This is a genomic window from Nonomuraea rhodomycinica (assembly GCF_013363995.1).
GTDB classification, from domain to species: domain Bacteria; phylum Actinomycetota; class Actinomycetes; order Streptosporangiales; family Streptosporangiaceae; genus Nonomuraea; species Nonomuraea rhodomycinica.
This window is the reverse complement of record NZ_JABWGO010000013.1, coordinates 112,789-166,324: the sequence shown is the minus strand read 5'-3', so window position 1 is coordinate 166,324 and position 53,536 is coordinate 112,789. Positions and strand designations below refer to the sequence as shown.

At 72.7% G+C, this 53,536-nt stretch carries 60 protein-coding genes (1 of these 60 cut by a window edge); 36 read left to right on the top strand and 24 right to left on the bottom strand.

The genetic code is table 11. The features are described 5' to 3' along the window. From HT134_RS37910 to HT134_RS37865, 11 genes are all read left to right on the top strand, one after another. A protein-coding gene (locus HT134_RS37910) for an LmeA family phospholipid-binding protein (RefSeq protein ID WP_175605307.1) crosses the window boundary here: on the top strand, nt 1-572 show its 3' portion. It extends 112 nt beyond the left edge of the window; only the last 572 of its 684 coding nucleotides appear in the window; its start codon lies beyond the left edge, outside the window; the stop codon is at nt 570-572. A gap of 49 nt (nt 573-621) precedes the next feature. Then, nucleotides 622-1,134: a sigma-70 family RNA polymerase sigma factor gene (locus tag HT134_RS37905; RefSeq protein WP_175605306.1), complete on the top strand. Its 513-nt coding sequence runs from the start codon at nt 622-624 to the stop codon at nt 1,132-1,134. Then, the gene (locus HT134_RS37900; RefSeq protein ID WP_175605305.1) at nt 1,131-1,991 is read left to right on the top strand and encodes an anti-sigma factor family protein; all 861 of its coding nucleotides are present in this window, start codon (nt 1,131-1,133) and stop codon (nt 1,989-1,991) included. Before HT134_RS37905 ends, HT134_RS37900 begins: the two co-directional genes overlap by 4 nt. Before the next feature lie 108 nt (nt 1,992-2,099). Next, the gene (locus tag HT134_RS37895) at nt 2,100-2,582 is read left to right on the top strand and encodes a TlpA family protein disulfide reductase (RefSeq protein WP_175605304.1); all 483 of its coding nucleotides are present in this window, start codon (nt 2,100-2,102) and stop codon (nt 2,580-2,582) included. 32 nt (nt 2,583-2,614) lie between these two features. Then, nucleotides 2,615-2,698 (top strand): putative leader peptide, encoded by an 84-nt coding sequence (locus HT134_RS48205; protein WP_358371395.1) that lies wholly within the window; start codon nt 2,615-2,617, stop codon nt 2,696-2,698. A 61-nt stretch (nt 2,699-2,759) separates the two neighbouring features. Next, nucleotides 2,760-3,173 (top strand): DUF4395 domain-containing protein, encoded by a 414-nt coding sequence (locus HT134_RS37890; protein WP_175605303.1) that lies wholly within the window; start codon nt 2,760-2,762, stop codon nt 3,171-3,173. Further along, nucleotides 3,170-4,009, top strand: a complete 840-nt coding sequence (locus HT134_RS37885) for a sulfurtransferase (protein ID WP_175605302.1) — start codon at nt 3,170-3,172, stop codon at nt 4,007-4,009. The genes HT134_RS37890 and HT134_RS37885 overlap by 4 nt, the downstream gene beginning before the upstream one ends. Continuing rightward, on the top strand, nt 4,006-4,308 hold the full coding sequence (locus HT134_RS37880; RefSeq protein WP_175605301.1) for a DUF1416 domain-containing protein: 303 nt from the start codon (nt 4,006-4,008) through the stop codon (nt 4,306-4,308). The genes HT134_RS37885 and HT134_RS37880 overlap by 4 nt, the downstream gene beginning before the upstream one ends. A 113-nt stretch (nt 4,309-4,421) precedes the next feature. Beyond that, nucleotides 4,422-4,973: an RNA polymerase sigma factor gene (locus HT134_RS37875; protein WP_175605451.1), complete on the top strand. Its 552-nt coding sequence runs from the start codon at nt 4,422-4,424 to the stop codon at nt 4,971-4,973. Then, the gene (locus HT134_RS37870; protein WP_175605300.1) at nt 4,970-5,713 is read left to right on the top strand and encodes a methylated-DNA--[protein]-cysteine S-methyltransferase; all 744 of its coding nucleotides are present in this window, start codon (nt 4,970-4,972) and stop codon (nt 5,711-5,713) included. Before HT134_RS37875 ends, HT134_RS37870 begins: the two co-directional genes overlap by 4 nt. A gap of 181 nt (nt 5,714-5,894) precedes the next feature. Then, entirely contained in the window at nt 5,895-7,112 is a 1,218-nt protein-coding gene (locus HT134_RS37865; protein WP_217708825.1) for a hypothetical protein, read from the top strand. A gap of 72 nt (nt 7,113-7,184) precedes the next feature. On the opposite strand, the gene HT134_RS37860 is transcribed toward HT134_RS37865, so the two are convergent. The 3 genes from HT134_RS37860 to HT134_RS37850 form a co-directional block, all read right to left on the bottom strand. Then, a complete protein-coding gene (locus HT134_RS37860; protein WP_175605298.1) occupies nt 7,185-7,925 on the bottom strand; it encodes a hypothetical protein in 741 nt (246 codons plus the stop codon). A 247-nt stretch (nt 7,926-8,172) separates the two neighbouring features. Continuing rightward, complete coding sequence (locus HT134_RS37855; protein ID WP_175605297.1) at nt 8,173-8,820, bottom strand: hypothetical protein; 648 nt, start codon at nt 8,818-8,820, stop codon at nt 8,173-8,175. Then, nucleotides 8,817-9,473: a hypothetical protein gene (locus HT134_RS37850; protein WP_175605296.1), complete on the bottom strand. Its 657-nt coding sequence runs from the start codon at nt 9,471-9,473 to the stop codon at nt 8,817-8,819. Before HT134_RS37850 ends, HT134_RS37855 begins: the two co-directional genes overlap by 4 nt. A gap of 176 nt (nt 9,474-9,649) precedes the next feature. On the opposite strand from HT134_RS37850, the gene HT134_RS37845 reads away from it, so the two are divergent. Both HT134_RS37845 and HT134_RS37840 read left to right on the top strand, forming a co-directional pair. Beyond that, complete coding sequence (locus HT134_RS37845) at nt 9,650-11,623, top strand: hypothetical protein (protein ID WP_312888731.1); 1,974 nt, start codon at nt 9,650-9,652, stop codon at nt 11,621-11,623. 70 nt (nt 11,624-11,693) lie between these two features. Then, complete coding sequence (locus tag HT134_RS37840) at nt 11,694-14,798, top strand: ATP-binding protein (protein ID WP_175605294.1); 3,105 nt, start codon at nt 11,694-11,696, stop codon at nt 14,796-14,798. Nucleotides 14,799-14,846: 48 nt separating this feature from the next. On the opposite strand, the gene HT134_RS37835 is transcribed toward HT134_RS37840, so the two are convergent. Then, nucleotides 14,847-15,269: a YjdF family protein gene (locus HT134_RS37835; RefSeq protein WP_175605293.1), complete on the bottom strand. Its 423-nt coding sequence runs from the start codon at nt 15,267-15,269 to the stop codon at nt 14,847-14,849. Nucleotides 15,270-15,434: 165 nt separating this feature from the next. On the opposite strand from HT134_RS37835, the gene HT134_RS37830 reads away from it, so the two are divergent. Together HT134_RS37830 and HT134_RS37825 are read left to right on the top strand one after the other, a co-directional pair. Then, nucleotides 15,435-16,664 carry a MurT ligase domain-containing protein gene (locus HT134_RS37830; protein WP_175605292.1) on the top strand — a complete coding sequence of 410 codons (1,230 nt, stop codon included), beginning with the start codon at nt 15,435-15,437 and terminating at the stop codon, nt 16,662-16,664. After that, complete coding sequence (locus tag HT134_RS37825; RefSeq protein ID WP_175605291.1) at nt 16,654-17,373, top strand: type 1 glutamine amidotransferase; 720 nt, start codon at nt 16,654-16,656, stop codon at nt 17,371-17,373. The genes HT134_RS37830 and HT134_RS37825 overlap by 11 nt, the downstream gene beginning before the upstream one ends. Nucleotides 17,374-17,388: 15 nt before the next feature. Here HT134_RS37825 and HT134_RS37820 read toward each other — a convergent pair whose 3' ends face one another. Genes HT134_RS37820 through HT134_RS37810 form a run of 3 tightly spaced genes read right to left on the bottom strand, consistent with a single transcriptional unit; the run spans nt 17,389 to nt 23,697 of the window. Next, nucleotides 17,389-17,919: a hypothetical protein gene (locus HT134_RS37820; RefSeq protein ID WP_175605290.1), complete on the bottom strand. Its 531-nt coding sequence runs from the start codon at nt 17,917-17,919 to the stop codon at nt 17,389-17,391. Continuing rightward, complete coding sequence (locus HT134_RS37815; protein WP_175605289.1) at nt 17,916-23,291, bottom strand: hypothetical protein; 5,376 nt, start codon at nt 23,289-23,291, stop codon at nt 17,916-17,918. The genes HT134_RS37820 and HT134_RS37815 overlap by 4 nt, the downstream gene beginning before the upstream one ends. A gap of 19 nt (nt 23,292-23,310) precedes the next feature. Then, a complete protein-coding gene (locus tag HT134_RS37810; RefSeq protein WP_175605288.1) occupies nt 23,311-23,697 on the bottom strand; it encodes a YbaB/EbfC family nucleoid-associated protein in 387 nt (128 codons plus the stop codon). 79 nt (nt 23,698-23,776) lie between these two features. On the opposite strand from HT134_RS37810, the gene HT134_RS37805 reads away from it, so the two are divergent. Continuing rightward, entirely contained in the window at nt 23,777-24,070 is a 294-nt protein-coding gene (locus HT134_RS37805; RefSeq protein ID WP_175605287.1) for a hypothetical protein, read from the top strand. Between the two features lie 43 nt (nt 24,071-24,113). Here HT134_RS37805 and HT134_RS37800 read toward each other — a convergent pair whose 3' ends face one another. Continuing rightward, a complete protein-coding gene (locus HT134_RS37800) occupies nt 24,114-24,476 on the bottom strand; it encodes a DsrE family protein (RefSeq protein WP_175605286.1) in 363 nt (120 codons plus the stop codon). A gap of 53 nt (nt 24,477-24,529) precedes the next feature. On the opposite strand from HT134_RS37800, the gene HT134_RS37795 reads away from it, so the two are divergent. From HT134_RS37795 to ygfZ, 4 genes are all read left to right on the top strand, one after another. Next, nucleotides 24,530-25,018: a heme-binding beta-barrel domain-containing protein gene (locus HT134_RS37795; RefSeq protein ID WP_175605285.1), complete on the top strand. Its 489-nt coding sequence runs from the start codon at nt 24,530-24,532 to the stop codon at nt 25,016-25,018. Next, nucleotides 25,015-25,314: a DUF2470 domain-containing protein gene (locus HT134_RS37790; protein WP_175605284.1), complete on the top strand. Its 300-nt coding sequence runs from the start codon at nt 25,015-25,017 to the stop codon at nt 25,312-25,314. Before HT134_RS37795 ends, HT134_RS37790 begins: the two co-directional genes overlap by 4 nt. 386 nt (nt 25,315-25,700) lie before the next feature. After that, nucleotides 25,701-26,114, top strand: a complete 414-nt coding sequence (locus HT134_RS37785) for a Fur family transcriptional regulator (protein ID WP_175605283.1) — start codon at nt 25,701-25,703, stop codon at nt 26,112-26,114. A 35-nt stretch (nt 26,115-26,149) separates the two neighbouring features. Then, nucleotides 26,150-27,088 carry a CAF17-like 4Fe-4S cluster assembly/insertion protein YgfZ gene (gene ygfZ / locus HT134_RS37780; RefSeq protein ID WP_175605282.1) on the top strand — a complete coding sequence of 313 codons (939 nt, stop codon included), beginning with the start codon at nt 26,150-26,152 and terminating at the stop codon, nt 27,086-27,088. A gap of 197 nt (nt 27,089-27,285) precedes the next feature. Here the strand turns inward: ygfZ and dtd are convergent, their stop codons facing one another. Further along, complete coding sequence (dtd, locus tag HT134_RS37775; RefSeq protein ID WP_175605281.1) at nt 27,286-27,711, bottom strand: D-aminoacyl-tRNA deacylase; 426 nt, start codon at nt 27,709-27,711, stop codon at nt 27,286-27,288. On the opposite strand from dtd, the gene HT134_RS37770 reads away from it, so the two are divergent. After that, a complete protein-coding gene (locus tag HT134_RS37770) occupies nt 27,710-28,687 on the top strand; it encodes an asparaginase (RefSeq protein WP_312888730.1) in 978 nt (325 codons plus the stop codon). The two genes, dtd and HT134_RS37770, sit on opposite strands and share 2 nt — an antisense overlap. Before the next feature lie 30 nt (nt 28,688-28,717). Here HT134_RS37770 and HT134_RS37765 read toward each other — a convergent pair whose 3' ends face one another. Continuing rightward, the gene (locus tag HT134_RS37765; protein ID WP_175605279.1) at nt 28,718-29,131 is read right to left on the bottom strand and encodes an ester cyclase; all 414 of its coding nucleotides are present in this window, start codon (nt 29,129-29,131) and stop codon (nt 28,718-28,720) included. A gap of 59 nt (nt 29,132-29,190) precedes the next feature. Here HT134_RS37765 and HT134_RS37760 point away from each other — a divergent pair, with 59 nt between their 5' ends. Beyond that, the gene (locus HT134_RS37760) at nt 29,191-29,787 is read left to right on the top strand and encodes a TetR/AcrR family transcriptional regulator C-terminal domain-containing protein (protein ID WP_217708823.1); all 597 of its coding nucleotides are present in this window, start codon (nt 29,191-29,193) and stop codon (nt 29,785-29,787) included. Between the two features lie 16 nt (nt 29,788-29,803). Here the strand turns inward: HT134_RS37760 and HT134_RS46405 are convergent, their stop codons facing one another. Both HT134_RS46405 and HT134_RS37750 read right to left on the bottom strand, forming a co-directional pair. Beyond that, nucleotides 29,804-30,385 carry an ankyrin repeat domain-containing protein gene (locus HT134_RS46405; protein WP_175605277.1) on the bottom strand — a complete coding sequence of 194 codons (582 nt, stop codon included), beginning with the start codon at nt 30,383-30,385 and terminating at the stop codon, nt 29,804-29,806. Between the two features lie 179 nt (nt 30,386-30,564). Continuing rightward, nucleotides 30,565-32,211, bottom strand: coding sequence for a DUF2207 domain-containing protein (locus HT134_RS37750; RefSeq protein WP_175605276.1), 1,647 nt, complete (start codon nt 32,209-32,211; stop codon nt 30,565-30,567). Between the two features lie 115 nt (nt 32,212-32,326). On the opposite strand from HT134_RS37750, the gene HT134_RS37745 reads away from it, so the two are divergent. Beyond that, the gene (locus HT134_RS37745) at nt 32,327-32,794 is read left to right on the top strand and encodes a DNA-binding protein (protein ID WP_175605275.1); all 468 of its coding nucleotides are present in this window, start codon (nt 32,327-32,329) and stop codon (nt 32,792-32,794) included. A 14-nt stretch (nt 32,795-32,808) separates the two neighbouring features. Here HT134_RS37745 and HT134_RS37740 read toward each other — a convergent pair whose 3' ends face one another. Then, entirely contained in the window at nt 32,809-33,906 is a 1,098-nt protein-coding gene (locus HT134_RS37740) for an FAD-dependent monooxygenase (protein WP_175605274.1), read from the bottom strand. Between the two features lie 116 nt (nt 33,907-34,022). On the opposite strand from HT134_RS37740, the gene HT134_RS37735 reads away from it, so the two are divergent. Continuing rightward, on the top strand, nt 34,023-34,955 hold the full coding sequence (locus HT134_RS37735; RefSeq protein ID WP_175605273.1) for a TetR/AcrR family transcriptional regulator: 933 nt from the start codon (nt 34,023-34,025) through the stop codon (nt 34,953-34,955). Nucleotides 34,956-34,964: 9 nt separating this feature from the next. Here the strand turns inward: HT134_RS37735 and HT134_RS37730 are convergent, their stop codons facing one another. Further along, nucleotides 34,965-35,726 (bottom strand): alanyl-tRNA editing protein, encoded by a 762-nt coding sequence (locus HT134_RS37730; protein WP_175605272.1) that lies wholly within the window; start codon nt 35,724-35,726, stop codon nt 34,965-34,967. A 350-nt stretch (nt 35,727-36,076) separates the two neighbouring features. Here HT134_RS37730 and HT134_RS37725 point away from each other — a divergent pair, with 350 nt between their 5' ends. Further along, nucleotides 36,077-36,622, top strand: coding sequence for an SGNH/GDSL hydrolase family protein (locus HT134_RS37725; RefSeq protein ID WP_246366303.1), 546 nt, complete (start codon nt 36,077-36,079; stop codon nt 36,620-36,622). Between the two features lie 12 nt (nt 36,623-36,634). Here HT134_RS37725 and HT134_RS37720 read toward each other — a convergent pair whose 3' ends face one another. The 7 genes from HT134_RS37720 to HT134_RS37690 all read right to left on the bottom strand — a co-directional run bounded on the left by HT134_RS37720 (nt 36,635) and on the right by HT134_RS37690 (nt 41,040). After that, nucleotides 36,635-36,997, bottom strand: a complete 363-nt coding sequence (locus HT134_RS37720) for a DUF2516 family protein (protein WP_175605270.1) — start codon at nt 36,995-36,997, stop codon at nt 36,635-36,637. Nucleotides 36,998-37,136: 139 nt separating this feature from the next. Beyond that, nucleotides 37,137-37,556 (bottom strand): hypothetical protein, encoded by a 420-nt coding sequence (locus tag HT134_RS37715; protein ID WP_175605269.1) that lies wholly within the window; start codon nt 37,554-37,556, stop codon nt 37,137-37,139. A 3-nt stretch (nt 37,557-37,559) separates the two neighbouring features. Next, on the bottom strand, nt 37,560-38,054 hold the full coding sequence (locus HT134_RS37710; protein ID WP_175605268.1) for a helix-turn-helix domain-containing protein: 495 nt from the start codon (nt 38,052-38,054) through the stop codon (nt 37,560-37,562). 60 nt (nt 38,055-38,114) lie between these two features. Continuing rightward, complete coding sequence (locus tag HT134_RS37705; RefSeq protein ID WP_175605267.1) at nt 38,115-39,020, bottom strand: M56 family metallopeptidase; 906 nt, start codon at nt 39,018-39,020, stop codon at nt 38,115-38,117. Further along, nucleotides 39,017-39,373: a BlaI/MecI/CopY family transcriptional regulator gene (locus HT134_RS37700; protein WP_312888728.1), complete on the bottom strand. Its 357-nt coding sequence runs from the start codon at nt 39,371-39,373 to the stop codon at nt 39,017-39,019. The genes HT134_RS37705 and HT134_RS37700 overlap by 4 nt, the downstream gene beginning before the upstream one ends. 112 nt (nt 39,374-39,485) lie before the next feature. Next, on the bottom strand, nt 39,486-40,304 hold the full coding sequence (locus HT134_RS37695; protein ID WP_175605266.1) for a class I SAM-dependent methyltransferase: 819 nt from the start codon (nt 40,302-40,304) through the stop codon (nt 39,486-39,488). Further along, entirely contained in the window at nt 40,297-41,040 is a 744-nt protein-coding gene (locus tag HT134_RS37690) for an SDR family NAD(P)-dependent oxidoreductase (protein WP_175605265.1), read from the bottom strand. The genes HT134_RS37695 and HT134_RS37690 overlap by 8 nt, the downstream gene beginning before the upstream one ends. 339 nt (nt 41,041-41,379) lie before the next feature. Between HT134_RS37690 and mshA the strand changes: the two genes are divergently transcribed. From mshA to HT134_RS37675, 3 genes are read left to right on the top strand one after another with little or no spacing between them, the layout of a single operon-like run. Further along, nucleotides 41,380-42,657 carry a D-inositol-3-phosphate glycosyltransferase gene (gene mshA / locus HT134_RS37685; RefSeq protein ID WP_312888727.1) on the top strand — a complete coding sequence of 426 codons (1,278 nt, stop codon included), beginning with the start codon at nt 41,380-41,382 and terminating at the stop codon, nt 42,655-42,657. Between the two features lie 25 nt (nt 42,658-42,682). Next, nucleotides 42,683-43,171: a type III secretion system chaperone family protein gene (locus tag HT134_RS37680; RefSeq protein ID WP_175605264.1), complete on the top strand. Its 489-nt coding sequence runs from the start codon at nt 42,683-42,685 to the stop codon at nt 43,169-43,171. A 40-nt stretch (nt 43,172-43,211) separates the two neighbouring features. Next, the gene (locus tag HT134_RS37675) at nt 43,212-43,955 is read left to right on the top strand and encodes a phosphoglyceromutase (RefSeq protein WP_175605263.1); all 744 of its coding nucleotides are present in this window, start codon (nt 43,212-43,214) and stop codon (nt 43,953-43,955) included. Nucleotides 43,956-44,023: 68 nt separating this feature from the next. Here HT134_RS37675 and phoU read toward each other — a convergent pair whose 3' ends face one another. Then, nucleotides 44,024-44,668 carry a phosphate signaling complex protein PhoU gene (gene phoU / locus HT134_RS37670; protein ID WP_175605262.1) on the bottom strand — a complete coding sequence of 215 codons (645 nt, stop codon included), beginning with the start codon at nt 44,666-44,668 and terminating at the stop codon, nt 44,024-44,026. Between the two features lie 132 nt (nt 44,669-44,800). Between phoU and HT134_RS37665 the strand changes: the two genes are divergently transcribed. Next, on the top strand, nt 44,801-45,970 hold the full coding sequence (locus HT134_RS37665) for a sensor histidine kinase (protein WP_175605448.1): 1,170 nt from the start codon (nt 44,801-44,803) through the stop codon (nt 45,968-45,970). Further along, the gene (locus tag HT134_RS37660) at nt 45,967-46,659 is read left to right on the top strand and encodes a response regulator (RefSeq protein ID WP_175605261.1); all 693 of its coding nucleotides are present in this window, start codon (nt 45,967-45,969) and stop codon (nt 46,657-46,659) included. Before HT134_RS37665 ends, HT134_RS37660 begins: the two co-directional genes overlap by 4 nt. 185 nt (nt 46,660-46,844) lie before the next feature. Here HT134_RS37660 and HT134_RS37655 read toward each other — a convergent pair whose 3' ends face one another. Continuing rightward, on the bottom strand, nt 46,845-47,429 hold the full coding sequence (locus tag HT134_RS37655) for a copper chaperone PCu(A)C domain-containing protein (RefSeq protein WP_312888726.1): 585 nt from the start codon (nt 47,427-47,429) through the stop codon (nt 46,845-46,847). Between the two features lie 241 nt (nt 47,430-47,670). Between HT134_RS37655 and HT134_RS37650 the strand changes: the two genes are divergently transcribed. The 4 genes from HT134_RS37650 to HT134_RS37635 all read left to right on the top strand — a co-directional run bounded on the left by HT134_RS37650 (nt 47,671) and on the right by HT134_RS37635 (nt 49,508). Further along, nucleotides 47,671-48,153: a CarD family transcriptional regulator gene (locus HT134_RS37650; protein ID WP_020544658.1), complete on the top strand. Its 483-nt coding sequence runs from the start codon at nt 47,671-47,673 to the stop codon at nt 48,151-48,153. Between the two features lie 17 nt (nt 48,154-48,170). Continuing rightward, nucleotides 48,171-48,650 (top strand): 2-C-methyl-D-erythritol 2,4-cyclodiphosphate synthase, encoded by a 480-nt coding sequence (ispF, locus tag HT134_RS37645; RefSeq protein ID WP_175605260.1) that lies wholly within the window; start codon nt 48,171-48,173, stop codon nt 48,648-48,650. Between the two features lie 192 nt (nt 48,651-48,842). Next, nucleotides 48,843-49,130, top strand: a complete 288-nt coding sequence (locus HT134_RS37640; RefSeq protein ID WP_175605259.1) for a GlsB/YeaQ/YmgE family stress response membrane protein — start codon at nt 48,843-48,845, stop codon at nt 49,128-49,130. 99 nt (nt 49,131-49,229) lie between these two features. Then, the gene (locus HT134_RS37635) at nt 49,230-49,508 is read left to right on the top strand and encodes a GlsB/YeaQ/YmgE family stress response membrane protein (protein ID WP_175605258.1); all 279 of its coding nucleotides are present in this window, start codon (nt 49,230-49,232) and stop codon (nt 49,506-49,508) included. 260 nt (nt 49,509-49,768) lie between these two features. Here the strand turns inward: HT134_RS37635 and HT134_RS37630 are convergent, their stop codons facing one another. Then, nucleotides 49,769-51,340 (bottom strand): DUF2637 domain-containing protein, encoded by a 1,572-nt coding sequence (locus HT134_RS37630; RefSeq protein WP_175605257.1) that lies wholly within the window; start codon nt 51,338-51,340, stop codon nt 49,769-49,771. A gap of 54 nt (nt 51,341-51,394) precedes the next feature. Here HT134_RS37630 and HT134_RS37625 point away from each other — a divergent pair, with 54 nt between their 5' ends. Further along, nucleotides 51,395-51,781 (top strand): PPOX class F420-dependent oxidoreductase, encoded by a 387-nt coding sequence (locus HT134_RS37625; protein ID WP_175605256.1) that lies wholly within the window; start codon nt 51,395-51,397, stop codon nt 51,779-51,781. Nucleotides 51,782-51,825: 44 nt separating this feature from the next. Next, entirely contained in the window at nt 51,826-53,217 is a 1,392-nt protein-coding gene (gene cysS, locus HT134_RS37620) for a cysteine--tRNA ligase (RefSeq protein WP_175605255.1), read from the top strand. The last annotated feature ends 319 nt before the right edge of the window (nt 53,218-53,536 follow it).

Here is a 53,536-nt window from a genome sequence, read left to right as displayed (position 1 = left end):
CCGACCTCGACCGGCAGCCCGAGGTGTCGATCGAGGGCTTCCCCTTCCTCACCCAGGCCGTCGCGGGCCGCTACCCGGAGGTGCGCTTCGACCTGGGCACGCTCACGTACGGGGGAGTGCCGGTGCAGAACCTCCAGGGCGTCGCGTACGACGTGACGGCGCCGCTCGCCGACGTGCTCCAGAACCGCGCCGACGTCCGGGCCGGGCGGCTGACGGTCCGCGGCACGCTGACGCGCGCGACGATCGACAAGTACGCGCCGAAGGGTGTCAAGATCAGCGGCAACGGGTCGCGGCTCGTCGCGTCCGGCGAGGTGGCGGTCGGGGCGAACAAGGTGAAGTTCGACGCCGAGATGAAGATCGAGGTGGCCGACGGCGGCATCCGGCTGCGGGCGCAGAAGATCGCCGGGGTGCCCGACGCGATCGCCGGGCTGGTGAGCTACACGATCCCGTTCAAGGGCGACCTGCCGTTCGACGTGAAGGTGACGGGGGTGCGCAATGTGGCCGACGGGCTGGAGTTCACGGCCGAGGCGGAGAACGTCCCCCTCAGCGGACAGCGGCTCGGAGCCCGATGAACCGTCGAACCCGGCTGAACCATCCGGCCCCGCCGTACGTGATGAGGGCGTGAGTCCAGCAGGCACCGCCGACGAGGAGCTCGTGCGGACCCTTTTCGACGAGCACGCCGGGCCGCTCTACGGTTACGTGCTGCGACTGACCGGCGATGCCGGACGGGCGGAGGATGTGGTGCAGGAGACGCTGCTGAGGGCGTGGCGACACCCCGAGGCCCTCTCCGGCCGCCCCATCCGCGCCTGGCTGTTCACCGTCGCCCGCAACCTCGTGGTCGATCAGCACCGCGCGCGCAGGTCGCGTCCGCAGGAGACCGGTGACGAGGCCCTGGCCGTCGTCCCCGCGGAGGACGAGCTGGAACGGGCGGTCGAGTCGTGGGCCGTGGCGGAGGCGCTGGCCGCGCTGCGACCCGAGCACCGCGAGGTGCTGTTGGAGGTCTACTACCGGGGGCGATCGGTGAAGGAGGCGTCGGCCACGCTGGGCATACCGCCCGGCACGGTCAAGTCGCGCACCTACTACGCGCTGCGGGCGCTGAAGCTCGCCCTGGAGGAGCGGGGGCTGGCGCCATGACGTGCGAGGAGGTGCGGATCTCGCTGGGCGCCCACGCGCTGGGGGCGCTGGAGCCGGACGAGGCGCTGGAGATCGACGCCCACCTGGCGACCTGCGAGGCGTGCGGCGCCGAGCTGGTGGAGCTGGAGGGCGTGTCCGCGTTCCTGGAGAAGGTGTCCGAGCGCGACGTGCAGCTGGTGACCAGCCCGCCGCGCCAGGTGCTCGACCGGCTGCTGAACGCGCGTGCCAGGCGTCACCGCAGGGGCCGGATGCTCATGGTCGTGGCCGCCTCCGCGGCGGCGATCGTCGCGGGCGGCGCGGTGTGGACGGCCGTCGGCGACCAGCAGCACGACGCGACGACGGCCTCCGCCCCCGCGGCGTCCCGGTCCGGCGAGAGTCTGTCGAGCGCCCAGGACTCCGCCCGCTCGTCGGACGAGGCGGCGCGCCCCAAGGCCACCCAGGAGCCGCGCGCGAAGGCGCGGGAGGACCAGCCGAGGATCATGGCGGAGACACAGCCGCAGCCCGAGGCGAGCGCGACGCCGAAGCCGTCGGCCAGGGCGAGCGGGCAGGAGTTCGCCGGTCAGGACGAGTCGTCCGGCTACACCGCGAGCGTGGCCGTGTTCCCCGGCTCGCGCGGGACGGGGCTGTCGGTGAAGGTGTCCGGGGTGCCGGTCGGCACGACGTGCCGGCTGGTCGTGGTCGGCCGCGACGGGCGGCGCGACGTCACGGACAGCTGGACGGTCGATCGGGAGAACTACCAGGACAAGCCGGTCTTCGCCAGCCGGACCTCGATCCCGGTGAAGGACATCGCCAGGTTCGAGGTGGTGGACGCCTCCTCGCGGCAGGTGCTGGTCAAGGTCGCCGGTCCCCGGAGCTGAGGCCGCCGGAGCTGAGGCCGCCGGAGCTGAGGCTCCCGGACCCGCGGGGCTGATCCGGGCTGACGCGGGGCCGGAATGCCGTCGGCGCGGGCGTGGTTGCACGTGGGGATGACGGGAGTGTGGGTGGTGCTGGCGACGCTGGCGCTGGGTACGGGAATCGGGGTGGTACGTCTGCGCCGCGACGGCCGCATGCGTGACATGTCCGGCGACCGGGCCGGTGACGGGCGCGGCGACCGCCTCACCGCCGAGGCGCTGGGCGTCCCCCTCGGGCCGAGGGCGACGCTCGTGCAGTTCTCCACCGCGTTCTGCCAGCCCTGCCGGGCGACGCGGCGCGTCCTGGCCGACGTGAGCGCGCTCGTGCCGGGGGTCGCGCACGTCGAGATCGACGCGGAGTCGCGGCTGGACCTGGTCCGGGAACTGGACATCCTGCGCACCCCGACGGTCCTCGTCCTCGACCCGTCTGGAAATATCGTGAAAAGGGCCTCTGGCCAGCCGCGCAAGGCTGACGTGCTGACCGCCCTCGCGGCCGCCGTCCCGCCCGCGCAGCCGGATTCCGAGACGATCACGTCTCAAGAACCGGACGAGATGTGACAGATGGCGAGACGACGAGTAGTGTCGTCCGCATGAACCTTTCGACAGAGCTGCTGACGAAGCGGCGCGCGGTTGATTTCTGCCGCGTCGCCACCGCGCTCTGTCGCGCTGCCTGAGGACGGTCTCGCGCGGACATCCGGTCCGCCTCAACCCGACCCCTTCAGGGAGCATCCCCAGATGCGTGCCGACCCCAGAGCGCTGCGCTTCGGCGCGGCCGTCACCACCCTGGTCCTCGCCGCCGTCCTCGTGACGGGAAGCGTGTGGCCGCTGGCCGCCCAGGCCGTGGTGTTCGCTCTCGGGCTGGCGGGCCGCTCACCGTACGGGATGGTCTTCCGGACGCTCGTCAAGAGCGCGCCGAAGGTGACGGAGGACGCCCGCCCGCCGCGGTTCGCGCAGGGGGTGGGGCTGGCCTTCGCGGTCGCAGGTCTGGCCGGATTCGTCGCCGGGATCACGCCGCTGGCCCTCGGGGCCACGGCCGCGGCTCTCCTCGCCGCCTTCCTCAACGCAGCCTTCGGACTCTGTCTCGGCTGCGAAACGTACCTGCTGATTCGCCGTCTACTGCCCGCCGCCACATGGGAGGTTCACCAATGAGCCGCTCCGCCGTCCTGGTGGATGCCGACTGGGTCGAGGCCAACCTCGACACGCCAGGCGTCGTACTCGTCGAGGTCGACGAGGACACCAGCGCCTACGACAAGGGCCACATCCGTGGCGCCGTGAAGATCGACTGGAGGCAGGACCTCCAGGACCCCGTCCGCCGTGACTTCGTCGACAAGACCGGTTTCGAGACGCTGCTGTCCGAGCGCGGCATCTCCAACGACGACACCGTCGTGCTCTACGGCGGCAACAACAACTGGTTCGCGGCCTACGCCTACTGGTACTTCAAGCTGTACGGCCACGACAACGTCAAGCTGCTCGACGGCGGACGCAAGAAGTGGGAGCTCGACTCCCGCGAGCTGGTCAAGGACGTCCCGCAGCGCGACCGCACCCAGTACGTCGCCCAGGAGCAGGACACCGCGATCCGCGCCTTCCGCGACGACGTCGTGGGCGCCATCGGCAAGCTCAACCTGGTCGACGTCCGCTCGCCCGACGAGTTCACCGGCAAGCTGCTCGCCCCCGCCCACCTGCCGCAGGAGCAGGCCCAGCGCGCCGGGCACGTGCCGACCGCCCGCAACATCCCGTGGTCCAAGGCTGCCAACGACGACGGCACCTTCAAGACCGACGACGACCTGCGCACGCTCTACCAGCAGGCCGGCGTCGACTTCGGCAAGGACACCATCGCCTACTGCCGCATCGGCGAGCGCTCGGCGCACACCTGGTTCGTGCTGCACGAGCTGCTCGGCCAGTCCAACGTGAAGAACTACGACGGTTCGTGGACCGAGTACGGCTCGCTCGTGGGCGTGCCGATCGAGCTGGGGGAGGCCCGATGAGCGCCGCGCAGGGATGCGGAGCCCCGGAGCAGACGATCGCTCTGCCCGCCGGGATCGATCTGTCCAACCAGGCCGTGATCCAGGGCGTCGTCACGGGCGCCGGCACCGCCTACGCCCGGCTGCTCGACCACTCCGGTGAGTTCACCGGTGAGGTCGTGGTGTCCGACGACGGCGTGTTCCGGTTCTTCGCCGCGCCGGGCGACTGGACCGTCCGCATCATCGCGGGCGGCGGCGTCACCCGGGACGTGCAGGTGGAGGCCAAGCTGGGCGAGGTGTCCCAGCTCGCCGTGGCCGTCTGACCCGTACGCCTGCTTCGCGACAGGCCCGCGCCGCCACGGCGCGGGCCTTCCGCGTTCTCTCGCCCGGGTGCCACCGAACGCCGCCCGGCGGTGTTCCTGTAGACGTGAGTGTGATGGACTGCCTCGACCCGGTGCAGAAGGCGCTGCTCGACGATCTCGACGGAGGGTTCGCCGAGCTGTACGGCGCGCACCGCGACGTCGTCTTCTCGACGGCGCTGCGGCTGAGCGGGCGCTGGGCCGACGCCGAGGACCTCGCCGCGGAGACGTTCCTGCGCGCCTACCGGGCGGTGGCCGGGTACGACGCCGAGCGCATCGCCGCGCTGCGGACCAGGCCGTGGCTGCTGACCATCCTCATGAACATCTGGCGCAACTGTGCCCGCGCCAAGTCCCGCAGGCCGCCCCTCGACCTGCGCGAGGAGCCCGTGGACACCGTCGATCCGCGCGAGGGCGTCGAGGAGGCCGCGATGCGGAGGGAGACCGGCGACGAGCTGACGGAGCTGCTCGCCCTGCTGCCGGAGGAGCAGCGCCTCGCGGTGCTGCTCCGGCACGTCTCCGACCTGCCGGTCAGTGAGATCGCCACAGTGCTGAGAATCCCCGAGGGCACGGTCAAGTCACACGTGTCGCGCGGGCTGAAGCGGCTGCGCACGCTTGGAGGTGTCCGATGAACGACGACCCCTTGCTCGCCAGGCTCGCCGGGCTGGCCGTCGAGGCTCCCGCCGGGCTGCTGGACCGGATCGCGGCGCGCTGGATCGCGGTGCCGAGCCCGATCGGCGAGCTGTCCGTGGCCTGGACCGCCCGGGGCGTGGCCTACGTCCATCAGGGCGACGGGTTCACCGCCGCGTTCCGCGCGCGTTTCGGCCGGCCGCTGCTGCCGGCCACCCGGCCGCCGGCGGGTCTCGTGCCCGCGCTGCGCACCGGGAGGCCGTCGGGGCCGGCGCTCGACCTGGAGGAGCTGGGCGACTTCCAGCGGGACGTGCTGCGCGCCGTCCAGGCCATCCCGCGCGGCGAGGTCAGGCCGTACGCGTGGGTCGCGGCCCGCGCCGGGCGGCCCGGAGCGGTGCGCGCGGTGGGCACGGCGCTCGCCCGCAACCCCGTGCCGCTGCTCGTCCCCTGCCACCGGGTGACGCGCGCCGACGGGGCGCTCGGTGAGTACGTGTTCGGGCCGGCGGCCAAGCAGCGGCTGCTGCTGGCCGAGGGCGTGGACCTGGACCGGCTGGACGGCCTGGCCAGGGAGCGCGTCTTCTACCTGGCCAGCGACACGACGGGCGTGGTGTGCTTCCCGACCTGCCACAACGCCCGGCGCATCACGCCCGCGCACCGGCACGGCTTCCGTACGCTCGGGGCGGCCCGCACCGCCGGCTACCGCCCCTGCCGCACCTGCCGGCCGGACCTCCAGGCCGCCTGACCGGGCGGCCCGCGCCCTCCGGCCGCCTGACCGAGTGAGGTGCCGGAGTGGCGGGTGGGGGCTGCGGTGGGGTGACGGGGCCGCTACGATGCACCAGATGTCAGGTTCGTCTGGTGTGGCGGCGCCGCCCCGACCTGCGCCTTCACCGGCCCGGAAGCCGCCGTCGCCGTTCTCGCTGCCCGTGCACACGCTCCGCCTGCTCGGGCGCTGTGTGCTGCCGCTCGTCCTGTGGTTCGCCGCGGGTGAGGCCGTGCGCTTCGGACTGCTGTACGGCGCGACCGAGGTCGCCTACGGCGACTTCCGCCAGGTCCGGCTGGTGGCCACGATCACCCTGCTCACCGTGGTCGTCCTCGCGGCGCTGACCGTGGTCACGGGGATGCTGCACACCCTGCGCGGCGCCCTGTGGGAGATGCGGGCCCGGGAGGCCGAGGGCGCGGAGGACGAGCCGTTCTTCACCGCCCTCGACCGGGTCGCCCCCGCCTTCGCCGTGCTCTACATGGCCTGGGGCTTCCAGACCGAGGACGCCCGCGACCTGCAGCAGATGGACCTGTTCCACCACTTCTTCGACATGACCGAGGCCGCCTTCTTCGGCGAGAAGTCGCAGGTCGGCCGCAGTCTCATCGACCTCGACTGGCGGGTGTCGGTGGCCACGATGGTCGTCGCGTTCGGGCTGAAGACGCTGTTCGCCAAGCTGGTGGAGCGGGGCACCGGCCGCTTCTACGGCTTCGCCGCCGCGTTCTCGGAGTTCGCCTTCGTCTTCTACGGCCTCAACGCCACGGTCGCGGTCGCCGACGCGCGCTCGGAGTGGGTGGAGCACCGCACCGTGGTCGTCGGCACCGAGAGCATGTGGACCAAGGCGCAGGACGCCGTGCCGGTCCTCAAGACCCTCACCGGCGTGGTGAACGACGTCTGGCCGCTGTTCCTCGACTCCGTCGCCATCCCGCTGGCCTGGCTGACCGTGGCGATGCTGGTGTTCGGCGCGTACGCCGACGACACCCGCACCATGCTCAAGGGCACCCGGTTCGAGCGCGGCATCGACCGCCTGGAGGGCAGCCACGACCTGACGAAGCGGTCCTTCGAGCGGGTGACCGGCGGGTTCCAGGAGCGCTGGGTGCCGCTGGTCAACTCCCTGCGGCTGGTGATCAAGGGCGGCGCGCCGCTGTTCGGCATGATGTGCCTGTGCTACGTGGCCGTCACGGTGGGCGCGCAGTACGCCGACCGCGCGGTCCGCACGCTCGTCGGGTCGCAGGTGGAGTGGGCGTGGGTGTACCTGGAGCCGCCGCTCGCGTTCGGCCGCGACCTGCTGGTGACCGTGGTCACCATGGCGCTGCTGGCGGCCACCTTCGACCTCGCCGCCACCCGGGCCCGCCTGCGCGGCGAGGCGTTCACGACGGAGTGACCGGGGCCCGCCGGACCGACCCGGGCCCGCCGGACCGACCGCGGCCCGCCCGACCGATCCGGGCTCGCCCCGCTACCGCCGGAACCGCAGCACGTCCACGTCCGGCCTGCTCGTCCCCCGCTTGAACAGGTCGGCGGTCGGCGTGTCGGCGCGGTAGCCGCTGGGCCGGAACGACAGCTCCACCTCGCCGGCCACCGGCTTCGGCACCACGGCCAGCCCCTCCAGCCGGTACTCCTTGCCGACCTCCAGCCGCTCGGTCGGCCGGTCGCCGTCGGCCAGCTCCACCACCCAGGCGCGGCCCGCGCGGTCCTCCAGCCGGACGTCGTCCGGCTTGGCGGTCATGGTGGCGCTGGCCGGGTCCACGACCTTCTCCGTGATGTCCACCTTGAGCCAGGCGACGGTGTCGCCGTGCTTGCTGTTCGGCGGGGCCTCGGCGGGGCTGAGCGCGGCCGTCCACTCGATGCCCCGCACGGTGCCTGCCTGACCGGCCGCCACGGGCACGAGGCGGGTCTCCTTGGCGGAGACCTTCTCGTAGAACAGGTAGCCGTCGTACGTGGTCGCGCCGACGGCCACGGCGACGCTCACCAGCGCCCCGGCGGCCACCAGCAGCGCCCTGCCCCGCTTGCGCGGACGCGCCGCGCGCTCGGGCACCCGCGGCGGCGACGGCGGGGCCTGCAGGGCCTGCGGGGCGGGCGGAGGCTCCTCCGGGGGCGGGCCCGGAGGAACGGGCGGCAGCGGCTGGGTGACACCCTCGACGGGCTCCGGAGGCAGCGGGGGCCACACCTGCCGGTCGGGCCGCACCCGGGGCCGCATGCCGGGCCACGAGCCGCCCGGCCTGCCTCCGCCGTGCTGAGGGGGCGCGGAGGGCCGCTGAGGACGCGCCTGCGGCGGCTGAGGGCGCGCTTGCGGCGGCTGAGGGCGCTCCGGGGACGGCTGAGGGCCCGCATGCTGAGGGCCCCCGGGAGGCGGCTGGGGCGGCGCGGGCGGTCGGGGCGCCCCGTTGGCCGGGCGCGGGTTGCGGGGCGCGAACCAGTCGCGGTCGTCTGCGCTCATGTGCCCATCACTTCTTGACGACGGAGTAGACGTCCTGCGGCTTGGCGGCCAGGTCGCGTGCCGCCTTCTCGTCGAGCCCGAGGTCGATCTCCACCTCCGGCTGGTACGGCTCCACCAGGGCCGACGGCGGCAGCCCGAACACCACCCTGGCCCCCGGCAGCGCCGAGGCGGGCACCTCGAAGAAGAACCGCCCGCTGACCCAGATGTCCGGCTGCATCCAGGTGGCGGCCAGTGTGGCGGTGGACTCCACCCGGTCGGTGGCGGCGAAGCGGTGGCCGTCCTCGGTCAGCAGCGTGGGCTGGCCGAGATGGTACGGCTTGAGGACGGACTTGGCGGAGGCGCTCACCACGAGGAACAGGTTGTCCGTCTCGACCGTCCTGACGCTGCTGGTCTGGATCGCCTTGGCGGCGGTGAAGGAGTCGAGCCGCACGTGGAAGCGCCGGGCGTCGACGTCCTGACCCTTGACGCCGGTGTAGGTCAGCGGGGCGCCGGTGTCGTTCTCCGACAGCGCGAGCGTCTGCAGGCCGATGGCGCCGCCCGCGAGGAGCAGCCCCAGCAGCGCGTTGAGCGTGCGCGAGCCGCCGCGCCCGGAGCCGGAGCGCCCGCCGCGACGCCCGCCCGGCATCGCCGCCGGCCGGGGCTGGACCGCGGTCACGCCCTGGCTTCTTCCTGGACGGGCAGGGTCACCTGTGCCTTGATCTCGGGGGCGATGCTCTCGCCCGCGTTCTGGGTGACCATCGTCCACCTCTCGGTCGGGTCGTTGAAGCCGGCCGCGTACTCGAAGGAGCCCACGTCCATCGTGATCTTCTCCGGGGGCTTCTGGCCCTCCTCCAGCCGGTAGCGGACGATGACCGTGGTCTTGATCCCCGGGTGGAGCTGCCGGCTCTCGCCGCCCTTGGCGAGCGCGAAGGCGAAGGGGCCGGCGTCGTCCGGGAACTTCGGGCTGATCTTGACCAGCGAGCCGGCGAACGTGGTGGCGAAGCCGCCCTTCCCCTCGGCCGGGGGGATCCCGACGGGGGTGGTGCCGTCGCCGCGGTTGGTGACCTCGAAGACCAGCTCCACGAACCGCTTGTCCTCGTCGAACTGCGTCTGCGCCCGCTCGGTGCGGACCCGCGACTCGACGAAGCGCGTGGAGTACAGGCCCTGGTCGAGCACCGAGCCCTTGCCGAGCTGGGGCGGGGCGTCGGGGGCCTCGTTGAGGCCGCCCATGAGCGCGGTGATCCCGAGGGCCGTGACCAGCACCAGCGCCACCGCGGGCACCACTACCGGGCGTCTGGGCCTGCCGCTGCCGCCGGAGGGTTCGGTCATGGGTAAGGATGGTAATAGGTCACGCTTGTCCCATCCGCCGCTATCCTCCCAACGGGCTGGTCTAATTGCCGGGAACCCTGCCGTAGAAGGGGTTCTAGCTCATACGCTGTCACGGAGCAGCGGGACTAGCCTCGACGACTAACGACATATCGCGGCCGGAGGGTCACGTGGTGGACGTGCATCCTGAGCATGCGCAGCTCCAGGCGGACCGCATCTACCTGGGCTGGCAGTACATCCTGCTGCACCCGGACCCCGGACCACCACCGAAACGGCCCTCACCGGCGGAGGAGCCGCCGCCCGCGCGCCCCGACGCCGACCTCGCCCGCCGCGAGCGCATGCAGCAGGACATGCTCAACCGGCCGGTGCGCGTCTTCCGGATGTTCGCGGTCGTGCTGTCGCTGCTGGTCGTGGTGCTGGCCGTGGCCGGGCTGCTCCAGTGGAAGTTCGCGCTGCTCGGCCTCGTCGCCGCCTGCGGCGTGGCGATCATCTGCAGCTACGCGCTCGTCCAGGGCGACCGGGCCGTGCGCTACCGCATCAGCGAGCAGCGGGCCCGTGACGACCGTCGGCGACAGGAACGTGACAAGGAGCTGTTCCGCGCCCAGGAGGAGCACGCCCAGCGCTACCGCGAGTGGCAGCGGCTCAAGGAGCGCCACGACCGCCAGCTCACCTGGTACGCCGTGGCCGTGCCCGACGAGATCGACCGCATCGACGTGGCCGGCGGCACCCTGCCCGGCTGGTCGGCGCTGGTCACCCTGCTCGGCGCCACCCGCCTCTACAGCGGCGGCCACCTGACCGTGCTCGACCTGTCCGAGGGCGCCATCGCCAAGGACCTCATCGAGCTGGCCCGGCGCGGCGGCGACGACCCGCTGGTCTGGGTGCTGCCCGGCGACCTGCCCCGCCTCGACCTCGGCGCCACGCTCAAGCCCGAGGCGTTCGCCGACGTGCTGGCCCACGTGGTCAGCGTCAGCGAGGAGCACCGCACCACCCGCGACCTCAGCTTCGACAACGCGATCCTGGAGCGCGTCCTCGAAGTGCTCGGCGAGAACGCCACGATCAGCCAGGTCACCGCCGCGCTGCGCGCCCTGGCCCAGGTGGGCGACCCGCGCGACGACCTCAGGTACGGACTGATCACCGCCACCCAGCTGGAGCGCATCGGCACGCTGTTCGGCCGGGGCGTGAGCGACCGGGTGGTCATCGAGCGGGCCTGGGCGCTGGAGTCGCAGCTGCGCAAGCTGGAGACGCTGGGCACCGAGGCCGTGCGCCTGCCGCCCGCCCGGCTGCGCGTGGTCAGCATGGACCGTCAGGCCGGCGTGTTCGGCAACCGGGTGCTCGGCACGTACGTGGCGACCGCCCTCACCCACATCCTGCGCCAGTCGCCCGCCTCCGACCGGCCCTGGTACCACACGATCATCGTGGCCGGGGCCGACAAGCTCCGCGGCGACGTGCTCGACCGGCTCATGGACGCCTGCGAGACGTCCCGTACGGGGCTCGTCCTGACCTACCGCTCGCTCACCCCGACCGTGCGGGAGCGGCTGGGCCGCGGCCACGCCGCGGTCGCGTTCATGCGGCTGGGCAACGCCGAGGACGCCCGGGTGGCCAGCGAGCACGTCGGCACCGAGCACCGGCTGGAGCTGGCCCAGCTCACCGAGACGATCAGCGACTCGCTCCCCGGCGTCGACGGCGGCTACACCAGCACGATCGCCGAGGTCGAGGGCAGGCAGGAAGACCACGACGACAACCTCACCGACCTGGCCGAGGACATCAACGAGTCCACCGAGTGGGGCCGCACCACGGGCAAGATCGGCGAGAGGGAGCGGGTGCTCCAGCGCTCCCGCGAGTTCCTCGTCGAGCCGCACGAGCTCCAGCAGCTCCCCACCACGTCCGTGATCGTCACGGACGCCACCTCGCAGGGCCGGCGGGTCCGCCTCGCCGACGCCAACCCGGCCATCCTCACCTTCCCCAAGACCACGCTCGGCGAGCTGGACGACGTGCGCGAGGCCGTGCTGGCCATCGACGGCGACCATGACGCCGGGCAGGAGGCCGAGCGGGCGGGCGAGCGCGGCGACCCGCCGGGACGCGACGGCGCCGAGCCGCCGCCGAACCTCGGGCCGCCCCCGCCACGCCTCGACTGGCGCAAGGGAAGGCAATGAGATGGTCAATGTCAAGGTGACGGGCTGACGGTCGGCGGATTTTACTTAGAGCCGTCTGTGGGGGGATGAAATGCAGCCGAGTGTCTCGCTGAGCGGGCCGTGGTACCGGATCCAGTCCATCGCCGCACCCTCGCGAAGCTCCTCGGCCGAGTGGGACTTCGTCACCGTGCTGCCCGCCGTGCTGTCGGCCGCCCAGCGCGACCGGCCGTTCGCCATCGGGTGGCTCTCCCGCGGCTCGGGCGCGCCCCTGGAGCTCATCACGAACGCCGGCCCGCTGTCGCCGCCCCGCCAGCCGCGCCGCGCCACCGGCGCCCTGGGGGCGCCCACGGGGCCGCAGCCGCTGCTGTTCCCCGGCGGGGCGCGCGGGGTGCAGCTCGGCGAGGAGTACCTGGACGACCTCGCCGACCTGGTGTGGACGCCGTGCCCCGGCCGGCAGGCGCCGCCGCTCGGCAACCGCCGCGAGTTCGACCCGGACGAGCTGAAGCGGCCGACGCTGTTCGAGTCGACGCTGATCACGCTCATGTCGCGGCCGTTCGCCTGGCTCGTCGTGGCCGAGCCGACCGGCCTGCTCGACGCCGAGGTGGCCCACCTGCGCACCCAGCTCAACGTGCTGCGCCAGTACGGCGACGCCTCCGAGCGCTCCCGCTTCGACGCCGAGCGGGCCGAGCGGCGCATGCAGGAGCTCGACGCGTTCCGCGAGGCCGGGTTGTGGAACGTGCGGGTGCTGGCCGGCGGCGCGACGGCCGAGGAGCTGCGCCAGATCGCGCCCGTCCTCGTCGGCTCGGTCGAGATGAGCCACCACCCCTACCGGCTGCGCAGCGCCCAGGGCGCCGTCCACCCGCTGGCCGAGGCGCTGGCCATCACGCTCCAGGACCCCGCCGACGGGGCCGCCGCGCCCTTCGCCGCCACGGCCGGCGCGCTCGCGGCGCTCGCCGGGCTGCCCCGGCGCGAGGTGCCCGGGGTGCGGGTGCTCGACTCGGGGTTCTTCGACGTCACCTCCGAGGCCGACGGCGGCGAGCTGGAGCTGGGGGAGATCCTCGACGGGCAGGACCGGGGGGTCGGCTCGTTCCGGGTGCCGCTGGCCACGCTCAACCGGCACGCGTTCGTCACCGGCGCCACCGGCTCCGGCAAGTCCCAGACCGTACGGCACCTGCTGGAGCAGCTCAGCGCGGCCCGCATCCCGTGGCTCGCGATCGAGCCGGCCAAGTCCGAGTACGCCGCGATGGCCGGCCGGGTCGAGCACCTCGGGCCCGTCACCGTGATCAACCCCTCGGCGCCCGCCGGGGTGCCGTTCAGCATCAACCCGCTCGAACCCGAGCCCGGCTACCCCGTCCAGGCGCACATCGACATGGTCAGGGCGCTGTTCATGGCCGCCTTCGACGCCGAGGAGCCGTTCCCGCAGATCATGTCGCTGGCCCTGCAGCGCGTCTACGAGGCGACCGGCTGGGACGTCGTCACCGGCGGCGCCGTGCCGGGCTCCAAGGTGCCGCCCAGCGTGCCCACCCTGGAGCTGCTCCAGCAGCACGCCATGGACGTGATCAAGGAGATCGGCTACGGCCGCGAGGTGCAGGCCGACGTCGAGGGCTTCATCTCGCTGCGGCTGCGCTCGCTGCGCGTCGGCTCGGCGGGGCGCTTCTTCGAGGGCGGCCACCCCGCCGACGTCGGCGGCCTGCTCCAGCGCAACGTGGTGCTCGCCATCGAGGACGTGGCCAACGACGAGGACAAGGCGTTCCTCATGGGCACGCTGATCATCCGCATCGTGGAGCACCTGCGGATGCGCGCCCGCCAGGAGAAGTCCTCGGGGCTGCGGCACGTCATCGTCATCGAGGAGGCCCACCGGCTGCTGCGCGACCGGGGCGCGGGCCGGGCCGCCACCCATGCCGTGGAGCTGCTGGCCGGCATGCTGGCCGAGATCAGGGCGTACGGCGAGGGCATCGTCGTGGCCGAGCAGATCCCGACCAAGCTCGTGCCGGACGTGGTCAAGAACACCGCGCTCAAGGTCGTCCACCGGCTGCCGGCCGAGGACGACCGGCAGCTCGTCGGCGCGGCCATGAACCTCAGCGAGGAGCAGTCCCGCCAGGTCGTCTCGTTGCAGCCGGGCTGCGCGGCCGTGTTCGCCGACGGCATGGACCGGCCGCTGCGGGTGCGGGTGCCGCTCGGCGAGTCGCGCGAGCGGCTCATGCCCAGCCCGCCTCCGCCGATAAGGGGACGCCGCTCGGCGGCCTGCGGCAGCCAGTGCCGCACCGGGCAGGCGTGCACGCTCGTCGAGCTGCGCGAGGCCGACGTGCTGGCCGACGCGCCCGACTGGGCGTGGCTGCGCGTCTGGTGCGACACCGTCGTGCTCGCGTTCGTGACCAACCGCCCGCTGCCCGGGGTGCCGCGCGCGCTCGCCGCCGCCTGGTCCGACCTGCCGGTGCGGCGCGGCGAGTGCCTGCTCGCCACGCTGGTCGAGCGGTCGGTGCAGCGGCGCGCCTGGGCGCTGCGGAGCTGGCTCGACCCCGCGCTGCTCACGGAGAAGGCGGCGGAGACCGCCACGCGGCTGCTGGCCGGGCTGGAGCGGGGCGGCGAGCGTCCGGGCGTGGCGTGGGTGATCCCGCAGGTGCGCTGGCTGCACGAGGTGGACCGCCTGTTCCCGTACGGCCGGCCCGCCCCGGACCTGCGCAGCCCGGCGCCCCCCATGGAGTACGCCCTGTTCGGCGACCCGAACGGGACGGCGGCGGGCCGCGAGAACGGCGCGGCCTCGCGCGACGCGCCCGGCGGCACGGGCGCGACGGCCGCGTCGATGACCGGAGCGACGAGCGGGCCGATGACCGGGCCGATGACCGGATCGGCCACCGGAGCGACGGCCGGTGCGGCCACCGCCGTGGTGACGGCCGCCGCCCCGCACGGGGAGCTGCTGGGCCATCGGGCCAAGGCGCTGCGCCACCACCCCCTGTCCATGGCCATCGAGCACAACCGGGCCCTGGCCTGGCGGGTCATCCTGGGCGACGACGAGAACGAGGGCCTGCAGCGCGACGTCATGACGGTGGCGATCGGCATCGAGCCCGCCGCGCGGCTGCGGCACGTGGGGCAGACCATGGGGGCCGGGTGGCTCGAAGGCGTCCTGTCCTGGCCGTGCCGGTTCGTCCTGCCGTTCGACCACGGCGGCGCGCCCGAGATCCCGTTCACCGGCTAGTCAACGGTCGGGGGCAGGCGGGCTCAGCGGTCGCGGCGGCGCTCGGGCTCAGCGGTCGCGGCGGCGCTCGGCGCGCTTGCGGCGGGCCACCTCGCGCTTGTGCTCGGCCAGCTCCCGCCGGCGCTCGCGCCGCCCCTCCGCGGCCTCGCGCTTGCGGCTCTCCAGCTCCAGCCGCATGGCCTCCTGCGCCGCCGTGCCGCGCGAGGAGACCCGGGCGGCGGCCCGCGCGGCGAGCTTGGCCGCCCGCTTGGGGTTGACCCGCCGGGCGGCCCGCTCCCCGGCGGGCACCGCCGGGGCGGCCGACGCCCGTTCGAGGAGCGCGACGCCGTGGCGCAGGAGGAAGGCGTACAGCTCGGGATCGGTCGGCTCGGAGCCGAACGTGTGACGGGTGACGCGCAGCACGCCGTCCTCGGTGACCTCCAGCACGCCGACCCAGAACGACCCGTCGAGGTAGACGGAAAACGTGACCATGCCCTTGTTCTCCAGGTATGCCGAACGGCGGTCTGACGAGACCGCTTCCGGCACACCGGACATCCCTCAAGGGCGGTTACGGATATGTCACCCGGGCTACCAACCGGGCCGCGTTTTCGTGTGCGTTATCAGAGTAACCGCCGACGCCGACTAGGATCCTTTGCCATGACCCAGCTTCCACTGCGGGCACAGCTCGCGAGCGCCCTGGGCCGCAGCGCCGCCACGCTGTCCCGGATGACCGGGCGCGGTGACGGCTCGGTGATCGGCGGCCGGGTGGGCCTCATGCTGGAGCCCGACCTGCTCCGCCAACTGGCGCGCGACCGCAAGCTCGCCCTGGTCAGCGCCACCAACGGCAAGACCACCACCACCCGGCTGATCACGTCCGCGCTGCTGGAGATGGGCGAGGTCGCGACCAACGTCTTCGGCGCCAACATGCCGGCCGGCCACGTCTCGGCGCTGTCGCAGCACAAGGACGCCCCCTACGGCGTGCTGGAGGTCGACGAGAAGTACCTCCCCGAGGTCCTCGACACCACCGGTGCGGGCGTCGTCTGCCTGATGAACCTCAGCCGCGACCAGATGGACCGCGCCGCCGAGATCTGGCTGCTGGCCCAGAAGTGGCGGCGGGCGCTGTCCGGCAAGCCCACCCACGTCATCGCCAACTGCGACGACCCGCTGGTCACCTGGGGCGCCTCCACGGCCGCCAAGGTCACCTGGGTCGCGGGCGGGCAACGGTGGAAGGAGGACTCCTGGTGCTGCCCCGAGTGCGGCGGCCCCCTCGACCGCAAGGACGCCGACTGGGCCTGCCGCGAGTGCACCTTCCACCGGCCCGAGCCGCAGTGGGTCCTCGACGACGACGCGGTGATCGACCCGCGCGGGCAGCGGTGGCTGCTCGACATCCAGCTTCCCGGCCTGGCCAACCGCTCCAACGCGGTCATGGCGCTGGCCGTGGCCGAGGCGTTCGACCTCCCCGTCGAGCGGGCGCTGCCCCGGCTGCGCGAGGTCACCTCCGTCGCCGGCCGCTACACCACGGTCGAGCGTGAGGGCCGCCAGGCGCGGCTGCTGCTGGCCAAGAACCCCGCCGGCTGGCTGGAGGCGTTCGACGTCGCCGACCCGCGGCTGCCGATCATCCTGTCGGTCAACGCGCAGGGCCCCGACGGGCGCGACACGTCCTGGCTGTGGGACGTCGACTACCGCGTGCTGCGCGGCCGGCCGGTGTTCGTCACCGGTGAGCGCCGCCTCGACCTGGCGCTCCGGCTCGACGTGGCGGACGTGCCGTTCGCGGTGTGCGAGACGTTCTCCGAGGCGCTCGCCATGCAGCCGCCCGGCCGCGTCGACGTGATCGCCAACTACACCGCCTTCCAGCACATCCGATCGGAGTTCGGCCGTGCCGTCTGACAGCGCCCTGCGCATCGTCTGGATCTACCCCGACCTGCTGAGCACGTACGGCGACCAGGGCAACGTCCTCGTCCTGGAGCAGCGCGCGCAGCGGCGCGGCATCGAGACCGAGACCATCCACGTGCGCTCGGCCGACCCGGTGCCCGAGACCGGCGACATCTACCTCATCGGCGGCGGCGAGGACCGGCCGCAGATCCTCGCGGCGGCGCGGCTGCGCCGCGACGGCGGCCTGCACCGCGCCCTCAACCGGGGCGCGGCGCTGCTGGCCGTGTGCGCCGGCTACCAGATCATGGGCAGCACGTTCGGCGGCGAGGAGGGGCAGCCGGTCGACGGGCTCGGCATCCTCGACATCGCCAGCTTCCGCGGCCCGGCCCGCGCCGTGGGCGAGCTGGTGGCCGAGGTGGACGCCGCGCTCGGCCTGCCGACGCTGACGGGCTTCGAGAACCACATGGGCGTCACCCGGCTCGGCCCCGGGGTCAAGCCGCTGTCGCGCACCGTCAAGGGCACGGGCAACGGCGACGGCTTCGAGGGCTGCTACACGGGCCACGTCGTCGGCACCTACCTGCACGGGCCGGCCCTGGCCCGCAACCCGGCGCTGGCCGACCTGCTGCTGTCCTGGCGCGTGGGCGGGCAGCTCGCCCCGCTCGACGACACCCGCTACGAACTGCTCCGCCAGGAGCGCCTCAACACGGTCCTCGCCGCCGGCTGACCGCACGCAGGGCCGTCAGAGGCGGTCCTGGCTCACGGCGACGTGGATCGCGCCGGCGGCGTGCAGGCTCCGCACCAGGCTCCAGTCGTCCGTCGGGTCGAGCCACACCTGGAGCTCCTCGGGGCCGCGTGGCCGGGGCAGCGACCCCGCGGGTTCGTAGAACGACGTGACGAGCACCAGGGGCACGGGTCCGGTCCACTCCTCGGGCGCCGGCGGCACGTGCCGGCCGCCGAGCAGCACGGCTCGCTGCTCGGCCGTGCACTCCTCCAGCGGCCCGGCCACCGCAAGTTCCGCCTGGATGCGCACCTGCGTGTCCAGCGCGGCCCGCACGCGTGCCTCGTGCCGCTGTTCGGGGCTCTCCAACGTGTCGTAGCCGGGGCGCAGCGCCGCGACCAGCTCGCCCGGCTCGTCCGCGTACGCCCGCAGGCTCCCGCCCGCGAAGATCATCTCGTACCGGTACGGTGAGCCGTCGTCCTTGACCGGTGCGACGGGCGGCCGACCGGCCGCCGAGGTGTTGCGGATGACGACCGCGGCGAACTCGCTCACACCCACCACGCCTCCTTCCGCTCGTTCCACCGGGTGATCGCGAACAGGGCGGTGAGCTGAGCCTTGTCGGCCGCCCGGTGGAACAGGAGGTCGGCCAGCTCCAGATAGGACGAGTAGTCCCGTTGCATGCGCTGCTCCATGTGGGTGCCGATCAGGTCCTTGTCGCCGTGGTTGAGCGGGAACTGGTCGTCGCCGAGCCGCAGGGTCAGCCAGACCTTGGCCAGCGCCAGTTTGATCTGTGCCTGGATGACACCGGGTTCGAACGAGCCGTCGGGGAGGCGGAACTCCGGATGGTCGGTCGGGCCGCCCTTGACCGCTTTCAGGTTGAGCGCGTAGACGTGCTCCGAGTGGTCCTTGAGCACCGCGTCGAGTGAGGCGTACCCGAGGGAGCGGACCGTGTTGGGCTGGCAGTAGAGAAGCTCTCGATGGCCGGAATGCTCCGGGTTCGTCATCAGCCGCAGGATCGTGTCGAGGTAGTCGGCGTTCACCAGCCTCAGCATGCGATGGTAGAGGTACGGGAGATGGTCGAACACGGCGGTGTCCAGGTGGATGTGGCCTCCGGTGTTCGGCGTCGCCTCGCCGCCGTGCGACTTGATGATCTCGCTGACCAGCTGGATGTTCTCCCACGTGGATCGCGTGTCGTACAGGGGCGGCGGAACGAGCTCGCCGCCGACCGTTCCGTCCTCCTCCAGCCGCCAGGCGTCGTAGCCGGTGTCGTGGGAGGTGTGGTACGGGTGTACCCACGGGTCGTGGGTCAGTCCCGCGTCGTAGAGGTCGCGGGCGATGGCCAGGTTGATCGCTTTCTTGTGCCGCTGGAGCGACTCCGGGAAGTCGTACTCGAACTCCCTCGCGAACTTGATCCCGGTCCCGGGCGCGGCCATCCCCCCGGTGGCGTCCTCGATCATGTAGGGCACGACGGGTTCGCCGCGCTCCGCCCGGGCGAACGCCTCCGCCAGGTCGCGCTCGAACGCCTCCGGGTTGTCCCGGTAGGAGACCTCCGGCTCGCGCGGCCAGTTCTCCCAGGCGGTGGCGCGGGCCTCCAGCGCCCGGACGCGCTCCGCTTCCAGGTCGGAGGCGAAGTCGCCGGCCCTGACCATCGCCGCGCGGGCGAAGACGGCGTCACGGGCGGTGCTCTGGCGGAGCTGGTCCGTGAGTGCTTCCTCGGCCTGGCGCACGAGCGTCCGCGTGAAGTGGTACGGCTCCTCGGCCGGCGCCCGGTGGTAGGAGGTCAGCCGGTGGACGAGGTCGGCCCGGTCGACGGCGCCACCCGGGTCCAGCCCCCGCTCCTCGGCGCCTCTGAACACGTGGGCGAGCCGTTCGACGGAGTGATCCAGGTTGAGGTCGCCCGCCAGCTTGCGGAGCGGGTCGAGGACCCACGCCGGGGACCTGCCCGGCGAACCGACGATCCGGTCCATGCGCGCCAGCGCACGCGTGGCGGGATCGTCGAGCTTGATGTCGTACCGGTCGGACACCCGCACCTTCGCCCAGGTGTCGGGGGCGGTGGCCAGGTATCCGCGCAGCGCGTCCACCAGCGCCGCCCGGTCGGGGGCTCCCGCCGGGTCGTGGCCGAGTCGCTGGGCGCGGTCCGCCACGTGGGCGAGCCGGCGGATCGGATCGCCGAGGCCCAGCTCGCGCGACAGCCCGAGCAGGGGGTCCAGCGCGGATCGCGGCGAGCCGTCGGCGGCGATGACGCGGTCCATCCGGCCCAGGAGCGTGGCCTTCGCCGGGTCCAGGCGCGCGTCGGGGAACCGCTCCTCCATGACACGCGCGTCCCAGCCGCTCGCGTCCCGCTCGCGGTGGCGCGTGAGGCTGTCCACGAGCTCCGCGCGCGTCGCCGGCCGCTCCGGGAGCGCGCCGTGCGCGTCGGCCTCGGCGAGCATCTCGGTGAACGTCCGGAACGCGTGCGAGAACCCCGTCTCGGCCGCCAGGTGGCTCAGCCGCGCGTCCGGCGCCACCGAGTGGAGGGCCCGGTCGGTACGGCTCAGCGCCCTCGCCGCCGTGTCGTCGACCCCGTCCACGGCGTGCTCCTCCGCGATCCGCAGCCCGTCCCACAGTTCGCTGTCGTTCTCCCGGGCCTGCCTCAGCGCGCGCACCAGGTCCTGCCGCTCCGTGGCGACCTGGACGTCGACACCCCGCGCCTCGGCGTCCTGGAACAGACGTCCCACGTGGTCGAACGAGTAGAAACCGAGGTCCAGGTCCAGCGTGAGGCGGCGTAGCTGGTTGATCCTGGCCTCACGCGTGGTGCCGTTGCCACTGCCGATCACCTGGTCCATCCGGCCGAGCGCCCGCGCGAGCGGGAAGGAGGGGTTGGGAATCTCGCGGTTCGCCAGCCAAAGGCCGGAGAAGAGCAGCGGCTCCGCCTGCCGGTACTGCTCCAGCCGGTCGGTCAGGTCCTGCCTGTCCGTCGCACCGGCGGGATCGTAGCCCTGCCGTTGCGCGTCGTCATAGACCCGCACCAGGCCGTCGTAGGCGGCCGGGAGGCCGACGGACCGCGACACCCGGTGAAGTCCGAGGATCATGTCTCGGTCTGTGGCGTCCGGTAGGGCGGAGACCGAGATGCGGGCCAGCGACCCCAGGGTGTGCGCGTACGCGTCGTCCGGCACCGGGATCTCCAGCCTCTTCCCGAGGCGGTGACCCACGTCCACCACGGCGGGATCGAGGGGCGGCGCGGGGGTGCCGTCGTGGTTGATGAGCTGGTCGATGCGGCCCGCGCCGCGGCCCGGGTCGTCCGCGTGGTGGACGACCGCGCCCGGGCCCGCGTCGTCACCGTGGTGAACGCCGGTGGGCGCGGCCTCGCGGGGGGCGCCTGGCTGTCCGCTGTTCGTGGAGGCCGGGTCGCCGGCGTCGCCGGGGTGGGGCGGGGGCGCGGGGTGCCGGTCGGGCGTGTGGGCCGGTGGGGTGGTGCGGTGGTCGCCTGGGCGGGCCGGCGGGCCGGCGGGGTGGTCGCCGGTGCGGGCGGGCGGGGTCTCGCGGGTGGCCGCGGGGGCGGTGTCCCTGGGGACGGGGTTGCTCGGGGCGGTGTCCCTGGGGATGGGGTTGCTCGGGGCGGTGTCCCTCGGGGTGGGATTCCTCGGGGCGGTGTCCCTGGGGACGGCGGGCGGCTCGTGGGGGGTGCCGATGGGGACGGGAGTCCCGTCCTGGCTCTGGCCGGGGCGGGAGGCGGGGGTGTGGTGGTCGGGACGGACGGCGGGGTTTCCCTGGCCGTCGGTGGCGCGTCCGGATCCGTCCGTGGCGCGTCCGGGGCCCTGGCCGTCCGGGAGGCGGGCGGCGACGACGGGCTGCCCTTCCTGGGTGCGCCCGGAGCCGACGTCCTGGGTGTGCGTCGCGCGCGCGGGGTCTCGCGCCGGGTCCGTGCTCGTGGGATCGCCCGCGTCGTTCCGGGGAGTGGGCGTGGCGTCCGAACCGTCTCGGGGGGTGAGCGGGCGGGCCTGGTCGGTGGGTTGCTGGGTGTCCCGGTGGTGCTGGGTGTGCGGGTTGTGCCGGGCGGCCTCTCCGCGCTCGTTGTCCTGGGGGGTGTCGGTGCCGGTTGAGCTGTCCTGTGCGGTCGTGGGGGGCAGTGGCTGGACCGGCGTCGTCGGTGCGGTCTGCACGTACGGGGTGCGGAGGGGGAGGGCGTCGCGTGCGGCCTGCACATGTGCGAGGGGCGAGTCGCCGGTGCCCCCGCCCACGTGGCCGGGCGTGCCGGCGGCGTTGGCGTGGCCGGGTGCGCCGGGGGAGCCGGCGTGCGCCGGGCCGGGATTCACGCGGCCGCCTGCCGCGGGCGGTTCCGCCGGAGGGGTCGCGTGAGCGTTCCCGGCTCCCTGCGGAGCGTGGTCGCCCGCACCGCCCCTCAGGGGGTGACCTGCGGATGCGGCGTTGCCGCCGTGGTCGGCCGAGGCGGCGTTGATCGGATGGCCCGCGGAGGCCGAGGGCCAGGAGGGAGCGCTCGTGCCGTGGTGGCTCGTGGAGGAGCCGCTCGGCGGCCGGGCCCCCGCGCCGTCCGCCTGATGCCCGCCCCCGAGGCCGCCGTCTGAGGTGCCGCTCGCCGGGTGGCCGGCGGGCGTGCCGTTGTGGGGGTGGCCGGCGGACGCGGTGCTCTGCGGATGGCCGGTCAGCTCCGCGACGGGGCCGTGGAGGGGCCGTGTGTCGGCCGGTGGGAGGGGGCCTTGTGAGGGGCCGTCGTGTTTGCGGACGACTTCGCCTCTGATCACTTCCGGCTGCGGCGCAGAGGAGGGCGTGATCGCGGCGTCCCTGCTCGGAGGCGTGGTGCCCGGGCCGGTCGGTTGCTCCGGCCGGGCGGCGGGCGGGGTGTGCTCGCCGCTCAGTGTCACCTGGGTGGGTTCGATGACTCGTTTGGGTGTGGGGCCGAGGGGGGAGCCGGTCTCGCCTGGTGGCGGGGTGTGGCCGCTTGTTGACGGGTGGGGTGGTGGGAGGTCGGCGGCGGCTGTGGGCAGGTAGGAGACGCGGGCGCTGTGGGGGATGCCGATGCCGCCGGCGGTGCCGGCGATGAGGGAGTAGAACAGGTGGGCGGGGTCGAGTTGATCGTTGGCGGCCAGGCCGGGGATGGCGCCGACGGTGCCGGAGACGCCGCCGATGAGGGCGCGTCCGTAGATGCTCTCGGCGATGGCGGCGATCTTGTCGCGGACTCCGAGTTCGGCGCGCGAGAGGATGAACACGACCTCGCGGGTGGCCACCCGGGAGAGCCCGAATTCCAGTCCGGTGAACATGGCTCCGGTCATCGCTCCGTTGAGCAGTGACATCAGGGCGGAGCGTTCGTCGAAGTCCTCGCGGTGGCCGAACAGTGCCTGTGCGCCTTGGACCAGGAGGTCGAAGGTGCCCATGGCCGCGCCGAAGCCGAGGATGTTGACGATCAGGCGCCATTTGAGTGCCTGGATCGACATGCGGGTCATCACGGTGCGCAGGTGGATGAGGCTGAGTACCGAGGGTCCTCTGAGGGCGATCCATACCAGGAGGCGGACGATGACGAGTCCGAGCAGGGCGAGCGCGGCGTACTGCATCCACTGGGTGTGCTCCATGGTCACGCCGTGTTCGCGCAGCCGCCGGGCTTCCTCGCGGGTGGCCTTCTCCAGCAGTCGCAGCAGGGTCTCGCCGTCCCCGTCCCGCCGCGACGCCTTGTGTCCCTCGCCGGCGAGGTCGGCGAGGACCTTCTCGAACTCCTCTTTGGCGGCGCCTTTCCATTCGAGTCTGTGCAGGTGGCGCAGCAGGGGTTCGGCGTCCTCGGCGCGGATGGCGGCCAGTTCGTCGGCCAGGGCTTCCAGGGCGTCGGCCTGCCGGATGATGGTGCCGGGTTCGGCCTCGGGGAAGGCGTTGGCGGTCAGGGGCAGGGCGAGCGGTTTGACGATGTCGGGGACGAGCCCGAGGTCCAGTCCCATCAGCGGTCGACCCGGGCCGTCACGTGCCGGGCTTTCGCCGGTCGGTCCCGGGCAGGAACGACTCGAAGCTCACGCCCTCGCCGAACAGGTCCTCGAACGGGACGTCGTCGGCGATCAGCGGCCCGGCCAGGCTCCGCAGCTCGTCGGACACCTGCCGGGTGGCGAGCGCGGCCTGCTCGACGACGCAGGCGGCCAGCTCGCTGGGTGACAGCTCCCGGTAGACGCGAGGGTCGAACTCGACGGACCGCAGCTCCCCCTGGGGGCCGACCGTGACGGTGACCATGCCGTCCTGGGACCGTGACGAGCCCGTCAGGTCACGCGCCTTGCGGTGCAACTCCTTGGCTTGCTCGGCCTGCTGGTTGACGTCCTGGACGAGTTGCCGGAGCAACTCCCATGAATCACTCATCGTTACATCAATCCCACAAAGCAGTCAGGACGCCCGCATACTATCGATCAATTCAGGCTGTCAGGGAAGGGAACCGCGGATGGAGATGCAAGGGGTCACCTACAGCGTCAGCCAGATCAACGGGCTGGCCGGGGCGATGGGCGATCTGGCGGACCAGTTCCAGGACGTCGCGGGGCGGTACGAGGTGACCAAGGAGGCCGCCCGTACGGCGCTCGGCGACGACGACTACGGACGCGGGTACTGGCAGGCGAACGGGCCGCGGCTGGAGGCCGTCGGTCTCGGCCTGCGGCTGCTGGTCCAGGCGGCCCAGCGGGAGGAGGGGCGCCTGAGCCAGGCCTCCTTCACCTACGGGCAGGCCGATCCCGGCCGCTGACCGCGCCGGCCGCCGGCCGGAGCGGCCGATCGTGCCGGCTCGGCTAGTACACCAGCGCCTGGGCGCCCTCGGCGACCGCCTCCTCGACGAACGTCGGCGCGCCCGCGATGCGCACGCCCTCGATGACGTCGTCGACCGTGATGTCGCGCCGGGCCGCGCACTGCGTGCAGACCGTGACGCGCCCGCCCGCGAGCACCGCGTCCAGCAGGTCCGTCAGCGGAGCGGCATGGGGCAGGGCGAACTCCTTGGCCCGTCCCGGGAGGGCGAACCAGGAGGACTCGCCGGTCAGCCAGAGGGAGACCGGGACGCCGCTCGCCAGCGCGGCGGCCGCGACCGTGAACGCCTGGTTGCAGCGCTCCGGGGCGTCGGCCCCGGCGGTCACCTTGATCACCAGTGATCGTGCCATGCCCGTCACACTAACGCCCTCGATCGTCCGCGCGGCCACTAGGGTTGGGGGACATGGAAGAACCTGAGGTGCATCCCGATCTGGAGCCGATCGCCTTCCTGCTGGGCAGGTGGGAGGGCGCCGGTGTGGGGGGTTACCCGACGATCGAGAGCTTCAACTTCGGCCAGGAGATCGAGTTCGGCCACAACGGCAAGCCGTTCCTGTCGTACGTGAGCCGCACCTGGCTGCTCGACCAGGACGGCAACCGTGTCAAGCCGCTCGCCACCGAGTCCGGCTACTGGCGCCCGCAGCCGAACCGGCAGCTCGAAGTGGTGCTCGCCCACCCCACCGGCGTCGTGGAGATCTACGTCGGCGAGGTCGTCTTCCACAAGATCGAGCTGCAGACCGACGTGGTGGCCCGCACGGTGACGGCCAAGGAGTACACCGCCGGGCGGCGCCTGTACGGGCTGGTCAAGGGCAACCTGATGTGGGCCTACGACATGGCCGCGATGGGGCATCCGCTGACCTCGCACATGTCGGCGGAGCTGAAGAAGGTGGCATGAGCGCGAGCCCGTTCACCGCCGAGGCGGTCGAGGCGATCAAGCGCCACATGAACGACGACCACGGCGACGACGCGCTGCTCATCGTGCGCGGCCTGGGCGGCCGTCCGGAGGCGACCAGCGCGCTGACGAGCGGTGTCGACGGCGAGGCCATCGAGTTCACGGTCGACGGCGGTGAGCGGGTGCGGGTGCCGTGGGGCGAGACGCTCACCGAGCGGGCGCAGGTGCGCACGGCGGTCGTGCGGCTCTACCGGCGGGCGTGCGCCGAGCTGGGCGTCGAACCACGCGGCGAGCACTGACGACCGCGCACTGACGACCGAGCACCGGCGACGCTGGGAAGCGGGGCGTCGAGCCGCCGGTGTGCGAAGCCGGGGCCGGGACGCGGGCATGAAAAGACGCGGGCATGAAAAAGGGCCCCAGGCGCGCTCCGCTCGATGGTGAGCGGGCTGGATGGACCATGGTCGGGATGGGATTCCCGCCCTCCAGCCGCCGGGGGCCCCGGTGGTTGCCTCGTATTCGCCGAACGGCGCGAGACGGGGCGTCCGCATCGTCAGCGGACAACCACCTCGCTAGCCCAACTATGAATCACCATTGTTTGGACCACCTCCTTTCCGCGTACTCACGAAGTTATGCGGTGGCCCGCGAGAAGGGCAAGCGATTAAAGCGCCGGCCGTAGACTCGGAGCATGACCGAGACGCAGTGGCACGAGGAGCTCCGCGCCAAGGGCTACCGGGTGACTCCCCAGCGGCAGCTGGTGCTGGAGGCGGTCAAGGCGCTGGAGCACGCCACCCCTGAGGAGATCTGCGCCAAGGTCCGGGAGACGGCGCGCGGCGTCAACATCTCGACCGTCTACCGCACCCTCGAGCTCCTGGAGGAGCTGGGCATGGTGACGCACACCCATCTGGGGCACGGCGCGCCGACCTATCACCTGGCGGCCGAGGCCGACCACGTCCACCTGGTGTGCCGGGGATGCGGCGAGGTGATCGAGGTGCGGCCCGAGCTGGCGGAGGGGCTGGTGCGGGGGCTGGACGAGGAGCTGGGGTTCGCGACCGACGTCCACCACCTCACGGTGTTCGGCCGCTGCCGTGACTGCCGCTGAGGTCGAAGGTCCGCGCGGCCGATAATCTGGACGGCATGCGTAGTCCTCTGCTGGACCTGCCCGGCGCCGTGGCCGCCGAGGCTCCGGACGCCGACGTCGCCGCCCACTACGGTGACCTGTTCGCCGAACAGCGCGCGCTGGTGCGGGGCGAGGCGGTGGTCGACCGCAGCAACCGCGAGGTGATCCGGATCTCCGGCGCCGACCGGCTGAAGTGGCTCAACGACCTCACCTCGCAGAAGCTCGACACGCTCACTCCCGGCCAGTGGACGCGGACGCTCGACCTCGACCTCCAGGGCCGCATCCTGCACCACCTGACGCTGGTCGACGACGGCGAGAGCGTGCTCGCGCACGTCGAGCCGGGCACCGCCGACAGCCTGGTGGCCTACCTCGACCGCATGCGGTTCATGCTGCGGGTGGAGGTGACGCGGGCCGACGACCTGGCCGTGCTGTCCACGGCCACCGAGGACTTCCTGGTGCCGCGTTCGGAACTGCCGGAGCACCTGGGCAGGCCGCTGGCGGGGCTGTGGGCGTACGAGGCGCTGCGGATCGAGCGGCACGAGCCGCGGATGGGCCTCGACACCGACCACAAGACGATCCCGCACGAGATCGGCCTGATCGGCACCGCCGTCCACCTGAGCAAGGGCTGCTACCGCGGCCAGGAGACGGTCGCCCGGGTCCACAACCTGGGGCATCCGCCGCGGCGGCTGGTGTTCCTGCACCTCGACGGCAGCGTCGACACGCTGCCGCCGCACGGGGCGCCGGTGATCTTCGAGAGCCAGGAGGTGGGCACGGTCGGCTCGTCCGCGCGCCACCACGAGCTGGGGCCGATCGCGCTGGCGGTGGTCAAGCGCACGGTGCCGGTGGACGCGCCGCTGCTGGCGGGGGGTGTGGCGGCCGCCCAGGAGGTGATCGTCCCCCCGGACGCGGGGCGCAACGTCGCGATCGATCCCGCGCTGCGGCGTCGCATCCGCTAGCGATCTTTTTCGGTCGTCACGGCACAGCCGACCCGGCCGCCACCCGCCGCACGGGGCTGAGAGCCTCCAGGGGAACGGCCTCTGACCGGGTGACGGCGGGCCGCCGTCACGTGCGCGTTCTGGGCCGTCGCCGGGGTGAGGCCGGCGACCACGGCCGTTCGTGGACCCGCAGCCACGGCCGTTCGCGGAGTCCGCGCTCAGATGTCCACGATGAGCGTGATCGGCCCGTCGTTGACCAGGGAGACCTTCATGTCGGCGCCGAAGCTGCCCGTCTCCACGTGCGCCCCCAGCGCCCGCAGTTCCTCGACCACCGCCTCCACCAGCGGCTCGGCCACCGGCCCCGGGGCGGCGGCCTGCCAGGTGGGGCGGCGGCCCTTGCGCGCGTCGCCGTACAGCGTGAACTGGCTGATGACCAGCAGCGGCGCCGACACGTCGGAGCAGGACTTCTCGCCGTGCAGGACGCGCAGCCCCCACAGCTTGGCGGCGAGCTTGCGGGCCTCGGCGGCCGTGTCGGTGTGCGTGACCCCGACCAGCACGAGGAGCCCGGGCTCGTCGATGGCCCCGATCGTCTGACCGTCCACCGCCACGGACGCGGACGTCACTCGCTGCACCACTGCTCGCATGGGATCCCATTCTGGCGCAGTCCGGGGCCTTCGTAGACTCATGGCCGGAAAGGGGCGTGAAATGTCGCTGGTGGTGGAGGTTGTCCGTTCTGGGTTCGTGGAGTCGAGGCACCACGTCCGGATGTTGACGGTGGGCGCGGACGGCCGTCCCTTGGAGGCGCACGGGGCGGTGCACGTGCCGGCGTCGCCGCGTTCGTCGATGAAGCCCCTGCAGGCGCTGGGCATGCTGCGCGCCGGGCTGCGGCTGGAGGGGGAGCTGCTGGCGCTGGCCTGCGCCTCGCACGCCGGCGAGGCGATCCACGTCGAGGGGGTGCGGAAGATCCTCGCCGGGGCCGGTCTGGACGAGTCGGCGCTGCGGTGCCCGGAGGACTACCCCGAGGACCGCTCGGTGGCCGAGCGGGCCCGCGTGTACATGAACTGCTCCGGCAAGCACGCCGCCATGCTCGCCACCTGCGTGGCCAACGGGTGGCCGCTCGACACCTACCTGGAGGTCACGCATCCGCTCCAGCGGGCGATCCGGGCCACGGCGGAGGAGCTCACGGGGGAGCGGATGGCGGCCGCGGGCGTGGACGGCTGCGGGGCGCCCCTGTACTTCGTGTCGATGCTGGGGATGGCGCGGGCGTTCCGGGCGTTCCCGCTGGGGGAGGCGGGCTCGCCCGAGCGGCGGATCTTCGAGGCCGTGACGGCGTATCCCGAGTGGACGTCGGGCGGCAGCCGGGTGGAGGCGTCGCTCATGCGGGCCGTGCCGGGGCTGATGCTGAAGGCGGGGGCCGAGGGCTTCGAGGTGTTCGCCTTCGAGGACGGCCGGGCGGGTGCCGTCAAGGTCGAGGACGGGGCGTCGCGGGCGCGGACACCGGTGACGGTCGCGGCGCTGCGCTCGCTGGGCCTGGACACGGGCGAGCTGCCGGCCACGACGCCCGTCCTCGGCGGCGGCCGGGTCGTCGGCGAGCTGCGCCTGGCCGCCGCCCCGGCCTGACCTTCGCGGGGCACGGCCCCGCCCCGTCGCTCAGGCGGCCCGCGGCCAGTCCCAGCCGAGCTGGTGGAACAGGCCCAGGCGGTCGCTGACCGCCCGGATCTCGCTGATCCTCCCGTCGCCCACCGTGAAGATGAAGATCGCCTCGTTGGTGAAGCTCTTCCCGGTGGGCCGCGGCATGCGCGGGTGGTGGCCGGAGTGCGTCCCGGTCATGAGCAGCCGCGCCACGACGCGGTCGCCCTCCTCGACCAGGTCCTCGACCGACAGGTGGAACGGGTCGAACGCGTCGAGCTGCATCCTGATGCTCTCGAACGCGGCGCCGGGCTCGTCGGGCTCACCGTGGATGAGCTTGTTGTGGTCGACGACGTCGGCGGCCATGAAGGCGGGCAGGTCGCCCAGGCGGCGCTCGTTGACGGCGGTGAAGAAGTCGCGGATCAGGGTCTTCATGGCGCACTCGCTCTCTTACGCTGTAAGAACATATCTTACGGTGTATGAAACGAGCGGGCTTGTCAAGGGAGCGGATTCTGGACGCCGCGCTGGAACTGGTGGACCGGGACGGCGTCGCGGCGCTGTCCATGCGCCGGCTGGGCAAGGAGCTGGGCGTCGAGGCGATGACGCTGTACTACTACCTGCCGAACAAGGACGCCGTCCTCGACGGGCTCGTGGAGCGCACCCTGGCCGGGGTCGCCGTGCGGCCGGAGGGGCCGTGGCGGGAGTGGGCGCGCGCGTTCGCGGTGTCGTTCCGGGCGGCGCTGCTCGCCCACCCCGGGCTGCTGCCGCTGCTCGCCACCCGTCCGGTCGCGACGCCCGGCGGCCTGGACACCGCGGAGCGGGCCGCCCAGGCGCTGGTCGCCGAGGGGTTCACCGCCACGGACGCGCTCCACGTGATCACCACGCTGGCCACGTTCGTCATCGGGCAGGTGCTCGCGGAGGCCGGCGGCACGCCGGGGCACGACGGGCCCGACCCCCGGCCGGCGCTCGACCCGGACCGTCATCCCGTCTTCGGCGCCGCGCTGGCGGCCGGCCTCGGCACCGCTCGTGACCACGAGGACCGCTTCGCCTACGCCCTCGACGCCCTCCTGGGCGGCCTTGCCCCGAGATGAGCCCTTCCGAGAGGCGTCAGGGGCGCAGGAGGGCCGCGATCTCCAGGTGTCGCTTGGCGACCGCGTGCTCGAACGCCGTCATCCCGTCGCGGTCCGGGTGCCGCGGGTCGGCGCCCGCCGCCAGCAGCAGCCGGACGACCTCCTGGTAGCGCTCCGAGCCGTCACCCGCGACGACCGCCTTCAGCAGCGCCGTCAGGCCCTGGTCGTCGGTGTGGTCCACGGCGGCGCCCGCCTCCAGGGCCGCGCGCACGTAGTCGGCGTGGCCGCGCTCGCCGGCCAGGATCAGCACCGTGGCGCCGTCGCGGTTGACGTGGTCGAGGTCGGGCCCCGCGGGCAGCAGCACGCGCAGCATGGCGACGCTGCCCGTCACCCCGGTCACCAGCCACGGGGTGTCGCCCTGGTGGTCGGGCGCGTCGGGGTCGGCGCCGGCCGACACGAGGAGTTGCGCCACGTCCACGTGGTCGGCGGCGGCGGCCAGGAGCAGCGGGGTGCGGCCGCGGGCGTCGCGGGCCTCGAGCCAGGCCCCCTCGGTCACGGCCTCACGCACGGCGACGGCGTCGCCGCTGGCCACGGCCGTCAGCAGTTCCTCGTCGCGCACGCCTGATCCTTTCACGCCGGCGCCCGCCGCTCGCGGCGGGGCCGTCCGGCGCGTCGCCCACCCCTCCGGTACGCCGTCCGCACCCGCGCCGACCTGCGGCTCGTCACGAATAGAAGGTCCCACACCCCGGCGGACGTCATGCGGCCGGGGCGGCCGGAAGCGGCCCGCGGGGGACGGGGTCAGAGGGTGCGGAACTGGCGGGTGGCCGAGATGGCGCCCGACGTGGTGGTGGTGAACGTGCGCATCGAGCCGGCGAACTTCGACAGGTCCCACTCCGCCGGCCCGTGGTACCAGTACAGGTTGTCGGCCTGGTGCCCGTTGCCGGTGACCGAGGCGACGATGCGCGACCAGTGCTCCACCCCGTCGAAGATCACCGCGTACGGGAGGTAGCGGGAGAACAGCTCCACCCGGTGCTGCTCCGGCACCTCGCCCAGGTCGCCGGAGAACAGGTAGTCCCGGAACGCCAGCGTGTGCGCCAGCGCCGCCGACCCGCGGGCCGTCTTGGCCGGCATGTACTGCCCGCCCACCGCCAGCGCGCCGCCCGCGATGATCAGGGCCAGCCCGAGCAGCCCGTACGAGGTGAACCAGGCCAGCGCCACGGTGGCCAGCACGCCCACGCCGATGAGCGCCACCCCGGCCATCGTCCACCGGGTGCGCTCGGTGTCGGGGCGGCGGGCGAACCAGCCCTGCCTGACCACGTCGGCGTACAGGGCGTCGCGCACCTTGCCCAGGTGGCTGGCGAACGAGCCGGACAGCTGTGACAGCAGCACCGCCTCGCGCCCGTCGAAGATCGCGTCGTAGAGCGCCCGCTCGTACGGCAGGAGGGCGGCGGGATGCCCGGCGGGCAGCCTGACCAGCATCCAGTCGGGCGCGTCGTACGCCTGGCGGGGCTGCTCGTCGATGCGCAGGAACCCGCGCACGGCCAGGTCCACGATCGTCGCCGTCACGTCGACCACGTCGGCCTGCTCGTCCACGAGCGTGCCGATCTGGCCGGGCCGGACCCCGTCGGGCGGGGAGAAGTGCCCGTTCTGCACGGGCGTGCCCGTGTCGTGGTCCTTCTCGTGGGCGACCACCCTGGCGTCGCGCCCGCGCGTCCAGTACAGCAGCCCCACGCCGCCGAGCAGCAGCACGAGCAGGGCGGCGAGCGCGCCGCCGGTGACGGTGTTCAGCGCGAAAGCGGCGGTCAGCGAGAAGCGCCGGTCCAGGATGGGCGCACCGGCGCTGGCCCCCTTGGGGTAGGCCACGACGACGGTGAGCGCCTGCCCGGGGGCGAGGTTCTCCTGTTCGAACTCGGCCGAGGTGCCGGTGTGGTCCATGGCGGCGGAGGTGCAGCCGACGGCCGAGGTGAGCTCCCCGGCGAAGCACGACAGACTCTGCACCAGGCCCGGCCCGGCGACCTTGACCGTGGCCCTGGCGACGGGGACGCTCCACCCGTTCACCGCGAACCACCGCATCTCCTGCACGTTGCCGGCGGGCGTCACGGTGCCCTTGACGTCGTACTCGACCGTGGCGGGCGCCGTGACGGCCAGCTCGTCGCCGGTCAGCTTGCCGCCCTTGGCGTTCGCGATCCGGTAGAGCCGGTCGTCGGCGTCGTCGTGGCGGGTCCGGGTGAGGAACGTCCGGCGCAGCGCGCCCGTCGCACCCGAGATCTTCTCGGTGACGTGCAGCGTGCCGTCCTTGTGGAGGGTCATCGTGATCTCGTCGGTCATCCCCGCGCGGGCGGCCTGCGCCGGGGCCGGGGTGGTCGCGAGGATCGTGGCCGCCAGGGCGGCCGGCCCCAGAACGGCGGCGCTCGTGGCGGCCAGCGCACGCCTGAATCCCGTCATGGCCGGACATCGTAGCGGCAAGCGGTCCGCCGGCTTCGTCTCCGGCCCGGCTGTTGAACAGTTCGTTCAAAACATCGTGTTGACACCACCTCGTTCAGCGCTGCATCCTCGTGTCATGTCATCGACGGACGATCCCTTCACGCCGCCGCGGCCGGAGCAGGCGCGGGCGCATCGCGTGCACGCGTCGCTGTTCCGCATCGCCGAGCGGCACGCGGCCACCCAGGAGCAACGGCTCCGGCAGACGCACCCGTCGGCCATCGGGCCGCACGAGGCCGTGCGGCTGGTGTCGTTCCTGCTCAGCGGGGCCGCGCTGCTGGACGACGGCGAGCCGGAGGTGGACCACGCCGACATCACCGCGGCGCTGAGCCTCGTCCCCCAGGCGCGCGGGGAGATGGACGAGCTGGAGGCCGGGCTCCTGCAGATGGCGCGCGGTCGCGGCATGACCTGGCAGGAGATCGCCTTCGGGCTCGGGCTCGGCACCCCGCAGGCCGCCAGGCAGCGGTACGAACGACTGGTCGGCCGCGTCGCACCCGACGCGGAGGACCAGCCGGACGCTGAAGGCCGGCGGGTGGCGGAAGGGTAGCGGGCGGCGGGAGGCTAGCGGTCGAGGGAGACGGCCGTGGCCGCCCGCCGCACGCTCTCGTCGGAGGCGGGCCCGCCGGGGTTCTCCGTGGCGAGCTCCTGGTTGAGCCGGACGAACGGCCGCATCCGCTCCTCGTACCGGTCGAAGGCACCCCGCCGGTCCGCGCCCAGCTCGTCCGCCAGCACGTACGCCCCCACCATGGCGAGGCTGGTGCCCTGGCCCGACAGCGGCGAGGCGCAGTAGCCCGCGTCGCCCAGCAGCGTGACCCGGCCCGCGGACCAGCGGTCCATGTGGATCTGCGCCATGGCGTCGAAGTAGAAGTCGTCGGCCTCCCACATCGCCTTCATCAGCCGCGGGGTCTCCCAGCCCAGCGCCGAGCAGTGCTCCTCGACCAGTCGCTTCTGCGCCTCGACGTCGCGGTGGTCGTAGGAGATCGGGCCGGCGCCGAACCCCGCGTTCACCCGGATCGTGGCGTTGCCCGGCGCGCTGTAGACGCCGTAGCCGGCGTCGCCCTCGCGGTGCCAGACCTGCCAGCGGTCGAGGTCGAGGAAGTTGGGGGCGCTGTAGATGGAGACGTACATGCCGAGGTGGCGGACGAAGCGCGACTCCTCGCCGAACGCCAGCGCGCGGACGTTGGAGTGCAGGCCGTCGGCGCCGACCACGTAGTCGAAACGCCGCCGCCCGCCCCGCTCGAACGTCACGTCCACGCCGTCCGCGTCCTGCTCCAGCGCGGCGATGGAGTCGCCGTAGAGCGTCTCCGCGTCGCCGGCCGTGGCGGTGACGATGGCGACGAGGTCCTCCCGCATGATCTCGACGTCGTCGCCGTCCAGCCGGCCGGCGCTGATCGTGCGCTCGGTGGTGCGCATGGTCTCGTTGCCGTCGCGGTCGACCATCGACATGCCCAGCATGCGGGTCCGCCTGGCGAGGACCTGCTCCAGGACGCCCATCCGCTCGGCCACGGTGACGGCGGCTCCGCGCAGGTCGACGGCCTGGCCACCGCGGCGCGGGGCGGGGGCGCGCTCCACGATCGTCACCTCGAAGCCGTGACGGGCCAGCCAGTACGCGAGGACGGGCCCGCCGATGCCGGCGCCGGAGACGAGAACACTGCTCATGGAGGACCTCCATCTGTTTGGACGGTGTACGCGGCTGAATGTACAGCGTATTTTGGGTGCGTACAACCAGGTAGATGTACTAGTCTGTACTAGAACAGCAATGACCAGGAGGTTCGATGCCGGCTCCGCCGTACCTGCGGATCGTCGAGGACGTCAAGGCCCGGGTGGCCCGCGGGGAGCTGAAGGAGGGCGACCGGGTGCCCTCGACCCGGCGGCTCGCCCAGGACTGGGGCGTCGCGCTCGCCACCGCCGCCAAGGCCCTCACCGTGCTGGCCCAGGAGGGCGTGGTCAGGGCCGAGCCGCGCGTCGGCACGCTGGTGACCTCATGGCGTCCAGGAGCCGGCCCGCGCGCCCAGGCGGGCGCCCGGCGGCTCGGGGGAGGGGAGCACGAGCTGACGCGGGAGCGCGTCGTCGCCGTGGCCGTCGAGATGGCCGACGCCGAAGGGCTGGCCGCGGTGTCCATGCGGGGCGTCGCCGGACGGCTCGGCGCGTCCACGATGTCGCTCTACCGGCACGTGCGCGACAAGGACGACCTCGTCGGGCTGATGATCGACGCGGTGCTCGGGGAGTTCCCGCTCCCGGAGGAGCCGCCGCCCGGCTGGCGGGCGCGGCTGGAGCTCTCCGCGCGCCTGCAGTGGGCCGCCTACCGCAGGCATCCGTGGCTGGCCTGGGTCACCTCGCTCACCCGGCCACGGCCCTCGCCCGGCCTGCTCCGGCACACCGAATGGGCGCTCGCGGCGGTCGACGGCCACGGCCTCGCCCCCGACGCGATGATGCGGATCCACATCCTGCTCTACAGCTACGTCCAGGGCATCGCGGCCAACCTGGAGCTGGAGCAGCAGGCCCAGGCCGCCACCGGCCTGACCGACGAGGAGTGGATGGACCGGAACGCCCCGTACCCCGCGCTGCTCGCCCAGGGCGGCTATCCCACGTTCGTCAAGGTGGTCGAGGACCTCGGCGGCGACTTCGAGCTCGACCTCGACCGGCTCTTCGAGTTCGGCCTGCGCCCGCTGCTCGACGGGCTGGCGCTGATCATCGAGCGCGGGTGAGCGGGGCGCTCAGTCGCAGATCTCCACCCGCACCCGGCGGAAGCCGCGCCCCTTGCTCTCGATCTTGGCGACCCGCAGCCGGCCGATCTGCCGGGTCGAGGCCACGTGGGTGCCGCCGTCGGCCTGCGTGTCGAGCCCGACGATGTCGACGATCCGCACGTCCGTCACCGACTCCGGCACCAGGTTGGACGCGGTGCGGATGATGTCGGGGATGGCGAACGCCTCCGGCCGGGGCAGCACCCGCACGTCGATGCGCCGGTCGGCCTGGATCTCGGCGTTGCAGGCGGCCTCCACGGCGTCGCGGAAGCCCGGCGGCACCTCCGGCAGGTTGAAGTCCATGCGGGCCGTGCCGACCGTGCCGCGCTCGGGCACGATCAGGGCGTCCATGTTGCCGCCCGTCACCAGCGAGCCGTAGTCGCGGAAGACCACCCCGCACAGCACGTGCAGCCCCGAGTGGGTGCGCATGAGGGCGGAGCGGCGCTCGTCGGCCACGGCCGCCCGCACCGTCGTGCCCACGGGCGGGACGGGGTCGCCCTCGGCCGGGATGAGCTGGAGGTCGTCGCCCTTGCGCACGCCTTCGATCCGCGTCTCCACGCCCTGCCAGAGCAGAACTCCGTGATCGGCCGGCTGGCCGCCGCCGCCCGGATAGAATGCGGACCGGTCCAAGACGATTCCGTCGGGCGTGGCGTCGAGGACGACGGCCTCGAAGTCGCGAAGGTTCTGGTCGGCCAGTTCGAGCCTTCGCGTGCGTCCATGGAGGTCGATGGTCATGGCGGCAGCCTAGAGCTCCTGAGGTGGCGATGCGCGACCTGGTGCGTTCCCCGTTGACCGCATCGGCCGCGCTGATCCTGGCGATATGTCCCGTCATATCAGCATGTACGGCCAGCGCCGCACCGCCCCCCTCGGAAGCGCCCGGCCACCCCGCGGCCGCCTCCCACGCCGCCGCGTCCCAGGAGCCCACGTCCCAGGAGGCCACGTCCCCGGAGGACACGTCCCAGGAGGCCGCGTCCCGAGGGGCCGGCCCGTCTCAGGGGGTCGCCTCCGAGCGCTCCAGCGCCTCGTCCACGCGCCGCTCCCCGCCCGCGCCTCCCAGCCGCCGCGAGCCCGGGGCGGCGCCGGTGATGATGGTCCTGGGCGACAGCTTCACCGTCGGCTCGGGCCCCGTGCCCGCCTGGCGGGCCTACGCCTGCCAGGCCGCCCGCCTGCTCGGCTGGCAGCCGGTCATCGCCGGAGCGGGCGGCACCGGCTACCTCAACCGCGGGCGCGCCGGCCGCACGTTCCAGCAGTCGTACGAGGAGGAACTGGCCTGGCGCCCGGCCCCGGACGTGCTCGTCGTCTCCGGCGGCCACAACGACCAGCGCTGGAGCACCGGGCAGGTCGGGCGGGCGGCCGCCCGGCTGGTGCGCGACGCGCGGGCGGGCTGGCCGGCCACGAGGATCGTCCTCGTCGGCCCCATCTGGCTGGAGGCGGTCCCGGCCAAGGCCCTGCGCATCCGCGACACCCTGGCCGAGGTCGCCCGGCGGGAGGGCGTGGAGTTCCTCGACCCGCTGCGGCACCACTGGGCCGGCGGCGACCCGTCGGCCGTGGTGCTGCCCGACGGCGTCCACCCGACGCCCGCCGGGCACCTGCTGCTGGCCCGCTGGCTGGCCCGGTCCCTGCGCAGCTAGCGGGCGGAGGGTCTACCAGCCGCCGTAGGGGCCGCCGCCGCGGCCCATGCCCTTGACGGCCGGCTTCACGTCGACGATGTAGACCACGGCGGCGATCACCGCGGCGATCGAGAAGATGCTCACCGCGCTCAGCCCGATGAACTGCAACCCGCCGACGAGGAGGAACATGTTGAGGAACGACCACGCCCCCGCCAGCGAGAACAGCGTCGCCAGGGCCAGGATGATCAGCCAGATGTTCTTCTTCAGCTTGCCCGCCGCGACGAAGGCGGCCGGCGGCACCCGCAGCGCGTGCACCAGCCCGTAGGCCGACATGCCGAAGATGCCGGCGGAGAGCAGCAGGAAGAGGAAGTTGAGTCCGCCGTTGACGATGTCCATGTGTGCGCTCCGCCTCACGCTCGCGATGAATCGGCTTCAGCCTAATGGCCCGTGCCGGCCGCCGGGCACTCTCGGCGGCGACGGCCGGGAACCGAAAGGCCCGCCCCCGGCGACGGGGACGGGCCTCACGATCTGACGGTCAGGCCTTGGCCTTGGTGGTCGTGCGGGTCTTCCTGGCCGGGGTGACCGGGGTGGCGACGGGCGGCTCGGCGGCCTCCGACACCTCCTCCAGCTCCAGCGCGGCCTCGCCGCTCACCTTGCTGACGGCCTTGCGGCCGCGGGTGGCGAAGTCCTCGTAGACCACCGAGGCGCGCTGGGTGAGCTGGTCGGCGTAGCCGCGGGCCTTCTCCGGCAGCTCCTTGGCGAAGCCCTCGGCCTTGTCGGCGTAGACGCGGGCCAGCTCGGGCAGGTCCTTGCCGAGGTCGACACGGCGCGCCTGCAGCTTCTGGAGCTGCTCGGGGAGCTCGCGCAGCTTCTCGACGGCGTAGTCGCCGACGCCGGCCACGGCGTAGAACGGCTTGGAATCGGTGAGCTTCTTGACCTCGGTGGCGAGCGTCATGGGTTAACCTTCCTTGGTTTCCTGGTTGACGGTGTCGTTGCCGGTGGACGCCGCATAGGGCTCAAGAGCGGCGCGAAGCTCCGCCGGCAGCGACTGCTCGTCGTCCGCGACGGAGTCGCTCCGGGGATGAGCTTTCTGGGAGGTCTGCTCGTCCTCGGAGTGCTTCTCCTTGCGGAACGACTCATAGATATCAATCAGCACCTGGCGTTGCCGCTCGGTGAGATGCGTGTCGGCCCTGATGGCGGTGACGACGTCGCTCGGGGTCTCACGGTCCTCGATGAGGCCGGCCTGCACGTACAGCGCCTGGGCGGAGATGTGCAGGCCCTTGGCGATCTGGTTGAGGATCTCCGCGCTCGGCTTGCGCAGGCCGCGCTCGATCTGGCTCAGGTAGGGGTTGGAGACCCCCGCCGCCGCCGCGAGCTGGCGCAGCGAGATCTTCGCCTGCTGCCTCTGCTCGCGGATGTACTCGCCGATCGAGCCGACCTTCGGTAGTGCCATGCCTCCATTGTGCGCCACTCTGCTTGCAATTGCAAACGGAATGGTTAACACCAGCAAGCGTCAGAGCTGGTAGATCCAGAGGAACGGCGCGGACGTGACCAACGTCACGGACAGCGCGACGGCGCCGTACCGGAGGCTCACCGGCAGCTCCGGCACCGGCTTGAGCAGCCGGTCCACCCGTGCCATGAGGTTGTGGGCGCCGACGCCGAGCATGCCGTGCGGGGTCGGCATGGCGCCGGCCGTGCCGAACCTGAGCAGCGCGGTCGCGAGCCGGCGCGGCGAGCAGTAGCGGCGGGCGCGGTCGTCGGCGGCCATCTCGATGAGCAGCTCCACCTGGGCCTGCGCGTCGCGGACCACCTTCGACCAGGGCAGCGCGCGGCGCAGCGCCGCGAACGGCAGCAGCACCAGGTCGTGCCGCTCACGCACGTGGGCCGCCTCGTGCGCGAGCACGGCGGCCATCTCGTCCTTCGACAGCAGGCTCAGCGCGCCCTGGCTGACCACGACCTGCGAGCGCAGCCCCGGCACGCAGTAGGCGGCCGCGCTCGGGTGGTCGAGCACGCGCACGCCGGGCAGCACCGGGTCGTCGTGGGAGATCAGGGCCAGCAGCGTGCGGTGCCGGTGACGGGCCCGCAACGTCTGCACGCCCGCGGTCAGCAGGACCGCGACCAGCACGGCCAGCGCGGTGAGGCCGGCGACCATCGCGACCACGTGCAGCGCGTCCCACGGCTCGCGCGGCGAGCGGCCGGTGGCGAAGGAGACCAGCCCGTGCAGCACGCCCTCGCCGTACGGCTGGACGGCGAAGGCCAGCATCGCGCCGGTGGAGGCCAGGCCCCAGGACACGCCCAGGGCCTGCCAGAGGAGGATCGCGGTCTTGGGTGCCCGGGAGGTCCAGCGGGCCGTGGTGAAACGCCAGGAGCCGAGCCCGCACGCCGTGGCGAGCGCTGCCAGCACCGCTGCCGTGGTCACTCGTCCTCCAGCTCCGTGAGGGCTCTTCGCAGGATCTCCGCCTCCGGGCCGGACACGGCCTGGGCGAAGCGGGTCAGGGCGGCCGAGCGGTCGCCCGTCATGTCGAGCGCTTCCAGCATAAGCTCCGCGACGTACGCGTCGCGGGTCGCAGCCGGAGCGTAGCGCCATGCGCGGCCGTCGCGGGTGCGGTGGAGGAACCCCTTGCGGGTGAGACGGTCGAGAACGGTCATGACCGTGGTCGGGGCGAGGTCGCGGTCGGCGATGAGCCGGCCGACCTCGCGGGCGGTGAGCGCCGTGCTCTGCGCCCAGAGGATGTCCATGATGCTGCGTTCGAGCTCGCCGAGACCCTTCACACGCTCCAGCGTAGTACTACGACCTGTCGAGCACGCATCCGGACGTCGTGAGACCTCCGGCACATCCGTGCACACCATCCTCACCGAAGGGCAAGAAACGTCACAAAAATGGTCAACCCTTTAGTGGGGCGACGGCCTGCCACGGCACCGTGACCTCGCCCAGCCGCCACCGGGCCACCCCGCCGAGGGGCGCCTGGCGCGGGATCGGCCACGTGCGGGCCAGCATGGTCACCGCCGCCAGCCACCGCTGCCGCAGCCCGTGCACCCCGTACGGCGCGCACACCGCCCACGCGTGGTCGAAGTCGCGCAGGAAGGCGTGCACCCGCTCACCCGGGACGTTGCGGTGGATGAGCGTCTTGGGCAGCCGCTCGGCCAGGTCGGAGGGCCGTTCGAAGGCGTCGAAGCGGGCCGAGAACGTGAGCGTGCGCGGCCCCTCGGCGGTCACCCCGGCCCAGACCGCGCGGTGGCCCACCTCGGAGCAGGTGCCCTCGACCAGGACGCCACCGGGGGCCAGCCGGCCGCGCAGCAAGTCCCAGTAGTGCCACGCCTCCGCCTCGCCGTACTGGCGCAGCACGTTGAACGCGCGCACCAGCACCGGCGGGCGCGGCACCGGCAGCTCGAACCCGCCGAGCGCGAAGCTCAGCCCCGGCCGCTCGTACGGCTTGGCCAGCGCGACCCGCGCCGGGTCGATCTCGATGCCCGTGACCTCGACGTCGGGCCGGATCCGGCGCAGCCGCGTGAACAGCTCCAGCGTCGTCACGTGCGAGGCGCCGTAGCCGAGGTCCACGACCAGGGGCCGATCGGCGCCGCGCAGCAGGGCGCCGTGGGCCGCGGCGATCCACCGGTCGGCCCTGCGCAGCCGGTTCTGACCGGTGGTGCCCCGGGTGATCGAGCCGACCGGCCGGCCCGCGGGCCCGGCCGGCCTAGCCACTGACGCGGTGGACCTTGTGCTGGGCGGCCTGCGCGCGCGGGCGCATGACGATGCGGTCGATGTTGACGTGGGACGGCCGGGTGACGGTCCAGGCGATCGCGTCGGCCACGTCGTCGGCGGTCAGCGGGTCGGGCACGCCCTCGTAGACCCGGGCGGCGGCCGTCTCGTCGCCCCGGAACCGGTTGACCGCGAACCCCTCGGTGCGCACCATGCCGGGGGCGATCTCCACCACCCGTACCGGCTGCCCCGACAGCTCCAGCCGCAGCGTGCCCGCCATGGACGACTGGGCGTGCTTGGCCGCGACGTACCCGCCGCCGCCCTCGTACGGCACCATGCCGGCGGTCGAGGTGAGCAGCACGACCACGCCGTCGCCCGACTCCACCAGCTTGGGCAGCAGCGCCTGGGTCACGCGCAGCGTGCCCAGCACATTCGTGTCGAACATCGCCTGCCAGTCGTCGATCCGTCCCTCGGCGACGGACTCCACGCCGAGCGCGCCGCCCGCGTTGTTGACCAGCACGTCGCAGCGCTCCAGCGCGGCGGCCAGCTCGTTGACCGACTCCTGCGAGGTCACGTCGAGTGTGACGGGCCTGATCGAGGGCAGCTCCTCGGCCAGTCGCTCCAGGCGGTCGCGCCGCCGGGCGCCCGCCACCACGTCGTAGCCCTCGGCGGCGAGGCGCCGCGCCGTCGCCTCGCCGATGCCGCTGCTCGCACCGGTCACCACAGCCGTTCTCCTCATGGGCCACATCCTGCCAGGACCGCCCGGACGCCCTCGGCCGAGACCACCTGTCGGGAACGCCGGGCTTTCCGGCCCGCCGCATGCGGCCCGCCGCGTGCGCGCCCGGCCGCACGCCCGACCCCGGCCGAGATCGCATGTCGGGAATGCCGGAAACTTGTGGCCCATCGCATCCCCCCAGGACGGCACGCTCGACCCCGGCCGAGATCGCGTGTCGGGAATGCCGGAAACTTGTGGCCCATCGCATCCCCCCAGGACGGCACGCTCGACCCCGGCCGAGGCGACATGTCGGGAATGCCGGAAAATTTTGGTTGGTTGGTTTCGTTTTGGAGGTGATGTCGGGTGAGGCGACGGCCGGTGCACCGGGTCGCGACGATCAGCATGCACACGTCACCGCTGGACCAGCCCGGCACGGGCGACGCCGGCGGCATGAACGTCTACATCGTCGAGTCGGCCAAACGGCTCGCCCAGCTCGGCGTGGAGGTGGACATCTTCACCCGCGCCACCGCCGGCGACCTGCCGCCGGTGACCGAGCTCGCCCCCGGCGTCCTCGTCCGCCACCTCACCGCCGGGCCGTACGAGGAGCTCGACCGCGCCGACATGCCGGGCCAGCTCTGCGCGTTCCTGTCCGGCGTGCTGCGCACCGAGGCCATGTACGACCCCGGCCGCTACGACGTCATCCACTCCCACTACTGGCTGTCGGGCCAGGTCGGCTGGCTGGCCAAGGAGCGCTGGGGCGTCCCCCTCGTCCACACCATGCACACCATGGCCAAGGTCAAGAACCTCCTGCTGGCCCGCGACGACCGCCCGGAGCCACAGGCCCGCGTGGTCGGCGAGCAGCAGGTCGTCGAGATCGCCGACCGCCTCGTCGCCAACACCGCCGACGAGGCCCAGGAGCTCATCGACCTGTACGGGGCGCCAGAGGAACGGGTCGCCGTCGTGAACCCCGGCGTCAACCTCACCGTCTTCCAGCCCGCCTCCAAGGGCGCCGCCCGCCGCCGGCTCGGCCTGCCGCAGGACGCCCACGTGCTGCTCTTCGTCGGCCGCATCCAGCCGTTGAAGGCCCCCGACGTGCTCCTGCGCGCCGCCTCCCGCATGCTCATCGAGGACCCGTCGCTGCGCGGGCGGCTCATCGTCGCCTGCGTGGGCGGCCCCTCGGGCAACGGCCTTGCCCGGCCCGCCCTCCTCGTCGAGCTGGCCGCCGAGCTGGGCATCGCCGACGTGGTGCGGCTCGTCCCGCCCGCGCCGCAGGAGGAGCTGGCCGACTGGTACCGCGCCGCCGACGTCACCGTCGTGCCGTCGTACAGCGAGTCGTTCGGGCTGGTCGCGCTGGAGTCGCAGGCGTGCGGCACGCCCGTCGCGGCGGCCGCCGTCGGCGGGCTGCGCACGGCCGTGCGCGACGGCGTGTCGGGTGTGCTCGTGGACGGCCACGACCCCCACGAGTGGTCGCGCGCGCTGCGCCGCTTCGTCACCTCGCCGCGCTGGCGCGAGCACCTGTCGTCGGGCGCGCGCACGCACGCCGCCGCCTTCGGCTGGCAGGCCACCGCCGCGCACCTCAAGGACGTCTACGCCGAGGCCGTCGCCCACCTGCACCGGCTGCCCCTCGCGATCAACTCGTAGGGCTCCGGCTCGTAAGGTGTACGGCATGCGCGATGTCGTCGAAGCCGCGCTCAAGGCCGCGGACGTCTCCTACGACGAGCCCCGGCCCGGAGCCTTCCTGGTGAAGCTGCCGGGCCAGCACAAGCTGGCCACCATGACCTGGCTGATCGTCGGCGAGCAGGTGCTGCACGTCGAGGCGTTCTTCTGCCGCCAGCCGGACGAGAACCACGCCGAGTTCTACAAGTGGCTGCTCGCCCGCAACGGCGGCATGTACGGCGTGCACTTCTCCGTCGACTCCGTGGGCGACGTCTACCTCGTGGGGCGGGTGCCGCTCGCGGCCGTCGGCGAGGACGAGATCGACCGCCTCCTCGGGTGCGTGCTGACCTACTCCGACGACTGGTTCGACCGGGCGCTGGAGCTGGGGTTCGCCTCGTCGATCCGGCGCGAGTGGGAGTGGCGGGCCAAGCGCGGCGAGTCGCTGGCCAACCTCCAGGCGTTCGCCCGCTTCGCCGACCCCGGCCGCGCGGGCGACTGACCCCCGCCGCCGTTTTGGAGCGGGCCCCTAGGATTGCCGCATGGCGACTTTGGTGCTGCTGCGGCACGGCGAGAGCGACTGGAACGCGAAGGGCCTGTTCACCGGCTGGGTTGACGTCAGCCTGTCGGCCAAGGGCGAGGACGAGGCCCGCCGGGGCGGAAGGCTCCTGGTGGAGGCCGGGCTGCGACCCGACGTGGTCCACACCAGCCTGCTGACCAGGGCCATCCAGACGGCCCAGCTCGCGCTCGGCGAGGCCGACTTCGCGTGGCTGCCGGTGCGCCGCTCCTGGCGGCTCAACGAGCGCCACTACGGCGCCCTGCAGGGCAAGAACAAGGCGCAGACGCGCGAGGAGTTCGGCGACGAGCAGTTCATGCTGTGGCGCCGCTCCTACGACGTGCCGCCGCCCCCGATCGCCGACGACGACGAGTACTCCCAGGTGGGCGACGCGCGCTACGCGCTGCTGCCGCCGGAGCTCATGCCGCGCACGGAGTGCCTGAAGGACGTCGTGGACCGCATGCTGCCGTACTGGTACGACGCGATCGTCCCCGACCTCGCGGCCGGCCGCACGGTGCTCGTGGCCGCTCACGGCAACTCGCTGCGCGCGCTGGTCAAGCACCTCGACGGCATCGGCGACGAGGAGATCGCGGGCCTCAACATCCCCACGGGCATCCCGCTGCGCTACGAGCTCGACGAGTCGTTCCGGCCGCTGCGGCGCGGCGGCGAGTACCTCGACCCCGACGCCGCGGCGGCGGCCATCCAGGCGGTCGCCAACCAGGGCCGCTGAGAACGAGCGTGCCGGCCCGGTGACTCCGGGCCGGCACCGCGAGAATGCGGGTCAGGCGAGACCGCGGGTCAGGCGGGACGCGAGCCCGTCACCATGTAGACCACGGCGCTCGCGACGCGCACCGCGTGGTCGGCGTACCGCTCGTAGTAGCGGCCGATGAGCGTGATGTCGATGGCCGGCTCCACGCCGTGCGCCCAGTCCTTGGCCAGGATCGTCCGGAACAGCCTGCGGTGCAGCCGGTCCATGGCGTCGTCGTCCTGGTCCAGCTCCAGCGCCGCGTCCACGTCGCGGGAGGCGATGCAGCTCCCGGCCTTGGTGACCAGCCTCTCGGCGATCTGCCCCATCTCGACGATCGTGGAGCGGGCCTCGGCCGGGATGGCCGACTCGGGATGGCGCAGCCGCGCCACCTTGGCCACGTGGACCGCCAGGTCGCCCATGCGCTCCAGGTCGGTGCCCATGCGCAGCGCCGTGATGACCATCCGCAGGTCCACCGCGACAGGCTGCTGGCGGGCCATCAGGTCGAAGATCGTCGTCTCGACGTCCTCGAAGATGCCGTTCACCTCCGCGTCACGGGAGATGACGCTCTCCGCGAGCTGCAGGTCGGAGTCCAGCAGGGCGGTCGTGGCCCGGGAGATGGCCGAGCGGACAAGCCTGGTCATCTCGACCAGCTTGTCGGTCAGGGAATCAAGATCCTCATGGTACGCGTCGCGCATGCCGTCACCGTACGTGCGCGCCGATGAACGAACCCCGACCGTCAGATGAACTTTCCGGGAAAGGGGCGTTCATCCCCAGGTGAGAAGAGTGTCGCACGAAGTCGTCCGCCTACCATCGAGGGCATGAGTGAGATGGCCATGAGCTTCGCGGCCCTGGCCGGCTTCGTCGTGGGGGCGGTCGCGATCCTGTTCTACCGCAACCAGATCGAGAGCCCCCGGCGGACCGCCGCGGCCGAGGCGCCCGACCCGGGCGCGCTGCCGCAGGGCGTCGCATCGGTGCTGGCCGTACTGCCCTCCTCGGCCGTCGTCCTCGACGCGCACGACCGCGTGCTGCGCGCCAGCTCGGCCGCGCGCGCGTTCGGACTGGTCAAGGGCGAGAGGCTGATGGCCGCCGAGCTGCTCGCCCTCGCCCGGCAGGTACGCAGGGACGGCGAGATCCGGGAGAGCGAGATCGACGTCGCCGGCCACAAGTTCGGCCAGGAGACCACCAGCTTCGCGGTGCGCGTGGCGCCCCTCGGCTCCTACGGGCAGGTGCTGGTGCTCGCCGAGGACCAGACCGAGCGGCGCCGGGTCGAGGCGGTCCGCCGCGACTTCGTCGCCAACGTCAGCCACGAGCTCAAGACCCCCGTGGGCGCCCTGAGCCTGCTCGCCGAGACCATCCAGGACGCCGCCGACGACCCCGAGGCGGTCACCCGCTTCGCCGGCCGCATGCAGCACGAGGCGGCCCGGCTGACCTACCTCGTCCAGGACCTCATCACGCTGAGCCGCATCCAGGGCGCCGAACCCATCCCGACCCCCGGCCAGGTGGCGATCGACGAGGCCATCCACGACGCCATCGACCGCTGCAACACCCGCGCCAGCGCCAAGGACATCACGCTGGCCACCGGCGGCGCCGAGGGGCTGCGGGTCTGGGGCGACGACGAGCTGCTCGTCACCGCCCTGCGCAACCTCATCGACAACGCCATCGCCTACAGCCCCGAGCACACCCGCGTCGTCGTCAGCGTCAGGCCCGCCGGCGACTCGGTCGAGATCAGCGTCAGCGACCAGGGCATCGGCATCCCGGAGGAGTCGCTGGAGCGCATCTTCGAGCGCTTCTTCCGCGTCGACGCGGCCCGCTCGCGCGCGACCGGCGGCACCGGCCTCGGCCTGGCGATCGTCAAGCACGTCGCCGCCGCCCACGCCGGCGAGGTCTCCGTCTGGAGCAAGGAAGGCTCCGGCTCCACCTTCACGCTGCGGCTGCCCGCCTTCGGCGGCACGGCCGTGCCCGTACAACCCGCGAATCCCCTGGAGGCGGCCCGATGACCCGAGTGCTGGTGGTGGAGGACGAGGAGTCCTTCTCCGACGCGCTGTCCTACATGCTGCGCAAGGAGGGCTTCGAGGTCTCCGTGGCGGCCACCGGTCCCGAGGCGCTCGAGACGTTCGACCGCAACGGCGCCGACCTGGTGCTGCTCGACCTCATGCTGCCCGGACTGCCCGGCACCGAGGTGTGCCGGTCGCTGCGGCAGCGCTCCAAGGTGCCGGTGATCATGCTGACCGCCAAGGACAGCGAGATCGACAAGGTCGTGGGCCTGGAGCTGGGCGCCGACGACTACGTCACCAAGCCGTTCTCCTCGCGGGAACTCGTGGCGCGCATCCGCGCGGTGCTGCGCCGCCAGGGCGACCCCGTGGAGGAGCTGGAGACCGCCGTGCTCGCGGTCGGCCCGGTCCGCATGGACGTCGACCGGCACGTCGTGGCCGTGCGGGGCGAGCAGGTGCAGCTCCCGCTGAAGGAGTTCGAGCTGCTGGAGGTGCTGCTGCGCAACGCCGGCCGGGTGCTGACGCGCGGGCAGCTCATCGACCGGGTCTGGGGCGCCGACTACGTGGGCGACACCAAGACCCTGGACGTCCACGTCAAGCGGCTGCGCGCGAAGATCGAGTCCGACCCGTCCAACCCGCGCTGCATCCTGACGGTGCGGGGGCTGGGCTACAAGTTCGACTCCGCCGACGCCTGACCGCCCGGCTTCCGCGTACGGGCGCGTCCCGCGTTCGTGAGGTCCCGCGTCCGTGAGGGCCCGCGTCCGCGGGAGCCTCGCGCGTCGGTGAGGCGACACGCCCGGGTGCGCGAAACGCGCGAAACCCCGGCCCGTTCGCGACGGGCCGGGGTTTCGCGTGTCGGCGTGTCAGCGCGCCGGGTCGCTCAGTGCTCGCCCTCGCTCGCCGTGGCGGACGGCGTCGGGGTGGGCGTGGGAGCGGCGGTGGCGCCGGGGGCCGGCGGGTAGTCCTTGAACTCGCGGCTGCGCGTGATCACAGGCACGTTCATGGAGATGACGCCGGCGTTGGCGAACGTGAGGTCCAGCCGGACCGTCTCGCCGCCCCTGAGGCTCTTGGCGAGGCTCTCCAGCACCAGCTGGGGCGTCGGCTTGCCGGTGTTGACGAGCTGGTTGGGCGGGAGCTGGATCGGCGTGGCCACCTTCACCGTGCCGAGCGAGCCCGCGGACACCGCCGTGAGGGTGTCGGGCGTGCCCGCCGTGTTGATGATGTTGAGGTAGATCGGGGCGGAGCCGCGCCACGCGAGCTGGGCGCCGGAATCCGGACCGAGGATGAACGCCTGGGGGATCTGGACGCCACGCGGCGAGCCGTACTTGCCCTGCTCGATGAGGACTCCCGCCTCGTTGGGGGCGTACGGCTTGTTGGTGTTGGCGCCGAATCCAGCCGAACAGCCGGCAAGAACGGGAGCTGCCAGGAGCGCGGCGGCGGCGACAATCCAGCGACGGCTGGTCACGGGCGGGTTCTCCTTGGTATCGCGCGTGCGTGATGGTGCAGCGCCTACCATATCGACCTGTTTCCATGGTCATTTCCACGCCCCCGCAGGTCATTAGCTGTGCAGGCATATGCGATTCATAGACTTGACCCCTTGTCAACCCCTAATATGCGGCTTTGACCTGCAGTTATGGTGATTTCACTGTTCCGGGAGGCTGTGAACGCGTGGTACCCTGGAGTACAGCGGAAGGGGTACTTGTCACATGACTTTCCAGGTCGGCGACACTGTCGTCTACCCCCACCATGGGGCTGCTCGGATCGAGGCAATCACGACGCGATCCATCAAGGGTGAGGAAAAGACCTACCTGGTGCTCAAGGTCGACAAGGGCGACCTTACCGTCCAGGTGCCAGCCGAAAACGCCGAACTCGTCGGCGTGCGTGACGTTGTAGGCCAGGAAGGCCTCGAGCGGGTTTTCGACGTCCTCCGGATGCCGCACACGGAGGAGCCGACCAACTGGTCCCGCCGCTACAAGGCCAATCTCGAGAAGCTCGCGTCGGGGGACGTCAACAAGGTCGCCGAAGTCGTTCGCGACCTGTGGCGGAGGGACCGCGAGCGCGGCCTTTCCGCTGGTGAGAAGCGCATGCTCGCCAAGGCGCGCCAGATCCTGGTGAGCGAGCTCGCGCTCGCCGAGAAGACCAACGAGGACAAGGCCGAGGCCCTGCTCGACGAGGTCCTCAACTCCTGAACACGAACATTCCGCGGGTGGGCGTCGGTGTCGACGTCCACCCGTTCGCATCCGGGCGGGAGCTGCACCTCGCCGGCCTGCACTGGCCGGGGGAGACGGGTCTCGCCGGTCACTCCGACGGCGACGCCGCCGCCCACGCGGCCTGCGACGCGCTGCTGTCCGCCGCCGGCCTCGGCGACCTGGGCGGCCTGTTCGGCACCGCCGATCCCCGCTGGGCCGGGGCCTCGGGCGTCGTCCTGCTGGAGGAGACGGCCCGCAAGGTCCGCGCGGCCGGGTTCGAGATCGGCAACGTCGCGGTCCAGGTCATCGGCAACCGGCCCAAGCTGGCGCCGCGCCGCGCCGAGGCCGAGAAGGCGCTGTCGGCCGCCGTCGGCGCGCCCGTGAGTGTCAGCGCCACCACCACCGACGGGCTCGGCCTCACCGGCCGCGGCGAGGGCGTGGCCGCCATCGCCACCGCTCTCGTGGTCAACCTCGCCACCTCCCCGGGCGTCTCCTAGTACGGACGCGGTTGAGGGCGTCCCGGCGGGCGCCGCCTCCCGGCGCCGCGGCAGTGCCGCTGCGCCCGCCGTGCCGACCGAGGCGACGGTCCGTCACTGGCGCGGTACGGACCGTCGCCTCTCGCAGGAGTAGTGGCCCGTTATGCCGGGTAAATCCCCTTGTGGCATGTGAACGTCTCGGGGGGAGTACACATGATCGGCGCCATCGTCTCCGCCGTCGTCATCGGGGCCATCATCGGCGCGCTGGCCAGGCTCATCGTTCCCGGCAAGCAGAACATGTCCATAGGCCTGACGCTCATCGTCGGCATCGTGGCCGCTCTGCTCGGCACCCTCATCGCGCATCTGTTCGGGTGGGCCGACACCAAAGGCATCGACTGGATCGAGCACATTCTCCAACTCGTGCTCGCCGTCGGCGGCGTGCTCCTGGTGACCCGGATGAGCGCCGGAAAAGCGACGGGTCCAGGACCTACAGGGGTCTGACCAGCGCCAACGTAATTTCTACGCATAATTGTGCGCGCCTGGGTACTGACTTCACCGTGAGAGAGTGAACGGCTCACCCTCATGGGGAGGTTTCGTACCATGACTATCCAGTCCATCCTCGGCGCGATCGTCATCGGCGCCGTCATCGGTGCCGTCGGCCGTCTGCTGCTGCCCGGCCGGCAGGCCATCGGGTGGATCCTGACCGTCGTCGTCGGCATCGTCGCCGCCCTGCTGGGCACCCTCATCGCGCAGGTTCTCGGCGTTGAGACCACCCCGGGCATCGACTGGATCGAGCTCGTCATGCAGGTGGTCCTGGCGATCGTCGGTGTCGGCCTCGTGGCCGGACTGCGCCGCGGCAGCGGTTCGCGGAGCATCTAAGACCACTACCCCCGCGCTCCTGAGAGCGGCGCGGGACGGTATATGCGGAAAGACCCGCTCGGTTCGGCCGAGCGGGTCTCTGCGTTGCCTGGAGGGGCCTGAGACAGCCTTGCGGCGCGCGCGGGCCTTCCTGAGGCCCCTTTCCTCATCTGCTGTGATCGGGCCGTCTGGGGGTCTTTCGGGCCCGTCTCTCGTGTCACTCCCTCACGTCGGCGCGCCGCCCGCCATGCTGCCGGTCGGGTGGGCGGCCGCCGGCCCTGTCACTCCTCGGGTGGGAGAGGCGTGCTGCGCATGCGGCGCGCCGGAGCGTCGTCGTACGCCTCGACGGGCTCCTCGTGGATGACGGGGTGGGGGGCGGTGTCGACCATGGACTCGTCGCGCTCGCCGCCGGGCGCGGGCGGGGCCGGGGGCTCCTCGGCCGTGGCGGTGGCGGGGGACTCGCCCGGGTCTGCGGCCTCGCGGCCGTGCGCCCGGTCCGGCCCTCTGCTCCCGGAGGCCGGGCGGTCGTCGGCGACGACGGGCACGGGCTGGGTGTCGGCGTCCTTGCCGGCCGGGGTACGGGGATGGACGAGGACGTCGGTCGGCTTCACCCGGTCACCCCAGCGGACCGGCCGCCGAACGGGCTCCTGCCGAGGAGCGTCGGTCCGGCCGGCGGCCTCGGGCAGAGGGGCGGCCTCAGAACGGGCAGCGACCTGGGGGCGAGCGGCAGCCTCAGGATGAGCGTCAGCGTCACGCCGAGCAGCAGCCTCGTGCGGAGTGGCGGCCTCGTGGGGATGGGCAGCCTTGTGCGGGCTGGCGGCCTCGTGGGGATGGGCGGCCTCGTGCGGACGGGCGGCCTCCCGGGGAGAAGCGGCCTCCCGGGGAGGGGCGGCCTCAGGCTGCGGCGGTTCTTCGCGGGGAGTATCGCGGGGGCTTTCGCGCCGAGGCGTGTCTCGGCGGGGAGTCTCGCGTCGCGAGGTCTCCGGTCCGGAGGCTTCCCGCCGCGGCCCGGACGGGGCCTCGGGAGCCTCAACGGCGGCTGCCACGGAGTCCTCCTCCACGGGCACGGCCTCCACCGGCGTGGCCTCCACCGTCCTGCCACCGATAGCCGCGCTGGGCGCGGCCTCCCGCGGCGTGTCCGCCTTCACCGGAGCCGCCTCTTCCCGAGGCGCCCTTTCCCGGGTAGCCTCCGGTGCCACCGCGCTCTGCCCCCGAGCCGGGTCCCGCTCGGAGATCGGCGGCGTCTCGGGCGCCGGGGTGGGGCCGACGACCGGCGTCGGCTCCAGGACCTGCTCCAGCGGCTCGGTGGGCGGCGGCGTCTCGGACAGGGGCGGCGGCGCGTCGATCGCGCGGCCGCGCGGGAAGGGGACGAGGTCCGGCTCGTCGCCGTCGCCGTCGCCGTCGTCGTCCCGGTCGTCGCGGCGTACGGAACGCCGGTCCTGTACGTGCTTGATGAGCAGCAGCCACAGCCACAGCGCCACCGCCAGCATGACCCACGGGGCGACGGCCACGCCGACGGCCGCCTGCCGTACGTCCGGCTCCAGCCGTAAGGCGGCCGAGACGTTGGCCGCGGCGGCGGCCACCAGGAGCACGACCAGGACGATCGCCGTCTGGATCCGCACCAGCAGCCGTGCCGAGCGCAGTAGCAGCAGGCTGATCAGCGCCACCGCGAGCAGCGCGTCGAACGCCGCCGGATAGAGGTAGGCGAGGTCGGCCCGGGCCTCGCCGCGTACGGCCAGCGACCGCAGGTCGTCGAAGGAGAGCGCGCACGCGGCGCCGGTCAGGGCGGCGACCGCGAGACCGGCCAGGGCGATGCCGAGGCGGCGGAGCGGAGAGGGGGGTGTCACGTCCATGGCGCTGTCGAGCCTACAGAAGAATGGGGTTCACGACTGATCGAGGAGGAGACCGTGGCCGAGCTTTCCGACGCCGTGCGCGAGTTGTTCGACGGACCCAACTACGCGACGGTGACCAGTCTGAACGCCGATGGCTCGCCCCAGAACACAGTGGTCTGGGTGCGTACGGACGGGAACGACGTGCTGTTCTCGACCGTCGCCGGGCGCGTGAAGCCGCGCAACTTCGAGCGCGACCCGCGCACCAGCCTGCTGGTGATCGACCCCGCCAACCCCTACCGGTACGCCGAGGTGCGCGGGCGCGTCGCGCTGGAGGAGGACCCGGAGGGCAAGCTCATCCAGGAGCTCTCGCACAAGTACATGGGGCAGCCGTGGCAGGACGCGCCGGGCACCCGCAGGCTGATCGTCAGGGTCACTCCGGAGCGCGTCACCCTGCGAGGGTGATTTATTCGGCATGTGAGCGTGGCTGAGGCGTTAGCCTTTCCTTCGTGAGCCTGCACTTGTACGACACCAGCACACGCGCCGTTCGAGAATTCGTTCCGCTGGAACCCGGCCGGGCGTCGATTTACCTGTGTGGCGCAACCGTGCAAGCTCCGCCGCATATCGGGCATATCCGCTCAGGCGTGAATTTCGACGTGCTGCGGCGCTGGCTGCTGCGCTCCGGGTACGACGTGACGTTCTGCCGCAACGTCACCGACATCGACGACAAGATCATCAGGGTGGCGGCCGAGGAGGGCGTGCCCTGGTTCGTGGTGGCCGAGCGCAACCAGCGTGCGTTCACCTGGGCGTACGACACGCTCGGCTGCCTGCCGCCCACCGTCGAGCCGCGCGCGACCGGGCACGTGCCCGAGATGATCACGCTCATGGAGCGGCTGATCGAGCGCGGCCACGCCTACGCCTCCGGCGGCGACGTCTACTTCGACGTGGTCTCGTACGCCGACGAGTACGGCAAGCTCTCCAACCAGAAGCTGGAGAACATGCGGCCGGCCGCCGACACCGACGACGAGTCGTGCAAGCACGATGCGCGCGACTTCGCGCTGTGGAAGGGCGCCAAGCCCGGCGAGCCCACGTGGCCCACGCCGTGGGGGCTGGGCCGGCCGGGCTGGCACCTGGAGTGCTCGGCGATGGCGACCAAGTACCTCGGGCCGACGTTCGACATCCACGGCGGCGGCATCGACCTGACGTTCCCGCACCACGAGAACGAGATCGCCCAGTCGCAGGCGGCGGGCGACGGGTTCGCGCGCTACTGGATGCACAACGGCCTGGTCAAGATCGGCGCCGAGAAGATGAGCAAGTCGCTCGGCAACTCGCTGCTGATCCCCGAGATGGTGCAGAAGGTACGGCCGGTGGAGCTGCGCTACTACATGGCGGTGCCGCACTACCGTTCCTCGATCGACTACTCGGAGGAGGCGCTGCGCGAGGCGGCGGCGGCCTACCAGCGCATCGAGGGGTTCGTGACGCGGGCGGCCGAGGTCATCCACGACGTGGACGCCGACGCGCCGCTGCCCCAGGCGTTCGTCGACGCGATGAACGACGACCTGGGCACGCCTCAGGCGCTCGCCGTCGTCCACGAGGTGGTGCGCGAGGGCAACGTGGCGCTCGCGCACGGCGACAAGGAGGCCGTGGCGCGGCTGCTGGCCGAGACGCAGAACATGCTGGACGTCCTCGGCCTCGACCCGCGCTCGCCCCAGTGGCGCTCCGCCGGGTCCGACCTCAAGCCGGTGGTGGACGCGCTGGTGGCGGTGGCGCTGGAGCAGCGTGCGGCGGCGCGGGCGCGCAAGGACTACGCGGCGGCGGACGCGATCAGGGACCAGCTGGCGGCAGCGGGGATCACGGTCGAGGACACGCCGCACGGGGCGCGGTGGGAACTCTCCCGCTGAGCTCTCGACGGCACGCGATCTAGCCCGGACGTTTCCTTCCGGACGTTTCCTTTTGGGGGCGTCCGGGCTTTTCGATGCGGTCTGAGCGCGCTCTCTGCGACACCCAGCGTGTTGCTCGGGGAAGCAATTCTGGGGCCGGCGCGGCCGGAGGCTCTCGCCCGCCCCTTGCCATCGCCCGCGTGAGGGGCCGCCCGCCTGGTCCGCTCGCTCGGGTCGCTCTTAGGGCCGCTCGCTCGGGAGCCGCTCGCTTGGGGGCCGCTCGCTTGGTGGTGCGTTCGCTCGGGGGCTGCCCGCTTGCTCCTCGTCCCGCCCGTTCCTT

What these genes read in the sequence shown, in the direction of transcription:
- HT134_RS37720 (WP_175605270.1), bottom strand. Translation starts at nt 36,997, where the DNA reads ATGGACATCGTCAACGGCGGACTCAACTTCCTCTTCCTGCTGCTCTCC.
- HT134_RS37815 (WP_175605289.1), bottom strand. Translation starts at nt 23,291, where the DNA reads ATGGGACTGGACCTCGGGCTCGTCCCCGACATCGTCAAACCGCTCGCC.
- HT134_RS37860 (WP_175605298.1), bottom strand. Translation starts at nt 7,925, where the DNA reads ATGCGGCCCCGGGTGCGGCCCGACCGGCAGGTGTGGCCCCCGCTGCCT.
- HT134_RS37885 (WP_175605302.1), top strand. Translation starts at nt 3,170, where the DNA reads ATGAGCCGCTCCGCCGTCCTGGTGGATGCCGACTGGGTCGAGGCCAAC.
- HT134_RS37880 (WP_175605301.1), top strand. Translation starts at nt 4,006, where the DNA reads ATGAGCGCCGCGCAGGGATGCGGAGCCCCGGAGCAGACGATCGCTCTG.
- phoU (WP_175605262.1), bottom strand. Translation starts at nt 44,668, where the DNA reads ATGCGCGACGCGTACCATGAGGATCTTGATTCCCTGACCGACAAGCTG.
- HT134_RS37795 (WP_175605285.1), top strand. Translation starts at nt 24,530, where the DNA reads ATGGAAGAACCTGAGGTGCATCCCGATCTGGAGCCGATCGCCTTCCTG.
- HT134_RS37750 (WP_175605276.1), bottom strand. Translation starts at nt 32,211, where the DNA reads ATGACGGGATTCAGGCGTGCGCTGGCCGCCACGAGCGCCGCCGTTCTG.
- HT134_RS37810 (WP_175605288.1), bottom strand. Translation starts at nt 23,697, where the DNA reads ATGAGTGATTCATGGGAGTTGCTCCGGCAACTCGTCCAGGACGTCAAC.
- HT134_RS37805 (WP_175605287.1), top strand. Translation starts at nt 23,777, where the DNA reads ATGGAGATGCAAGGGGTCACCTACAGCGTCAGCCAGATCAACGGGCTG.
- HT134_RS37900 (WP_175605305.1), top strand. Translation starts at nt 1,131, where the DNA reads ATGACGTGCGAGGAGGTGCGGATCTCGCTGGGCGCCCACGCGCTGGGG.
- HT134_RS37770 (WP_312888730.1), top strand. Translation starts at nt 27,710, where the DNA reads ATGGGATCCCATTCTGGCGCAGTCCGGGGCCTTCGTAGACTCATGGCC.
- HT134_RS37710 (WP_175605268.1), bottom strand. Translation starts at nt 38,054, where the DNA reads ATGGCACTACCGAAGGTCGGCTCGATCGGCGAGTACATCCGCGAGCAG.
- HT134_RS37635 (WP_175605258.1), top strand. Translation starts at nt 49,230, where the DNA reads ATGACTATCCAGTCCATCCTCGGCGCGATCGTCATCGGCGCCGTCATC.
- HT134_RS37680 (WP_175605264.1), top strand. Translation starts at nt 42,683, where the DNA reads ATGCGCGATGTCGTCGAAGCCGCGCTCAAGGCCGCGGACGTCTCCTAC.
- HT134_RS48205 (WP_358371395.1), top strand. Translation starts at nt 2,615, where the DNA reads ATGAACCTTTCGACAGAGCTGCTGACGAAGCGGCGCGCGGTTGATTTC.
- ygfZ (WP_175605282.1), top strand. Translation starts at nt 26,150, where the DNA reads ATGCGTAGTCCTCTGCTGGACCTGCCCGGCGCCGTGGCCGCCGAGGCT.
- HT134_RS37640 (WP_175605259.1), top strand. Translation starts at nt 48,843, where the DNA reads ATGATCGGCGCCATCGTCTCCGCCGTCGTCATCGGGGCCATCATCGGC.
- HT134_RS37840 (WP_175605294.1), top strand. Translation starts at nt 11,694, where the DNA reads ATGCAGCCGAGTGTCTCGCTGAGCGGGCCGTGGTACCGGATCCAGTCC.
- HT134_RS37665 (WP_175605448.1), top strand. Translation starts at nt 44,801, where the DNA reads ATGGCCATGAGCTTCGCGGCCCTGGCCGGCTTCGTCGTGGGGGCGGTC.
- HT134_RS37745 (WP_175605275.1), top strand. Translation starts at nt 32,327, where the DNA reads ATGTCATCGACGGACGATCCCTTCACGCCGCCGCGGCCGGAGCAGGCG.
- HT134_RS37835 (WP_175605293.1), bottom strand. Translation starts at nt 15,269, where the DNA reads ATGGTCACGTTTTCCGTCTACCTCGACGGGTCGTTCTGGGTCGGCGTG.
- HT134_RS37725 (WP_246366303.1), top strand. Translation starts at nt 36,077, where the DNA reads ATGATGGTCCTGGGCGACAGCTTCACCGTCGGCTCGGGCCCCGTGCCC.
- HT134_RS37715 (WP_175605269.1), bottom strand. Translation starts at nt 37,556, where the DNA reads ATGACGCTCGCCACCGAGGTCAAGAAGCTCACCGATTCCAAGCCGTTC.
- HT134_RS37650 (WP_020544658.1), top strand. Translation starts at nt 47,671, where the DNA reads ATGACTTTCCAGGTCGGCGACACTGTCGTCTACCCCCACCATGGGGCT.
- HT134_RS37850 (WP_175605296.1), bottom strand. Translation starts at nt 9,473, where the DNA reads ATGACCGAACCCTCCGGCGGCAGCGGCAGGCCCAGACGCCCGGTAGTG.
- HT134_RS37870 (WP_175605300.1), top strand. Translation starts at nt 4,970, where the DNA reads ATGAACGACGACCCCTTGCTCGCCAGGCTCGCCGGGCTGGCCGTCGAG.
- HT134_RS37800 (WP_175605286.1), bottom strand. Translation starts at nt 24,476, where the DNA reads ATGGCACGATCACTGGTGATCAAGGTGACCGCCGGGGCCGACGCCCCG.
- HT134_RS37730 (WP_175605272.1), bottom strand. Translation starts at nt 35,726, where the DNA reads ATGACCATCGACCTCCATGGACGCACGCGAAGGCTCGAACTGGCCGAC.
- HT134_RS37630 (WP_175605257.1), bottom strand. Translation starts at nt 51,340, where the DNA reads ATGGACGTGACACCCCCCTCTCCGCTCCGCCGCCTCGGCATCGCCCTG.
- HT134_RS37875 (WP_175605451.1), top strand. Translation starts at nt 4,422, where the DNA reads ATGGACTGCCTCGACCCGGTGCAGAAGGCGCTGCTCGACGATCTCGAC.
- HT134_RS37675 (WP_175605263.1), top strand. Translation starts at nt 43,212, where the DNA reads ATGGCGACTTTGGTGCTGCTGCGGCACGGCGAGAGCGACTGGAACGCG.
- HT134_RS37785 (WP_175605283.1), top strand. Translation starts at nt 25,701, where the DNA reads ATGACCGAGACGCAGTGGCACGAGGAGCTCCGCGCCAAGGGCTACCGG.
- HT134_RS37735 (WP_175605273.1), top strand. Translation starts at nt 34,023, where the DNA reads ATGCCGGCTCCGCCGTACCTGCGGATCGTCGAGGACGTCAAGGCCCGG.
- HT134_RS37790 (WP_175605284.1), top strand. Translation starts at nt 25,015, where the DNA reads ATGAGCGCGAGCCCGTTCACCGCCGAGGCGGTCGAGGCGATCAAGCGC.
- HT134_RS37830 (WP_175605292.1), top strand. Translation starts at nt 15,435, where the DNA reads ATGACCCAGCTTCCACTGCGGGCACAGCTCGCGAGCGCCCTGGGCCGC.
- HT134_RS37895 (WP_175605304.1), top strand. Translation starts at nt 2,100, where the DNA reads ATGACGGGAGTGTGGGTGGTGCTGGCGACGCTGGCGCTGGGTACGGGA.
- HT134_RS37765 (WP_175605279.1), bottom strand. Translation starts at nt 29,131, where the DNA reads ATGAAGACCCTGATCCGCGACTTCTTCACCGCCGTCAACGAGCGCCGC.
- dtd (WP_175605281.1), bottom strand. Translation starts at nt 27,711, where the DNA reads ATGCGAGCAGTGGTGCAGCGAGTGACGTCCGCGTCCGTGGCGGTGGAC.
- HT134_RS37740 (WP_175605274.1), bottom strand. Translation starts at nt 33,906, where the DNA reads ATGAGCAGTGTTCTCGTCTCCGGCGCCGGCATCGGCGGGCCCGTCCTC.
- HT134_RS37660 (WP_175605261.1), top strand. Translation starts at nt 45,967, where the DNA reads ATGACCCGAGTGCTGGTGGTGGAGGACGAGGAGTCCTTCTCCGACGCG.
- HT134_RS37690 (WP_175605265.1), bottom strand. Translation starts at nt 41,040, where the DNA reads ATGAGGAGAACGGCTGTGGTGACCGGTGCGAGCAGCGGCATCGGCGAG.
- HT134_RS37890 (WP_175605303.1), top strand. Translation starts at nt 2,760, where the DNA reads ATGCGTGCCGACCCCAGAGCGCTGCGCTTCGGCGCGGCCGTCACCACC.